Annotated in this window: 52 protein-coding genes and 1 pseudogene (1 of these 53 cut by a window edge); 28 read left to right on the top strand and 25 right to left on the bottom strand. The window is 69.7% G+C overall.

Annotated features, from left to right (window positions below; genetic code table 11):
- The 3 genes in view from RF637_RS12055 to RF637_RS12045 are tightly spaced (at most 8 nt apart) and all read right to left on the bottom strand, a layout consistent with a single transcriptional unit that may run on beyond the window.
- Positions 1–1,119: the 5' portion of a DUF4097 family beta strand repeat-containing protein gene (locus RF637_RS12055; RefSeq protein ID WP_368844948.1), read on the bottom strand. The gene continues 117 nt to the left of window position 1, outside the view; only the first 1,119 of its 1,236 coding nucleotides appear in the window; it begins with the start codon at positions 1,117–1,119; its stop codon lies off the left edge, out of view.
- Between the two features lie 8 nt (positions 1,120–1,127).
- Positions 1,128–1,784 (bottom strand): LuxR C-terminal-related transcriptional regulator, encoded by a 657-nt coding sequence (locus RF637_RS12050; protein WP_368835481.1) that lies wholly within the window; start codon positions 1,782–1,784, stop codon positions 1,128–1,130.
- 1 nt (position 1,785) lies between these two features.
- Positions 1,786–3,450, bottom strand: coding sequence for a histidine kinase (locus RF637_RS12045; RefSeq protein ID WP_368844947.1), 1,665 nt, complete (start codon positions 3,448–3,450; stop codon positions 1,786–1,788).
- A 273-nt stretch (positions 3,451–3,723) separates the two neighbouring features.
- Between RF637_RS12045 and RF637_RS12040 the strand changes: the two genes are divergently transcribed.
- The gene (locus RF637_RS12040) at positions 3,724–5,064 is read left to right on the top strand and encodes an acyltransferase (RefSeq protein ID WP_368844946.1); all 1,341 of its coding nucleotides are present in this window, start codon (positions 3,724–3,726) and stop codon (positions 5,062–5,064) included.
- A gap of 177 nt (positions 5,065–5,241) precedes the next feature.
- Here the strand turns inward: RF637_RS12040 and RF637_RS12035 are convergent, their stop codons facing one another.
- Positions 5,242–7,893, bottom strand: a complete 2,652-nt coding sequence (locus RF637_RS12035; RefSeq protein ID WP_368844945.1) for an alpha/beta fold hydrolase — start codon at positions 7,891–7,893, stop codon at positions 5,242–5,244.
- A gap of 128 nt (positions 7,894–8,021) precedes the next feature.
- On the opposite strand from RF637_RS12035, the gene RF637_RS12030 reads away from it, so the two are divergent.
- The 3 genes and pseudogenes from RF637_RS12030 to RF637_RS12020 all read left to right on the top strand — a co-directional run.
- Positions 8,022–8,597 (top strand): hypothetical protein, encoded by a 576-nt coding sequence (locus RF637_RS12030; RefSeq protein ID WP_368835485.1) that lies wholly within the window; start codon positions 8,022–8,024, stop codon positions 8,595–8,597.
- Between the two features lie 4 nt (positions 8,598–8,601).
- Entirely contained in the window at positions 8,602–8,808 is a 207-nt protein-coding gene (locus RF637_RS12025) for a hypothetical protein (protein WP_121544373.1), read from the top strand.
- A pseudogene (locus RF637_RS12020) lies at positions 8,807–8,998 on the top strand (xanthine dehydrogenase small subunit); the annotation flags it as partial. The gene RF637_RS12025 and the pseudogene RF637_RS12020, both read left to right, overlap by 2 nt.
- Positions 8,999–9,231: 233 nt before the next feature.
- Here the strand turns inward: RF637_RS12020 and RF637_RS12015 are convergent.
- From RF637_RS12015 to RF637_RS12005, 3 genes are all read right to left on the bottom strand, one after another.
- Positions 9,232–9,744 carry a nucleoside deaminase gene (locus RF637_RS12015; RefSeq protein ID WP_368835486.1) on the bottom strand — a complete coding sequence of 171 codons (513 nt, stop codon included), beginning with the start codon at positions 9,742–9,744 and terminating at the stop codon, positions 9,232–9,234.
- Positions 9,745–10,183: 439 nt separating this feature from the next.
- Complete coding sequence (locus RF637_RS12010; RefSeq protein ID WP_368835487.1) at positions 10,184–11,917, bottom strand: thiamine pyrophosphate-binding protein; 1,734 nt, start codon at positions 11,915–11,917, stop codon at positions 10,184–10,186.
- A complete protein-coding gene (locus RF637_RS12005; RefSeq protein ID WP_368844944.1) occupies positions 11,914–13,359 on the bottom strand; it encodes a sodium:solute symporter in 1,446 nt (481 codons plus the stop codon). The genes RF637_RS12010 and RF637_RS12005 overlap by 4 nt, the downstream gene beginning before the upstream one ends.
- 214 nt (positions 13,360–13,573) lie before the next feature.
- Here RF637_RS12005 and speB point away from each other — a divergent pair, with 214 nt between their 5' ends.
- Both speB and RF637_RS11995 read left to right on the top strand, forming a co-directional pair.
- Positions 13,574–14,611: an agmatinase gene (gene speB / locus RF637_RS12000; protein WP_368844943.1), complete on the top strand. Its 1,038-nt coding sequence runs from the start codon at positions 13,574–13,576 to the stop codon at positions 14,609–14,611.
- Positions 14,608–15,792 (top strand): PLP-dependent aminotransferase family protein, encoded by a 1,185-nt coding sequence (locus tag RF637_RS11995; protein WP_368835489.1) that lies wholly within the window; start codon positions 14,608–14,610, stop codon positions 15,790–15,792. Before speB ends, RF637_RS11995 begins: the two co-directional genes overlap by 4 nt.
- On the opposite strand, the gene RF637_RS11990 is transcribed toward RF637_RS11995, so the two are convergent.
- Positions 15,758–17,068, bottom strand: coding sequence for a CoA transferase (locus RF637_RS11990; protein ID WP_368844942.1), 1,311 nt, complete (start codon positions 17,066–17,068; stop codon positions 15,758–15,760). The genes RF637_RS11995 and RF637_RS11990 overlap by 35 nt on opposite strands.
- 235 nt (positions 17,069–17,303) lie before the next feature.
- Between RF637_RS11990 and RF637_RS11985 the strand changes: the two genes are divergently transcribed.
- Positions 17,304–17,777: a MarR family winged helix-turn-helix transcriptional regulator gene (locus RF637_RS11985; RefSeq protein ID WP_085108500.1), complete on the top strand. Its 474-nt coding sequence runs from the start codon at positions 17,304–17,306 to the stop codon at positions 17,775–17,777.
- 6 nt (positions 17,778–17,783) lie between these two features.
- Here the strand turns inward: RF637_RS11985 and RF637_RS11980 are convergent, their stop codons facing one another.
- Positions 17,784–18,398, bottom strand: a complete 615-nt coding sequence (locus RF637_RS11980; RefSeq protein WP_193520092.1) for a malonic semialdehyde reductase — start codon at positions 18,396–18,398, stop codon at positions 17,784–17,786.
- 134 nt (positions 18,399–18,532) lie between these two features.
- Between RF637_RS11980 and RF637_RS11975 the strand changes: the two genes are divergently transcribed.
- Together RF637_RS11975 and RF637_RS11970 are read left to right on the top strand one after the other, a co-directional pair.
- Positions 18,533–19,141 carry a LysE/ArgO family amino acid transporter gene (locus RF637_RS11975; RefSeq protein ID WP_193520091.1) on the top strand — a complete coding sequence of 203 codons (609 nt, stop codon included), beginning with the start codon at positions 18,533–18,535 and terminating at the stop codon, positions 19,139–19,141.
- Between the two features lie 32 nt (positions 19,142–19,173).
- Positions 19,174–20,238 carry a hypothetical protein gene (locus RF637_RS11970; protein WP_368835492.1) on the top strand — a complete coding sequence of 355 codons (1,065 nt, stop codon included), beginning with the start codon at positions 19,174–19,176 and terminating at the stop codon, positions 20,236–20,238.
- A 114-nt stretch (positions 20,239–20,352) separates the two neighbouring features.
- Here the strand turns inward: RF637_RS11970 and RF637_RS11965 are convergent, their stop codons facing one another.
- Genes RF637_RS11965 through RF637_RS11955 form a run of 3 tightly spaced genes read right to left on the bottom strand, consistent with a single transcriptional unit; the run spans position 20,353 to position 24,197 of the window.
- Positions 20,353–21,981, bottom strand: a complete 1,629-nt coding sequence (locus RF637_RS11965; RefSeq protein WP_368844941.1) for a dihydrolipoamide acetyltransferase family protein — start codon at positions 21,979–21,981, stop codon at positions 20,353–20,355.
- Between the two features lie 3 nt (positions 21,982–21,984).
- Positions 21,985–22,995 carry an alpha-ketoacid dehydrogenase subunit beta gene (locus tag RF637_RS11960; protein WP_368844940.1) on the bottom strand — a complete coding sequence of 337 codons (1,011 nt, stop codon included), beginning with the start codon at positions 22,993–22,995 and terminating at the stop codon, positions 21,985–21,987.
- Positions 22,995–24,197, bottom strand: a complete 1,203-nt coding sequence (locus RF637_RS11955) for a thiamine pyrophosphate-dependent dehydrogenase E1 component subunit alpha (protein ID WP_368844939.1) — start codon at positions 24,195–24,197, stop codon at positions 22,995–22,997. Before RF637_RS11955 ends, RF637_RS11960 begins: the two co-directional genes overlap by 1 nt.
- A gap of 373 nt (positions 24,198–24,570) precedes the next feature.
- On the opposite strand from RF637_RS11955, the gene RF637_RS11950 reads away from it, so the two are divergent.
- The 3 genes from RF637_RS11950 (at position 24,571) to RF637_RS11940 (ending at position 27,253) form a co-directional block, all read left to right on the top strand.
- Entirely contained in the window at positions 24,571–25,026 is a 456-nt protein-coding gene (locus RF637_RS11950; protein WP_131333684.1) for an Lrp/AsnC family transcriptional regulator, read from the top strand.
- Positions 25,027–25,128: 102 nt separating this feature from the next.
- On the top strand, positions 25,129–26,586 hold the full coding sequence (locus tag RF637_RS11945) for a tryptophan-rich sensory protein (RefSeq protein WP_144932711.1): 1,458 nt from the start codon (positions 25,129–25,131) through the stop codon (positions 26,584–26,586).
- Between the two features lie 4 nt (positions 26,587–26,590).
- Entirely contained in the window at positions 26,591–27,253 is a 663-nt protein-coding gene (locus tag RF637_RS11940; protein ID WP_085108484.1) for a CPBP family intramembrane glutamic endopeptidase, read from the top strand.
- On the opposite strand, the gene RF637_RS11935 is transcribed toward RF637_RS11940, so the two are convergent.
- Positions 27,219–27,473 (bottom strand): hypothetical protein, encoded by a 255-nt coding sequence (locus RF637_RS11935; RefSeq protein WP_240919151.1) that lies wholly within the window; start codon positions 27,471–27,473, stop codon positions 27,219–27,221. The two genes, RF637_RS11940 and RF637_RS11935, sit on opposite strands and share 35 nt — an antisense overlap.
- Positions 27,474–27,716: 243 nt before the next feature.
- The gene (locus RF637_RS11930; RefSeq protein ID WP_144999211.1) at positions 27,717–28,412 is read right to left on the bottom strand and encodes a TetR/AcrR family transcriptional regulator; all 696 of its coding nucleotides are present in this window, start codon (positions 28,410–28,412) and stop codon (positions 27,717–27,719) included.
- 95 nt (positions 28,413–28,507) lie between these two features.
- On the opposite strand from RF637_RS11930, the gene RF637_RS11925 reads away from it, so the two are divergent.
- From RF637_RS11925 to RF637_RS11915, 3 genes are all read left to right on the top strand, one after another.
- On the top strand, positions 28,508–30,082 hold the full coding sequence (locus RF637_RS11925) for a YhgE/Pip domain-containing protein (RefSeq protein WP_368844938.1): 1,575 nt from the start codon (positions 28,508–28,510) through the stop codon (positions 30,080–30,082).
- A gap of 56 nt (positions 30,083–30,138) precedes the next feature.
- A complete protein-coding gene (locus RF637_RS11920) occupies positions 30,139–30,642 on the top strand; it encodes a DUF4870 domain-containing protein (protein WP_085108480.1) in 504 nt (167 codons plus the stop codon).
- 269 nt (positions 30,643–30,911) lie between these two features.
- Positions 30,912–32,165, top strand: a complete 1,254-nt coding sequence (locus RF637_RS11915; RefSeq protein WP_368844937.1) for an NRAMP family divalent metal transporter — start codon at positions 30,912–30,914, stop codon at positions 32,163–32,165.
- 18 nt (positions 32,166–32,183) lie between these two features.
- Here RF637_RS11915 and RF637_RS11910 read toward each other — a convergent pair whose 3' ends face one another.
- From RF637_RS11910 to RF637_RS11885, 6 genes are all read right to left on the bottom strand, one after another.
- Positions 32,184–32,834, bottom strand: a complete 651-nt coding sequence (locus tag RF637_RS11910) for a GntR family transcriptional regulator (RefSeq protein WP_368844936.1) — start codon at positions 32,832–32,834, stop codon at positions 32,184–32,186.
- The gene (locus tag RF637_RS11905) at positions 32,831–34,633 is read right to left on the bottom strand and encodes a biotin carboxylase N-terminal domain-containing protein (RefSeq protein WP_368844935.1); all 1,803 of its coding nucleotides are present in this window, start codon (positions 34,631–34,633) and stop codon (positions 32,831–32,833) included. Before RF637_RS11905 ends, RF637_RS11910 begins: the two co-directional genes overlap by 4 nt.
- On the bottom strand, positions 34,630–36,417 hold the full coding sequence (locus tag RF637_RS11900) for a 5-oxoprolinase/urea amidolyase family protein (protein ID WP_368844934.1): 1,788 nt from the start codon (positions 36,415–36,417) through the stop codon (positions 34,630–34,632). Before RF637_RS11900 ends, RF637_RS11905 begins: the two co-directional genes overlap by 4 nt.
- Positions 36,414–37,172 carry a LamB/YcsF family protein gene (locus RF637_RS11895; RefSeq protein ID WP_368844933.1) on the bottom strand — a complete coding sequence of 253 codons (759 nt, stop codon included), beginning with the start codon at positions 37,170–37,172 and terminating at the stop codon, positions 36,414–36,416. Before RF637_RS11895 ends, RF637_RS11900 begins: the two co-directional genes overlap by 4 nt.
- A gap of 62 nt (positions 37,173–37,234) precedes the next feature.
- Positions 37,235–38,233: a cation transporter gene (locus tag RF637_RS11890; RefSeq protein ID WP_368844932.1), complete on the bottom strand. Its 999-nt coding sequence runs from the start codon at positions 38,231–38,233 to the stop codon at positions 37,235–37,237.
- A complete protein-coding gene (locus tag RF637_RS11885) occupies positions 38,230–38,709 on the bottom strand; it encodes a transporter substrate-binding domain-containing protein (RefSeq protein WP_368844931.1) in 480 nt (159 codons plus the stop codon). The genes RF637_RS11890 and RF637_RS11885 overlap by 4 nt, the downstream gene beginning before the upstream one ends.
- Positions 38,710–38,874: 165 nt before the next feature.
- Here RF637_RS11885 and RF637_RS11880 point away from each other — a divergent pair, with 165 nt between their 5' ends.
- Genes RF637_RS11880 through RF637_RS11870 form a run of 3 tightly spaced genes read left to right on the top strand, consistent with a single transcriptional unit; the run spans position 38,875 to position 41,364 of the window.
- Positions 38,875–40,053, top strand: coding sequence for an LLM class flavin-dependent oxidoreductase (locus RF637_RS11880; protein WP_368844930.1), 1,179 nt, complete (start codon positions 38,875–38,877; stop codon positions 40,051–40,053).
- Between the two features lie 31 nt (positions 40,054–40,084).
- Positions 40,085–40,756: a CE1759 family FMN reductase gene (locus RF637_RS11875; protein WP_368844929.1), complete on the top strand. Its 672-nt coding sequence runs from the start codon at positions 40,085–40,087 to the stop codon at positions 40,754–40,756.
- Positions 40,753–41,364, top strand: a complete 612-nt coding sequence (locus RF637_RS11870) for a MarR family winged helix-turn-helix transcriptional regulator (protein ID WP_368835505.1) — start codon at positions 40,753–40,755, stop codon at positions 41,362–41,364. Before RF637_RS11875 ends, RF637_RS11870 begins: the two co-directional genes overlap by 4 nt.
- Positions 41,365–41,488: 124 nt before the next feature.
- On the opposite strand, the gene RF637_RS11865 is transcribed toward RF637_RS11870, so the two are convergent.
- A complete protein-coding gene (locus RF637_RS11865; protein WP_368844928.1) occupies positions 41,489–41,812 on the bottom strand; it encodes a hypothetical protein in 324 nt (107 codons plus the stop codon).
- A gap of 224 nt (positions 41,813–42,036) precedes the next feature.
- Here RF637_RS11865 and RF637_RS11860 point away from each other — a divergent pair, with 224 nt between their 5' ends.
- Together RF637_RS11860 and RF637_RS11855 are read left to right on the top strand one after the other, a co-directional pair.
- Entirely contained in the window at positions 42,037–42,921 is an 885-nt protein-coding gene (locus tag RF637_RS11860; RefSeq protein WP_368844927.1) for an SDR family oxidoreductase, read from the top strand.
- Positions 42,922–43,049: 128 nt separating this feature from the next.
- Complete coding sequence (locus RF637_RS11855; protein WP_368844926.1) at positions 43,050–43,229, top strand: hypothetical protein; 180 nt, start codon at positions 43,050–43,052, stop codon at positions 43,227–43,229.
- 77 nt (positions 43,230–43,306) lie between these two features.
- Here RF637_RS11855 and RF637_RS11850 read toward each other — a convergent pair whose 3' ends face one another.
- From RF637_RS11850 to RF637_RS11840, 3 genes are all read right to left on the bottom strand, one after another.
- Positions 43,307–44,545, bottom strand: a complete 1,239-nt coding sequence (locus RF637_RS11850) for a serine hydrolase (RefSeq protein WP_159450055.1) — start codon at positions 44,543–44,545, stop codon at positions 43,307–43,309.
- 74 nt (positions 44,546–44,619) lie between these two features.
- Positions 44,620–45,897, bottom strand: a complete 1,278-nt coding sequence (locus RF637_RS11845; RefSeq protein WP_085108457.1) for an MFS transporter — start codon at positions 45,895–45,897, stop codon at positions 44,620–44,622.
- Positions 45,898–45,957: 60 nt separating this feature from the next.
- Entirely contained in the window at positions 45,958–46,749 is a 792-nt protein-coding gene (locus tag RF637_RS11840) for an SDR family oxidoreductase (RefSeq protein ID WP_183085832.1), read from the bottom strand.
- Between the two features lie 202 nt (positions 46,750–46,951).
- Between RF637_RS11840 and RF637_RS11835 the strand changes: the two genes are divergently transcribed.
- The 5 genes from RF637_RS11835 (at position 46,952) to RF637_RS11815 (ending at position 49,961) form a co-directional block, all read left to right on the top strand.
- On the top strand, positions 46,952–47,185 hold the full coding sequence (locus tag RF637_RS11835; RefSeq protein ID WP_085108455.1) for an AMP-binding protein: 234 nt from the start codon (positions 46,952–46,954) through the stop codon (positions 47,183–47,185).
- 84 nt (positions 47,186–47,269) lie between these two features.
- Positions 47,270–47,452 (top strand): hypothetical protein, encoded by a 183-nt coding sequence (locus tag RF637_RS11830; protein WP_144932690.1) that lies wholly within the window; start codon positions 47,270–47,272, stop codon positions 47,450–47,452.
- Between the two features lie 175 nt (positions 47,453–47,627).
- Positions 47,628–48,077: an acyl-CoA thioesterase gene (locus tag RF637_RS11825; RefSeq protein WP_084118111.1), complete on the top strand. Its 450-nt coding sequence runs from the start codon at positions 47,628–47,630 to the stop codon at positions 48,075–48,077.
- Complete coding sequence (locus RF637_RS11820) at positions 48,074–48,988, top strand: SMP-30/gluconolactonase/LRE family protein (protein WP_368844925.1); 915 nt, start codon at positions 48,074–48,076, stop codon at positions 48,986–48,988. The genes RF637_RS11825 and RF637_RS11820 overlap by 4 nt, the downstream gene beginning before the upstream one ends.
- A 100-nt stretch (positions 48,989–49,088) precedes the next feature.
- On the top strand, positions 49,089–49,961 hold the full coding sequence (locus RF637_RS11815; protein ID WP_144932685.1) for a TetR/AcrR family transcriptional regulator: 873 nt from the start codon (positions 49,089–49,091) through the stop codon (positions 49,959–49,961).
- Here RF637_RS11815 and RF637_RS11810 read toward each other — a convergent pair.
- On the bottom strand, positions 49,925–50,479 hold the full coding sequence (locus RF637_RS11810; RefSeq protein WP_094067136.1) for a GNAT family N-acetyltransferase: 555 nt from the start codon (positions 50,477–50,479) through the stop codon (positions 49,925–49,927). The genes RF637_RS11815 and RF637_RS11810 overlap by 37 nt on opposite strands.
- Positions 50,480–50,620: 141 nt before the next feature.
- On the opposite strand from RF637_RS11810, the gene RF637_RS11805 reads away from it, so the two are divergent.
- From RF637_RS11805 to RF637_RS11795, 3 genes are all read left to right on the top strand, one after another.
- Positions 50,621–52,720 carry a 3-hydroxyacyl-CoA dehydrogenase NAD-binding domain-containing protein gene (locus RF637_RS11805; RefSeq protein ID WP_368844924.1) on the top strand — a complete coding sequence of 700 codons (2,100 nt, stop codon included), beginning with the start codon at positions 50,621–50,623 and terminating at the stop codon, positions 52,718–52,720.
- Between the two features lie 23 nt (positions 52,721–52,743).
- On the top strand, positions 52,744–53,985 hold the full coding sequence (locus RF637_RS11800) for an acyl-CoA dehydrogenase family protein (RefSeq protein ID WP_368844923.1): 1,242 nt from the start codon (positions 52,744–52,746) through the stop codon (positions 53,983–53,985).
- Positions 53,986–54,056: 71 nt separating this feature from the next.
- A complete protein-coding gene (locus tag RF637_RS11795; protein WP_368844922.1) occupies positions 54,057–55,892 on the top strand; it encodes an AMP-binding protein in 1,836 nt (611 codons plus the stop codon).
- Positions 55,893–56,356 lie beyond the last annotated feature (464 nt).

Here is a 56,356-nt window from a genome sequence, read left to right as displayed (position 1 = left end):
CTCCCCGTACTCGCGGGCCACCTCGTCCCACCCCTGGCTCCACTCCCGCATGTAGGAGTAGTCATTGACGCCCACCGGCGTACCCGACACGAACAAGCACGGCCGGCCCTCGGGGGCTGCGGCGCACACCGTGTCCGCGCTGACCTCGGACGGCCGCGCGGCGTCGTCGCCCGTATAGTCCGGAGAGGTGGGCGCACCCGAGGAACGAGCCCCACCCGGCCGTTCGTTGGACCCCGGCGTCGTGGTCACGGGGTGCTGCGGGTCCGCGACGTCGCGCTGGCTGTCCTGCGGGTACCAGTAGTCGGCGGCGGGCATCGAGATCCCGTAAACCCCGCTGGTCGCGGTGACCGAGGTGCGCTGAGGAGCCGTGCCCCGCACGTTCACGAGCGCCCCGCCCTGGTTGGTGTGTGCGTCCAGCCGGTTCTTCACGCTGACCCCGTCCAGGAGCACCTGACCCGTGGTGACGTGGGCGTCAAACACAGCGGCCTCCACGTCCGTGGCGCTGATGGACCCCAGATCGGCCCTCGCCCGCACGTCCCGGTACGTGCCGTTCACGTGCACCGCTCCCGTGCCGCTCTTGAGGTCGAGCGAGGTGCGCGGGCCGTCTTGAGGAACGGTGATACTGACGCTCTGCACGCCGGAACCCCATTGAGAGGGCCGGCCGGGCATATCCAGCTGCAGCACGCCGTCGCGAACGGACGGGATGACGCCGCGCTCGGACAAGGACCATCCGGATTCGTGCCACTGCACTTGGACACGATCAACGGTCGGGCTCGTGTTCACGCTGACCATGCCCGAGGGGGCGTCGATCCGGATCCGTTCCACGTCCGACGACGCCGTCCACGAACCGTCCCGCTCCTGTGTCATGGCCACCGCGGTGGCGGTTCCGGCCCCGCCGAGCAGCAGGGCGAGGGCACCCACACCGCCCACCACGGCGGTCGCGGTGTTCCAGGCGCGGCGCTCACCGCGCCCCACGGGACGGTCGTTCCGAGGATCAGGCAGGTCCCGGGGGTCGGCACCATTCCGCGGGTCGGAACCATGACGGGGATCGGACCCATGACGGGGGCCGGCTGCGTTGTGAGGATCGGGCGTGGGATGCGAGGGATTCTGATTGCTCATGAGATGTCCTAAAGAGAGTGGTCCGAGTAGCCCAGGTACTTGAGAACGGCCAGAACCCTGCGGTTGCCGGTCTCGGAGGTGACGCCCAACTTGGCGAAGATCGAGCCGATATGTTTCTCCACGGCCGATTCGGTGAGGTAGAGATTCGCGGCAATGGATGCGTTGGACAGCCCCTGCGCCATGAGCGACAGGACCTCACGTTCGCGCGGTGACAGCAGTTCCATGTCCTCCCGGCGCCGCGAGCGCACCAGGATCTGGGTGAGCACCTCCGGGTCCAGCACGGTCCCGCCCGAGCCCACGGTCTGCACGGATTCCAGGAACTGGTCCACGTCCGCCACGCGGTCCTTGAGCAGGTAGCCCAGCCCCTCCCGGCGGGACGCGATGAGCTCGGACGCGTAGCGCTCCTCCACGTACTGGGACAGCACCAGCACGGCCACGCCGGGGTGGCTCGAGCGGATCAGCACCGCGGCGCGGATCCCCTCGTCGGTGAAGGTGGGTGGCAGTCGTACGTCCACGAGCGCGAAGTCCGGCCGGTGTTCCTCCACGGCCCGCACGAGTCCCTCGGCGGTATCCGTCTCGGCCACGATCTCGTGCCCCGCGTCCGTGAGCAGGCGGACCAGTCCGGCGCGCAGCAGCACGGCGTCCTCGGCGATCACGATGCGCATCTCAGTTCCCCCGTCCGTGCTGCCCGGCGGGCGACGACGCCACTCCGCCCGTTCCCGCCCCCGCCGCACCGTGCGCGGTAGGACCGGTTCCGGGCGCGGTGTGGACCCCGTCGGCGTGGCCGGGGTGAGGGGGGTATGCGGTGCCGGACGCGCGCGGGGCGCTGTGCGTCGTCGTCGGAGGAACACCCGTGAGGGGCAGCTCCACGATGACCTCGGTGGGCCCGCCTGCGGGCGAGTTCACGAAGAACCTGCCCCCGGCCGAACGGATCCGGTCCTGGATCCCGGAGAGCCCGCCCCCGGGGACCACACGGGCGCCGCCGCGGCCGAAGTCGCGCACACCGGCGACCACGATGTTCGCGCCCGGTGCGGCGCCGTCCTGGATGGACACTGCGACGTCCGCAGAGCGCGCCCCCGAGTACTTGATCGCGTTGCTGAGGCTCTCGGAGACCGCGAAGTAGATGGCCGCCTCCGTGCGCGGCTGCAACCGGGGGACGTTCACGGAGACGTCCACGGGGAAGGGTGCCTGGGCGGCGACGGCGGACAGAGCGGCGTCGAGCCCCCGATCCTCCAGCACGGCGGGGTGGAACCCGCGGGCGAGCCGGCGCAGCTCGGTGATCGCGGCCTTGGTGGTGCCGTGCGCCTCCGCCACGAGCTCCTTGGCTGCGGCGGGATCCGTGTCGATGCGTGAACCGGCCATCGAGAGGTTCATGGCGACCGAGACCAACTGGGGTTGGACGCCGTCGTGCAGATCGCGTTCGATGCGCGAGCGCTCGGTCTCCGCACCGCGTACCGCGGACTCCTTGGCGGCGGTCTCGTACTCGGCGAGGCGCTGCAGCTCGTCCGCTTCACGGCGCAGTCGCGCGGCCTCGCTCAGCCGCAACAGCCCCGCGGACAGACCGCGGTGAGCCAAGGTGAGCAGCACCGCGAGCGTGATGCTCAGCAGCACGCTCGTGACACCCAGCATCGGGAGCGTCCAGCGCGGGGTGCTCTGCAGCGCGGGCCACAGCACCGAGGACTCGGAGGCGAACCACGGCGCGAAGGTCAGCACGAGGGCCGCGCTACCCACCACGAAGGGCAACAGCATGAGCCAGCCCAGCGCGCACGTGAGCGCCACGTGGAGCATGCCGAGCCACAGGGACCCGTCGCTCGCGTCCAGCCACCACTGGTGCGGGACCCGCACCCAGTCGGTATGCGGGCTGCGGCGGCGCTGGGGGTCCCGGATGTCCAGGCCGAACGACGACGCCGAACGTCTGCGTTCCAGCCACACCGCCCCCATCATCACGTACACGGTCGCGGCGAGGATCAGCACGCCCAGGCCCAGCGCCGGAACGGTTGCGGCTCCCACCGTGAGGAACGTGAGGATCACGACGAGCAGCACGGTGTTGAGCACCGAGTCCACCACGAGGTCCAGGGTCCCGAAGAACAGGGTCTTGAAGGAGAAGGTCCGCCACTCGCGGGGAGCGATGTGCGGCCCTTCCGATGCCGGGCGTGCCACGGAGGCGGCCCGCGGGGGTTCCGGGTGCCCGGGAGGCGGCAGGGTCCGGGTGGTCTCAGCGTCTGCGGGTGAGGAACCGGCCGAGGGCATCGGCCGGGTGCGTTCGGTGTCCGAGGAGATGGGCTCTGTGGCGTCCCACGGTGGCGTGGGATTCGAGGCTGTGGTGCTCATGGCCTCCACGCTACGGACACCCCCGTGGATCCCGCGCCAGAGCTGGCCACCGAGTCGGGGTGGGGTTTTCCGCACCCCCGGGCTGCGGGATGTGGTCTGCGGGGCGCCTGCTACGTGGTGCGGGGTGCGTGCTGCGGGGTGCGGCGTCCGCTCCGCGAGCGCGCGTCTCGTGAGGCGCCAGGTGCGTCCCATCCGGGTACCGCGGCGGCGCGGATGATCCACATGTGCGCGCCCGCCCGGGGTTCCGTGTTCGCGCGCCCTACAGTGTGTGCCATGAACGACGACGTCCGCGCCCTCGGGCGGCCCACCGCCGTTTCCGTCCCCGAGGGGGACTTCGAACGCGACCCCGCCGTGGACGTCGCCCACGTGGGGTGCGTGATCACCGTGGTGTGCAGTCACATCCTCATGGTTACCCTCACGGCGGATCCCGCCACCGGGGAGATCCGCTCTGTCCTGGTCCCGACTCAGCAGCCCTGGTACTGGTGGGCCACGTGGCTCCTGCAGATCATGCCCCTGTTCTTCGTGGTGGGTGGGACGGCCACGGCTGGGGCGTGGCGGCGTCGTCGGGCCCGGGGAATGGTGCGGGGCGAGTACGTGCGGGAACGCACGCTGCGGCTGATCCAACCCGCGGCGGTGCTGTGGTGTGTGCTCGCCCTCGGTGCGGGGATCGCGGTGGTGGCGGGAGCCGGGATCGAACTCGTGACGTTCGCGCTGTCCGGTGTGGGGATGGCGTTGTGGTTCCTGGCGGCCTACCTCGTCTGTCAGGGATTGGCACCGCTGTTCGTGGACCTGCACGAACGCATGGGGTGGGTGTGGTGCTGGTTCCTGTTCTCGTGCGCGGTGGCCGTGGACCTGCTGCGCCTGACCACCGGCTGGCAGTGGTGGGGGCTGCTCAACATGGTGTTCGTGTGGCCGCTCATCCAGCAGTTCGGCTTCTTCCGGGCGGACGGGTGGTTCGGGGCGCGGCGTCGACCGGTGCTCGTGGCGCTTGCCGCGGGATGCTACGCCGTGTCCGGGGTGTGCGTGGCCTCCGGGTCCTACGCACCGGACATGCTCACCAACCTCAATCCGCCCACCGTGTGCATGGTGCTGCTGGGCTTCGCTCAGGCGTGTCTGCTGGAGGTATTCTCCCCGCTGTTGCGGCGGGCCATGCACTCCCGGGTGGTCCGCGCGGTGGTGTATGTGGTGGGCACTCGTGCGTTGACCATCTACCTGTGGCACCTGCCCGTGGTGGTGGCGGTCATGGCGGTGTGGTTCTTCGCCGTGGGCTACGACCCCGTCCCCGGTTCCGCCGACTGGTGGTGGCTGCGGATCCCCTTGACCGTCCTGTGTTGGGCGGTGGTGCTCGTGGTGGCCACGGTATTGCGGCGGCTCGAGTCCTCATCCACGGCACCGTGGGGCGCCCGCCCCATCCGGTTGTCCAATACCGCCGTGGTCGTGGCACTCGTGTGTGCCGTGGTGCCGCCGTTGTGGGAGATCGTCACACTGCTCACGGTGCCGTTGACGGTGGCCGGCGCCGTGGGAGCGGTGGCCGCGGTGGTGCTGCTGCGCAGTGGCCGCGTCCCCTCGCGGGCCGAGCGGGCCGAGACAGCGCCCACTTCCCAGGCCCGCTGAGGCCACACGGCTTGAGCGCTGGACACTGTGAGGCACGCTGAGGCCACGCGGCGAATTGTGGGCACGCAGAGGCCACATGGGGTGGAGTGAAGTGGCTTCCACGCGACTAGAAATTACGCCATGGCCTCGGAGTGCCTGAGAGTTACGCCTCGGCACGGGAGCCCCGCCGGAAGAGGCTCACCCCTCCCGCGGATCCCCCAGGTGGTCGATGACCAGTTCGAACAACCGCGGGACCACCATGGGGTGCACCTGGTGGCCCATCCCGGGGATCCGGACGAAGCGCGCATGGGGGATGACCTCGGCCGTGGCGGGGCCGCCGTCCGGGCGCACGATCTTGTCCTTGTCCCCGTGGATCACCAGCGTGGGGGCGGTGATCCGGGACAGCACCTCCGTGCGGTCCCCGGATGAGCGGATTGCCCCGATCTGACGGCGCATCGCCTCAGCCTCACCTCGCGGATCCAGGCTGCGGTCCCAGTGGGTTGCGGCGAGTTGACGTTCGTACGCCACGTCCACGGGGAACCCCGGACCGGCCAGGTGGTGGGACATGACCAGTCGCCCCCGGATGTACATGTCCCGGGTCTTCGCCCCGGGGAACATGAGCAACGCCGCGGTGGAGGTCGCGGCCGTCCCCACGGACGGATCGCCCGTGGTGGAGCACAGGGAAATGAGTCGCCGCACCAGCTCGGGGTGGTGGCCCGCCAACGACTGGGCGATCATCCCACCGAGTGAGAACCCCATGACATCCGCTCGCTCGAACCCCAGCGCCCGCAGGGTGTCCGCGACGTCCTCGGACATGTCCTCCACGGAGTACTGCCCCTCCGGCAGGGGCCCGCGCAGCAACCGGCGGGCCGAAGGGGACGTGGAGGTCACCCGGAAGGAACGGCCCACGTCCCGGTTGTCCAGGCGGATCACCCGGTACCCGCGATCCGCGAGGGCATGGACGAAGGACACGGGCCACGTGGCCAGGTCGAACGCGAGCCCGGTGATCAACACGAGCGGCGCCCCGTCGGACGGCCCGTCCAGGCGCACGCAGATGAAGCGGTCATCATCCAACTGCACCGTGCGTTCCTCACCGCTTTCACCGGGGCCCGTGAGCAGGGCGGGCAGCTGCTCGGGAACGGGAGCGGCGGCGTCGTCGAACCGCAGGAATCGATCCACGACCGGCTTACGCAACAACTGACGCCGGTCATCGAAGTAGTTCATGGCCATCCGCCACGGCGCCGTGTCCCCCTGGCGGGGCAGCTGGTCGAGGGAGCGTTGGACGTAGCCGGCGTCGAAGTCCAGCAACGGGCGCGTGCGCAGGCCCTCGGGTGCGACCGGGCGCACGGACGCCGCGCCCACGGAATCCGTGTGCGCGATCAACCGGGACAGCCAGTCCACCACGAGTCCGATCTTCAGCGTCCACGACCCGTTCGTGTACCCAATCGCGAAGGCCAGGTTGGGCACGTCGCTCAGCATGGCGCCGCGGTAGGCGATCCGCTCGGGGAGGTTCACGGGTCGCCCGTCCACGCTCAAGCGCGCGCCACCGAACATGAGCAGGTCGAAGCCCGTGGCGCTCACGACGACGTCCGCCGCCACCCGCCGCCCGTCCGCCGCCACCCGCCGCCCGGCCGTCAGGACGAGGCCGTCCGCGTCGAAACGGTCGATGCCCGCGGTCACGATATGGGCGTTGGGTTCGTGCAACGCGGCGAAGAAATCCCCGTTGGGCGCCACGCACAGCCGTTGGTCCCACGGGTCGTACGGCGGGGTGAAGTGCTCCCGGACGGAGACGTCCGCAGGGAGGCGACGGCGGTTCACGGCCGCGATTCCCGCCCGCATCACGCGCGGCGCGGCCTTGCTCGCCACCCACAGTGCTCTCTGCCCCGCGGCCATGAGCGGGCGCAGCACTCGCGCCGCCCGTGTCCTGCCGAGCGCCATGAACAGCACCTTCTCGGCCACGCCGGGGGAGGGTAGGGGCAGGATGTACGACGGCGTCCGCTGCACCATCGTGGTCTCGGCACCCCGCGTGACGAGCTCGGGCAGCAGGGTCACCGCGGTGGCCCCGCTGCCGATCACAGCGACTCTTTTGCCCCGGACGTCCAGGTCCTCGGGCCAGAACTGGGGATGCACGAGCTGGCCCCTGAACCCGTCGACCCCCGCGAAGTCCGGGATGTGGGGACGGTCGTAGCCGTAGTACCCGGTGGCCATGAACACCCACGTGGCGGTGACCGGCTGGGTCTCGCCGGTGCCGATGGGTTCGGGTCGCGCGGCGCCGTCGACCGCGGCGTGCGCGGATCGATCGGAAGTTGCGGGGCGTTCGGCGTTGCCCGGCACGGTGTCATTACGGGGGTGGCGACCGGACGGTGCGGCGTCGTCGGGCTGCGGGCCATCAGCCGAGTGCCCGGGTGCGCCGCCGACGTCGCTCGGAGCCGCCCCCGCGCGGGGTTCGGGTGGCGCGGTGCGCTCGACCGTCACGGTCCAGTGGCTGGTCCCGGAGGACCAATCCGCGGCGGTGACGCGCCGGTGGTAGTGGATGAGCTTGTCAACCCCGGAGGCGCGAGCGGTGTCGCGGATGTAGTCCAGGATCGCGGAGCCCTCCGCGATGGGGTTCTGTCGGGTCCACGGGCGGAAGTCGTAGCCGTAGGTGTAGAGGTCCGAGTCGGAGCGGACCCCCGGGTAGCGGAAGAGATCCCACGTGCCACCGGAGTTCCCGCGGGACTCGAGCACCGTGATGCTCTTGCCGGGATGTTCGTGGCGGAGTTTGCAGGCCGCCCCGATCCCGCTGAGGCCGGCCCCGATGATCAGGATGTCGGTGTGCTCGGGCAGCGCTGCGCCGGCGTGCTCGCTCATGGATTCATCGTATGGTCCTCGCGGGCACCGCACGCGCTACCCCGGGAAAGTGGCCGGATGGCCATTGTCCGTGGACCATGGGGTTCCTAGGCTGGGGTCCACATCATCGCCCACGCGAAAGAATTGACATGGATGCCGTAGGTGGGATGGTCCGCAGGACAGCGGGAATCACGCTCCTTGCCCTGCTGTTCCTCGCCCTGTTGGTGACGAATTCCTTCGCGTCGGAGCCGGTGTCCACGACGAGTGCGCAACCGGTGACCACGACAACGGCGGAATCGATGGGGATATCCGCATCCGAATACGCCCGAATCGTGCGAGCAGCCAACGCCGCGGGCATCAGCGAGACGCAGGTTGCCGCGGACATCGACTACGCGACCCGGACCACCACACCCCACCGTTTCCCCGGGGTGGTGAGCATGAGTGCATCGGCCCAGGTCAACGGCTGTTCGAACCCCGTGCCCGGCCATGGCTATCAAAACGCGCTGTTCAACGCCGACTGCAACGCCCACGACGTGTGCTACTTGGCCGAGGGCGACGCTGGCCGCTCCCGCGCGCAATGCGACAGCGAATTCCGCAATGCCATGAATGCCACCTGCACACGCACCTACGTGAGCACGGACATCGAACACAAACGCTGCATCGGCACCGCCAGTTATTACTACTGGATGGTCAGGGCATTCGGCGCACCCTATTTCAAGGGATAGGACCATGAAGAAATTCAAGGGAGAAATCATCCTCGCCGTCAGTGGCGCAGTCTTGATTCTGTGTGCCTGGGTGTCCTACGTGAGCGCTTCCTGGTTCCCGGAGGCCACCCTGTCGTCCCCGGCCGTCCCCTTCTTCCTGCTGATCCTGGCCGGCACCGTGTTCGTGTTGTGCGCCGCCAGTGGGATTGGAAAGCTCATCAATAAGGACTGAGGGCGGGGCGTGGGCCGTGCTCGTGGCCCGCCCGGACGGCACCGACCGCACCCGGTGGACCTCCATCAACGCGTGCCTTCCGCCCGCCGTGGCGTTCGACGGCCAGGAGGTCGTCACGTCCGAGGGGTTGGGCACCGCTCCCGGCCCCCGCGGTCCCGGTCAACTGCACCCAGTGCAGCAGGAGATGGCCGCGCCGGTGCTGCTGTCCCTGGGCGTCCGTGGTGCTCGCGTCCCGTGACGCCGAGCGCGAGGTCCCCCTGGACGATTACTACACCGGCGTCCCCTGGGGAGCGTGGTGCTTGTCATGTCAGATGCCTCCGTTCACGGCCGGTGGCCGCAGGTTCGGCGATCTTCTGTTTTTCCCACCGTCGACCAGGTGGCGAAGTGTCCGAATCTAGCGATGATGCAGTGGATGGATTCGGGTCAGTACGCGGTGCGGGAGGTGTTGGCCGCCCATGTTTCGAAGGGTTTGGTGCGGTTGTCGATGCCCACGTGGCGCACGGGCAGCAGTTCGTCCCGCTGGGCCCGGGTGGCGGTGAAGAAGTCGTAGAACACGGCGTCGTCGAAGCCGCCGTCCGCGGCGTCGTGGCGGTCCGCGGCGAAGTACACGGCGTCCAAGCGCGCCCACAGGGAGGACGACAGGCACATGGGGCACGGTTCGCAGCTCGAGTAGAGCACGGCGCCGCTGAGGTCGTACGTGCCCAGGGCGGCGCACGCGGCGCGGATCGCAGAGACCTCGGCGTGGGCGGTGGGATCGTTGTCCGCGGTGACGCGGTTGACCGCCGTGAACTCGCGCCCGTCCGCGGTCACGACGACGGCGCCGAACGGGCCGCCGTCCTCGGAGGCGTTGCGCACGGCCACGTCGATCGCGCTGCGGAGGTGGCGTTGCACGGAGGCGTCGGCCGGGGCCGAGGTGGTGTGGGTGGGAGGGGTCATGGTGCTTCCTGTCATGGGTCTTAGATTGCGGTGGTGAGAATCAGGGGGAGTCGCTCTTGTAGACGCGATGGATCTGGCCGGTGTCCGTGAGCTCGCCGCTCTCCACGCGACGGCGCGCTTCCACCACCCAGTGGTCGTCCACGATGGCGATCTCCTAGCTGTACAGCTAGGAGATCTCGGGCCTCGCGACGGCCAGTGGGTGCCCACTCCTGGATCCAACGGATGACTCACGTGATTGCGGCGCGAGCGCTGGATGCGCCTTTGCTTTTACTCCGTTGAAGCAGATTTCTGCCGCCCTGCGTGCATTTGCTCCACTAGAAATGCCCAGGGAGGTGGAAAGGGCAACGTGACGGTCGAGCCGGTAAAGCATGCGCCTCCGTCCGGCCGCACGCCTCACCCGGCCGCACGCCTCACCCGGCCGCGCCCCAGGCGGGCACACTCAGATCTTGAGGTGCACCAAACTCGTCCCCTTGGTCTCCAGCGCCGTGCGCACCGTGTCCGCGAGGGTGTCCATGGTCGCGGGGAGGCCAGTGGCGCCGAAGCCCTCGGCCAAGCGCACCCAGTCCGGCTGCACGAGGTCCACACCGAGCGGCTGGATGGAGCGGTCCACCATGTTCTGCCGGATCTCCCCGTAGCCGCCGTTGTCCACGCAGATCACGGGCAGGTCCAGGCCCAGTTCCACCGCGGTCATCAGTTCCTGGATGGAGAACATCAGGGCGCCGTCCCCCACGAGGCACACCACTGGGCGCTCGGGTGCGGCCAGCTTGGCGCCGATCGCCGCGGGCAGGCCGTAACCCAGCGTCGCGTACGTCCCCATGTAGAGCAGGGAGTGGGGAACGGGTGCGCGGAAGAACGTGGTGGATCCCATGTAGGTCACCTGGGACGAGTCGCCCGCCAGGATCGTGTCGTCCGGGACCACGTCCATGATGGTCTCGTTGAGCGCCGCGAGCTCGGGGGCCCACGTGCGGCCCTCCTCGTCCATCGCATCGAAGACCTCGCGCAGGTCTGGTGCCGTCCGCGCGGAGGGCGCGACGGCGACGTCGCCCGCCGCACCCGAGCCGGCGACGTGGCCCGAGCCGGCGGCGTCGCCGGGCCCCCCGGCGTCGGCCCGCGCCCGCAGACCCGCGAGCAACTGGGGGACCACCGCGGCGGAGTTGCCCGGGACCTCGACGTCCGGGGTGAGGTTGCACAGCATCTGGTCGCGCATGATGTCCACGCGCACCACGGGCCCCTGCGGGGTGATGTCGCCGCCCCACAGCTCGGCCTCGCCCACCTTGGAGCCGATCACGAGCAGGGCGTCCCGCGAGCGCAGGAACTCGTGGGCCGTGCTCAGCCGCAGGTCCGCGCCCAGGGAGAGCCGGTGTTTTTCGGGGATCGCTCCCTTGCCGTTGGTCGTGGTGATCACGGGTGCCTCGAGCAGTTCGGCCAGCTCGAGCAGGTGCTCCCCGGCGGCCAGGGAACCACCGCCGGCCAGGATGACCGGGCGCTCACTCGCGGCGAGCGCTTCGACGGCCGCGGCGACGTCGGCCTCCGGTGCCGGCGCGGGCTCGCCCAGGGGGCGGGGTGCGGTCGCGGACTCGGGGACGTCCGCGGGGGCCTCGAGGATGTCCAGGGGGATCTCGATGTGGATGGGCCGCGGCCGGGAGTGTGCGAAGTCGCGCATGGCGTCGTGGACCATGGTCACGGCCTCGGCGGCGGAGGTCACGCGCCGGGACACGCCCACGATCGCATTGACCGCGGCGGACGGGTTCTTGGTCTCGTGCAGCGAGCCGATGTCCCGGAAGTCGTGTCCCACGGGCCGCCCCGGGGAGAGCAGGATCATGGGCCGGGACTCGGCGTACGCGGTGGCCGCGCCGGACAGCGAGTTGAGCAGGCCGGGTCCGGAGGTCGTGATGACCACGCCGGGCAGCCCGCGCACCTGGGACCAACCGTCCGCGCCGTAGGACGCGCCCTGTTCGTGGCGCGTGGTGATCGGGCGGATCCCCAGCTCGCGCAGCGGCCGGTAGAACTCGAGCGAGTGCGTGCCCGGGATGCCGAAGACCGTGTCGATCCCGTAGCCGCGCAGCGTCTCCAGGACAGCGCGGGCCGTGGTGCGCTCGGGGTACGACGACGCCGCCCCCGCCGGGTTCTCGAACCCCCCGGGGGCGCCGGTGACCGTGTTCTCGTTGCTCATGCCTTGGACTCCTGAATCCGTCGGTTCCATTCCTGACTGACGTCGGACGGGGTGGGCCTGCTCATGAGTGATACCGCCACGAACACCACTGCGGAGGCGATCAGCCCCATGTAGATGGGTGCGTTGGCGAGCACCCCGAAGACCATCATGCCCGCCACTGTGGCTACGACCCCCACCCCCATGGACCACATGGCGCCGGCCGCGGTGGCGCGCGGCCACAGCAGCCCACCCAGGATCGCGACGAGCAGTCCGCCCACCAACAGGTCGTAGGCGATGGTCAGGGCCACCACGGTGGAGCTGACCAGCATGGACATCACGGTGATGAGCAGGCCCACGACCACCACGTAGACGCGGTCCTTGAGGACGGAGGCGTCCTCGGAGCGGGAGCGGGCGACGTCGGCGTCGGACGCCCCGAACAGGCCGCGCAGCGTGGGGACCACGTCCACGCGCGCCACGGTGGCCGCGGCGATCGTGGCCCCGGAGGCGGTGGACATCATGGCCGCGACGCCCGCGGCGAGCACCACACCACCCAGGCCCACGGGGACGTGCTGCTGGGCCATGGTCGCGAAGGCCTCGTCCGGCATCTCGAGGGTGGGAAGAACGGCGGCCGCAGCGGTGCCGATCAGGGCGCCGGCCACGCCGTACAGGGCCACATACCCGGCGGAGATCACCCCGCCCCAGCGGGCGACCCCGGGGGAGCGTGCGGTGAACACGCGCTGCCAGATGTCCTGGCCGATCAGCATGCCGAATCCGTAGATCACGAACTGCGTGATGATCCCCTGCAGACCCATGGCGCCCAGGTCGAAGAAGGAGGAGTCCAGCCACTCACGGATCCCGGACCACCCACCCCCGGCGGCCAGCGAGAACGGCAGGAGGATCGCGAAGATCCCCACGGTCATGAACACGAACTGCATGAGGTCCGTGAGGGTGATGGACCACATGCCACCGAGCACCGAGTATGCGATCACCACGGCGCCACCCAGGAGGATGGCCCACGGCCGGGAGATCGGGAACAGGACGGAGAAGATCGCCGCGTACGCCGCGGTGGAGGTCACCGCGATCATGATCGTGTACGCGAGCATCACGAAGGAGGACGCCGTGGCCCCGCCCTTGGCGCCGTAGCGCAACTGCAGCATCTGGGAGACGGTGAAGACCTTGAGCGACTGGATGCGCGCGGCGAAGAACAGACTCAGGACCCCCAGGCCCACGGCGATCGCCACCACGAGCCACATCCCGGAGATCCCGTACTGGTACCCGAGACCCACACCGCCCACGGTGGAGGCGCCGCCCAGGACCACGGCGGCCATCGTGGAGGTGTACAACCCCATTCCCAGCCGGCGCCCGGCCACCCGGTAATCGGTGGCGGTGCGGGCGCGGCGTGCCGCCCACAGCCCGATCACCACCATGGCGATCAGGTACAGCACGATGACCAGGACGTTCACGGGGGTCTCCTCGACAGAACTCGGGGTGTCCGCGCGCGCGAGCGGATGCGTTCGTGGGCGGGGTGGTTGGCACTAGGGTTTTATGCACCAGGTCACAAAAAGTATCACCGCGGTGGCGGTTCACGCCGCCGCGGGTGCCGTGTTCGTGGGAACCACGCCCCGAGAATCGCGGTGCACGTCCCCGGGTGATCCCCGGGAGGTAAGGAGTTCAGCAGTGGAACCGGAACGCGTCGTCGAAACCAATGCAGCGGGTGAGCAACGGGTGGGCCCCGTCAACGCCGCCCTGACACCGCGGTGGGCCGGGCCGGCCACGTTCGCGCGGTTGCCCCGCACGGATCAAGTGGAGCACACGGACATCGCCGTGGTGGGCGTGCCGTTCGACTCGGGCGTCTCCTACCGTTCCGGTGCGCGCTTCGGTCCGAATCACGTGCGCGAGTCCTCCCGGTTGCTGCGCCCCTACAACCCCGCGCAGAACCACTCGCCGTTCGCCCACCTGCAGGTCGCGGACGCCGGGGACATCGTGGGCAACCCGTTCGACATCCCCGAGGCCATCGCGTCCATCGAGACCGCCGCCAAGGAGCTCATGGGGGAGTCCACCAAGGTCGTGGCGATCGGCGGGGACCACACGATCGCGTTGCCGCTCATGCGCGCCGCCCACTCACGGCACGGCAAAATCGCGCTGTTGCACTTCGACGCCCACCTGGACACGTGGGACACCTACTTCGGTGCCGAGTACACCCACGGCACCCCGTTCCGCCGGGCGTTCGAGGAAGGCATCATCGACATGGACGCCGTGATGCACGTGGGCACCCGCGGGCCCCTCTACGGCACTCAGGACCTGGACGACGACGCCCGCTTCGGTTTCGAGATCGTCTCCTCCGCGGACGTCATGCGCTCCGGCGTGGACGCCGTGGTCGCGGCTCTGCGCGAGCGCGTGGGGGACCGCCCGCTGTACGTCTCCCTGGACATCGACGTCCTGGACCCCGCCCACGCACCCGGCACCGGCACGCCCGAGGCCGGTGGCATCACGAGCCGCGAGGTCCTCGAGATCCTGCGCGGTCTGCGCGGGCTGGACGTCGTTGCGTGCGACGTCGTGGAGGTCGCCCCTGCCTACGACCACGCCGAACTGACCGGGATCGCCGCGGCCCACGTGGTCTACGAGTTGATCTCGCTCATCAGCCTGGGCGCCGGCGCGTCCGCGGACGGCCCCGCCTATGGCATTTCGGGTGCCCGTTACGGGGGCCAGCGATGAGCGCGTTCGCGTCCCGCGCGGGGGAGTTCCGGCCCTCCCCGGTGCGCGCGGTGTTCGAGACGGCCATGGACCCCTCGGTGGTGTCCCTGGCCGGGGGCAACCCGGATCTGTCCGTGCTGCCGGGCGGGACCGTGGGGGATCTGGCCGCGCAGCTGATCCGTGAGCGCGCCGGTGAGATCCTGCAGTACGGTTCCGGCGCGGGGACCGCGGGCCTGCGCGAACTGAGCGTGCGGCTCATGGCGCGGGGCGGGTCCACGGTCACGGAGGCGGACGTCCTGCCGACCACCGGGTCCCAGGCCGGGTTGGACCTCGTGACCAAGCTGTTCTGCGACCCCGGGGACGTGATCCTGGCCGAGGGCCCCACCTACGTGGGTGCGCTGGGCGTGTTCGGCGCGTACGAGGTGGACGTGCGTCACGTCCCGGTGGACGAGCACGGCATGGACCCGAGCGCCGTCGCCGACGCGTTGGACGACGCCGCGGCGCAGGGTGAGCGCGTCCCGTTCGTGTACGTGATCCCCAGTTTTCAGAACCCCACGGGCGTGACCATGCCGGTGGAGCGGCGGCGCGAACTGGTGCGGGTGTGCGCCGAGCGGGACGTGATGATCATCGAGGACGATCCCTACGCGCTGCTGTCCTTCGACCGCGCGCAGCCCCTGGCCTCGATGCACGGGATGGACCCGGAGCACGTGATCCACCTGGGCAGCTTCTCCAAGATCTTCGCTCCGGGGCTGCGGATCGGCTGGATCGCGGCTCCCCCGGAGGTCAGGGGCCGGTTGCAGATCGCCGCGGAGTCCGTGGTGATCCACCCGTCCAACCTGGCACAGTCCCTCGTCACGGCGTGGGTGGGTTCCGAGCACTGGGAGCCCGCGCTCGACAACGCTGTGACGCTGTATCGCGAGCGCTGGGAAGCCATGGACGCGGCGTTGACCGAGTTCATGCCGTCCTCCGTGCGGTGGACCACGCCCACGGGCGGGTTCTTCACGTGGGTCACGGCGGACGAGTTGGTGGGCAAGGACGTCCTCGCGGAGGCGATCGCCCATGGGGTGGTCCTGGTACCGGGTTCGGCGTGTTACATGGACGGCCGGGACTCGGACGCGGTGCGGCTCGCGTTCTCCGGTGTTGCTCCCGCGCGGATCCGGGAGGGCGTCAAGCGGTTCGCGCAGGTGCTGCGGGACCTCTGACGCCGTCGTGCTCGCACCGCGGTGCTTCCGCCGGAGGCCGAGCGCCGTCGACGCGGACCGGCGACGGGACGTACTCGAGCATCCCGTGGTCGGTGGGCGCGGTCAGGGTCGCGGGGGAGAGATGGGCGTCCTGCGCGGTCCGGAGAGTGCGCGCATCCAACAGGGCCCGCGCGGTGCGTTCGAGGGACACCCGTGCGTGGCCCGCGGTCCCCGTGGCGAGCAGCGCGCAGGCCGCGGCGGCCATGCCGTAGCCCGCGGTGTGGTCCAGGGCCTGGACCGGTAGGGCCCCGGGGCGCCACCTCCCGTGCTGGTCCCGCGCACCGTAGTGATGGGCGATCCCCGTGGCGGCCTGGACGATGCTGTCGAATCCACGCTGCCCGCCCCGGGGGCCGGAAGGCTCCCACGCGCTGAGTTCCACGTGGACCAGGTGGGGGAAGCGGTCGCGGATGCTCGCGGCGGCGAGACCGAGATCGGTCAGGGAGCCGGGCCGGTACCCCGTGAGCAGGACGTCCGCGGCGTCCAGGGCGTCGGCCAGGTCCCCCGCCCGCGTGGGATCCGCCAGATCCCACGACACGCAGCGCACCCCCGCATCGGTGTCCAGGTGCTGGCCGAGCAGTTCGGGCAGGGCAGGCGGGTCGATGCGCAGCACGTCCGCGCCCAGGGCTGCCAGGAACTTGGTGGCCGTGGGGCCCGCGATCACCCGGGTCAGGGAGACCACGCGTACGCCCGCCAGGGGAGTGAGCGACGCCGTCCCCCGCGGTGCCGCGAACGGACCCTTCGCGGAACTGGACGGACAGCCTGCGGAATCGGACGAACGGGTCGACGCGCTGGAACCGGCACGGTCGAACACTCGGACGGGGATGTCCGCCGGGGTGAGCTCGAGCCACGGCCCCGGCTCGGACGCCGCATCTACGCGCCATTCCTGTTCCGTGGCCACGCGAGCGGCAATGCCGCCCTCGGCGACGATCCGGGACTCGGCCTGCTCCCCGGTGAGCTGGGCGAGGGCGGGTGCGAGGGCGTCGTCGTGCGTGATGTCCAGGGCGCGGAACAAACGCTCGCGGTGGTGCGGGTAATTGGCGTGCGTGCGCAGCCAGCCGTCCGACACGGGGAAGAAACCGGAACACGGGGCGAAGCCGGGCAGGGACTGCCCGTCGAGGCGGAGGTGGGAGACCGAGCCGAACGCCGCGATGACCTCCGGCAGCCGCGCCGTGATGACGCTGTCCCGATGGCCCATGGTGCGGGCGAGCTGCTGGGCGCCCGCCACTGCCAGCCCCACCCCCGAAACCGCCAGCCGCTGGACGTCCAACGGCCCGGACCAGTACCGACCACTACCGTGCACCGCAGCCGCCGCGTGCTCGCGCGCGGGAGCAGCCCGTCGAGGGCCGAAAGGATCTCCTGCATGCCGCTGCCTCCCGGGGCCGGAACCGTGGGCCACGATTCAAGCACACGGGCGCGCTCCGCGGGGTTCACGCGGGAGGAGGCCGTACCGCGCATGCTTAGGATTGTGAGTCATGGACTCCTCGCACGCTCCGGCCGCCGACGACCGCCGAGCCCGCATGCTGCGCAGCGCCGCGCGACTGCGTGCGGTGCTGCGCCAAGGGGTGTACTTCCTACGCAGCATGGAGGGGGCGCGGGAGCTCACGAGTCAGCAGATCAGCTTGTTGACCATGCTCAAACCGGGCGGTGCCCGCATGACGAGCATCGCCTCGAACCTCGGGGTGCGCACCCCCACGGCCACGCAGAGCGTGGACCGGCTGAGCAAGGCCGGACTCGTGCAACGCGATCCGGACCCCACCGATGCGCGGGCCGTCCTGGTGTCGCTGACCCCGCAGGGGGAAGAGGTGCTCGCGCGTGAGGATCAGCACCGCAGTGAACGGGTCGCGGATGTGCTGTACGAATTGAGTGCCGAGGAACTCGACCTCCTGGACGCCGCGCTGCCGGTGTTGGCCAAGCTCGCGCGGGCCCAGGAGTCGAGCGGGGACTGACCCGGGTCAGAGGGTCTCGGTGACGTCGTCCTCGAGGAAGCGGGGGCCGCGCTCGTAGGCGGGGGCCACGGGGTGCCCCAGGTTCACGACCACGATCGAGCGCTTGCCCGTCCCGGCGAAGAACTCCCGGTCCACGGCCTCGGCGTCGAAACCGGTCATGGGCCCGGCGGCCAGACCCGCGGCGCGCGCGGCCACGATGAAGTAGCCCACCTGGATGTGGGAGTTGGCCTTGCCGCTGGTCAGGCGCAGATCATCGTTGTCGTCGTACATGCCCTGCAGCTGCGGGGCGGCGGGGAGGAACTCGGGGAAGCGGGTGTGCCAGTTCTCGTCGTAGGCCAGGATCGCGGTCAGCGGGGCCTTGCGGGTCTTCTCCTGGTTGCTGCCGCTCATGTGCTGGACCAGGCGCTCGCGGGCCTCGGGGGTCTCCAGCCACGTGATGCGCAGGGGCTGGGAGTTGAACGCGGTGGGGCCCATCTTGGTGATCTCGTAGATGGCGCGCTTCTCGTCCTCGGTCACGGGCTCGTCCGTGAAGTGGTTTGCGGTGCGGGCGTCGAAAAACAGACGGTCGGCATCCTCCTCGGTGATCGCGAGGGCCAAATGTTCAGCGGTCATGACGGTCATGGCACGTCCTTTCTACGGCGTCGGACACCCGGTTCATCGGGCGTCCGCAATAATTTCTTCAGAAACTATACGTGCTGTGCCATGGCACCGTAAACCGAATGTCGGCAAGCTCACGTGGGCGGTAACTTGTTCGGGTGACTACAGCTTTCCTGCCCGGTGTCCTCACGGGCCTGGCCCTCATCGTGGCCATCGGGGCCCAGAACGCCTTCGTACTGCGACAGGGCATCCGCCGCCAACACCTGGGCGTCGTGGTGGCGATCTGCATCGCCTCGGACGTGGTGCTGATCGCCCTGGGAACCGCCGGCATCGGGTTCCTGATCGAACGCGCGCCCTGGTTGCTGGACATCTTCCGCTGGGCCGGGGTCCTCTACCTCGTGGGATTCGCCGTGCTCTCGTTCAAGTCGGCGCTGAAACCCCAGACCCTCGAGGCGGCTCAGGAGGGCGGTGGCTCACTGCGCACCGCGGTGCTCACCACCCTGGCCCTCACGTGGCTGAACCCCCACGTGTACCTGGACACCGTGCTCATGCTCGGGAACCTGGCCAATCAGCACGGTGACCACCGTTGGATCTTCGCCGCCGGTGCCATGACCGGTTCCGTGATCTGGTTCTCCGCGCTGGGCTGGGGTGCGCGCGCCCTGTCCCAGGTGCTCAACACCCCGCTGACCTGGCGGATCGTGGATGTGGGTGTGGGGCTGGTCATGCTGTTCATCGCCGTCAAGCTCGCGTTCATGCCAGGGGTCTGAGCCCTCATTGACGCGTGTGCTGGAATGGTGCCATGACGCCCACGTCCTCCTACACCAGCAGCGGAACCGGGCGTAGGTCCCAGGAGTTCACCCCGGCTGCGGCACTGTGCGGTTTCCTGGAGCACTCCGGTCGCCGGGCCGCCGAACTGAGTCCCGGCTACGAGCACGTCTGGGAGTGCGTGGCCCGCGTGACCGGCCCCGGGGACGGGCTGCAACAGGGGCTCGTGATGGCCGCGGCGGAGTCCTATCCGGCCCGGCCCACCCGCCCGGTCCTCAACGCGGTGGCGGCCGCCTTCGAGTTGCTCCGCGCGTCCCTCGAGCTCCGCGACGGCGTGCAGACGACACCCGGCGGCGCAACGCCCAGTGACCTCTCGCCCCATGGCGGGACCATGGCGCGCTCGGCCCACACCGATGCCGCCGGGGAGACCGACGAAGCCCTCGCGAGCGACCTCGCCCTGTCCGGCGCCTACCGGATGATCGCGACGTCCCACGCCCCGGAGTCCCGCCTGCTCAAGCTCCTGGACATCCTGGACCACGCCGCGTTCCACGCCGCCGCCGGGGATCGGATGGCCGCTGAACATGCCCGGCGCGCGGGTGCGGTCTCCCGCCAGGAGGTCCTCGACGCCCTGCGGATCGGCAGCGCTGTCCCGTGCTTCGAAGCACCGCTGCGCGCCGGAGCGGTGCTCGGCGGCGCCCCGACCGCGCAGGTCACGGCCCTCGCGCAGGCCGGCCGCGCGCTCGGCGTCGCCCACGCACTCGCCGGGGAGTTGAGCGCGTGCACGGGCTCGGAGGACGACGACGCCCCTGCCCGGTTCCTGACCTCCGGTCGCCGCACCGTACTGGGGTGCCTCGTGGAGTCCGGCCCGCACGGCCCCGCGTGGCGGGCGCTCCGGGAACGCTGCGCGCAGCGAACCGCTTCGCCCGACGACGTTGCCCAGGCCCGCGATTTGCTGTCCCGCTCCGGAGCGGACGCGGCCGTGGCGCGGATGGTCGAGATCGCCGTCGAGCGGGCGCGGGACGCCATGACGGCCGGGGACCTCCCCGCGTCCCTCACGGAACGACTCACGGGCTGGGCGGAGCGAGAGCTGATCCGTTGAGGTCGGCGCGGCCCAAACCGTCCCGCACGCACGACGACGGCGCGCGGACCGAGGTCCACGCGCCGTCGTCAGGAGAGCGGGGTGTCAGCAGTAGGGCACCCCGCGCAGGGAACATCAGATCCGCGCCAGCGCCCCCGCGGGGTTCTCGATGCAGTCGGCCACGAAGCGGATGAAGCCGCCCGCCGCGCCGCCGTCGCACACGCGGTGGTCGAAAGCGATCGACAGGGTCGCGACCTTGCGTACCGCGAGTTCACCGTTGACCACCCACGGCTTGTCGATGATCCGCCCGATTCCCAGGATCGCGACCTCCGGGTGGTTGATGATGGGCGTGGCCCCGTCCGTGCCGAACACCCCGTAGTTGTTCAGCGTGAACGTGGAACCACTCAGCTGCGCGAGGGAGGCCTTGCCGGAGCGGGCGACGTCGATGATTTCCCGCATGGCCCCCGTGAGCTCCACGGCGCTGAGCCGGTCCGCGTTGCGCAGGTTGGGCACCATGAGACCGCGCTCGGACTCCACGGCGAGCCCCAGGTTGATCCCCTGGAACCGGGTGATCGTGCGGGATCCGCCCGGCGCGGTGTCCATGCGCGCGTTCAACTGCGGGAAACGCTGCAGCCCGGCCAGCGTGAACCGCGCGATCAGCGCGAGCAGGCTGGGCGTGGTCTGCGGGTCCGCGGCCTTGAGCTCGGCGCGCAAGCGCAGCAGCTCGGTGGCGTCCACGTCCACCCACACGGTGGCCTCGGGGATCTCGCCTCGCGAGCGCGTCATGGCGTCCGCAATGGCCTTGCGCACACCCTTGACGGGCTCCCGGACGGCCACGCCCAACCCCGTGCGGGGGTCCACGTCCTGACCCGTCCCACCGAGCTCTGGCGAGGACGACGGCGCCGCGGGCGGCTTCGGAGCCCCGGCCAGGCCCGCAGGTTCACCCTGAGCCCCCGGTCCACCCGGTGCCGGGGGCGGCGGAACGGGTGCACCGGTCGTGAGACCCGGGGCCGCGGGACCGGCCGTGGCCAGACCCGTGGGAGCCGGCCCGGCGGCGTCGGCCCGGGAACGCTGGTCCTCGACCTGGTCGAGCGCAACGAGGACGTCGCGGCGCATGATGAGACCGCCCGGGCCGGTGCCCTCGAGCGCGGTGATGTCCACGCCGTGTTCGCGCGCGAGCTTGCGCACGAGTGGCGAGACGACCGTGGGGGCCATCCGGGGTGCCGCGGTCAGCGCGTCGTGCGTGTGGGCAGCCGCGCCCGTGGGGGCAGCGCCGTCCGGAGCGGCAGGACCGCCGCGCTTGTGCCGCCGCCGCCGGGAGGATCCCGCGGCGGACGTCCCGTAACCGATCAACACGTTGCCGGAGGACTCGTCCTCGCCGGCCTCGGGGTCGGCCTCGTCCACGGAGAGCTCGGCCGACGGGCGGGTGCCCGCGAGCTCCTCCTCGCGGTACCCGGCCCCGTGGGTGGGCTCGGGAGCGTCGTCGTCGGAGCCGGAACCCGCGGCGGACTCCGGGGCCTCGATGCCGTCGGAGACGGAGATCAGCGGTTGGCCCACCAGCAGGGTGTCGCCCTCGGCGCCGTGGAGCGTGTGCACCACGCCCTCGAACGGGGTGGGTACCTCCACGGCCGACTTGGCGGTCTCCACCTCCACGATCGGCTGGTCCATGGTGACGGTGTCACCCTCGGCCACGAGCCAGCGGAGGATGTCCGCCTCGGTGAGCCCTTCGCCCAGGTCGGGCAGGTTGAACACATTGATGCTCACGGGTCAGTCCTCCCATTGCAGGTCGTCCAGGGCATCCAGGACGCGCTCGGAGCTCGGGATGTGGTGGTGCTCGAAGGACGGCGAGGGGTAGGGGATGTCGAATCCCGTGACCCGCAGCACCGGTGCGGCGAGCGAGTGGAAGCAGCGTTCCTGGGTGCGCGCGGCGATCTCCGAGGCCACGGACGCGAAGCCCTGGGCCTCGGCCACGACCACGGCGCGCCCGGTCTTGCGCACCGAGGCGGCCACGGTCTCGTCGTCGTAGGGGACCACGGAGCCCAGGTCCACGACCTCCACGGACATCCCGTCCCGGGCGGCTTCCTCGGCTGCGGCCAGGCACACGGGCACGGACGGCCCGTAGCTGATCAGGGTCGCGTCACTGCCTTCGCGGGCGACGACGGCGTGGCCCTCCCGGCGCGGCAGCGTCCCGTTCTCGTACTGCGAGCGCAGCTCGTCCAGGTCCACCTGCGCGGTGGACCAGTACAGCCGCTTGGGCTCGAAGAACACCACGGGGTCCGGCGAGTCGATCGCCTCGCGCAGCATCACGTAGGCGTCCGTCACGGAGGCCGGGGTGAAGACCTTCAGCCCCGGGGTGTGCGCGTAGTAGGACTCGGAGGAGTCGCAGTGGTGTTCCACACCGCCCACGCCACCGCCGTAGGGGATGCGGATGACCAGGGGCATGGGCAGCTTGCCGCGGGTCCGGTTGTGCATCTTGGCCACATGGGAGGCCACCTGCTCGAACGCGGGGTACGCGAACGCGTCGAACTGCATCTCCGCGACCGGGCGCATGCCGTTCATGGCCATGCCCACCGCGGTGCCGATGATCCCCGACTCCGCGAGCGGGGTGTCGAAGCAGCGCTCGCGGCCGAAGCGCGCGGTCAACCCGTCCGTGATGCGGAAGACCCCGCCCAGGGTCCCCACGTCCTCACCGAAGACCACGACCTCCCGGGACGCCTCCATGGCGTCCGCGAGTGCGGTGTTCAGCGCCTTGGCGAAACTGACTTTCGAAACGCTCATCACGCCTCCTCTCGGGAGAGCTCGTCGGCCAGTTGAGCGGCTTGTTCGCGCAACTGGGTCGTGGGTTCGTGGTAGACGAAGCGGAACAGGTCCTGGGGATCCAGTTCCGGCTTGGAGGCCATGGCCTCGCGCAGCCGCTTGGCCATGGCCTCGGCGTGCTCCGAGATCCGTTGGGACGCGGCGTCGTCCAGCGCACCCTGGTCGGAAAGGTAGCGCTGCATGCGGGTGATCGGGTCCTTGGCCACCCACTCCCTGACCTCGTCGCGCTCGCGGTAACGGGTGTCGTCGTCCGCGTTGGTGTGCGCTTGCATGCGGTAGGTCATGGCCTCCACGAGCAGCGGACCGCCGCCCTGGCGGCACAGCTCCACGCCGCGGCCCAGGACGGAGAGCAGCGCCGCGAGGTCGTTGCCATCCACGCGCTCGCTGGCCATCCCGTAGCCCACACCCTTGTGGGCCAGGGACGGCGCGCGCGTCTGCGAGGACAGCGGCACGGAGATCGCGTACCCGTTGTTCTGCACCAGGAACAGGACGGGCAGCTGGAAGACGGCCGCGAAGTTCAGGGCCTCGTGGAAGTCCCCCTCCGACGTCGCCCCGTCACCGCACATGGCCAACGTCACCGTGTTCTCGCCGCGCAGCTTGGCGGCATGGGCCACGCCCACGGCGTGCAGCAGCTGCGTGGTCAGCGGAGTGGCCTGGACGGAGACCTTGTACTTGCGGGGGTCGTAGCCGCCGTGCCAGTCCCCGCGGTAGGTGCTCATGACCTCCAGTGGATCCACACCGCGGGACATCACGGCCACGGAGTCACGGTAGGTGGGGAACAACCAATCGTCGTCCTCGAGGCACAGGGCAGCCGCCACCTGGCAGGCCTCCTGGCCGTGGCTGGACGGGTAGACCGCCATGCGGCCCTGTCGCACGAGCGCCATGTTCTGGTCGTTGATGCGCCGGCCCACCACGAGCTTCTCGTAGGCGTCCAGCAGGCGGGGGTTCTCCGGCATGGGGTACTCGTGGCCGGGCTCCTGACCCTGCTCGGACTCCGGGACCGCGCTGCCGTCGGGGTTCAGCAGCCGGATCTCGCTGCTCGCGGGCAGCATGTACTGCTCAGGGGTGATCCCGAAGTTCTTGGAGGCCTCCACCGCCGGATTCACGGACGGAGTGTGCTCCTGGGCGGCGGATTCGCCACCGGCGGGGGTGGGCTCGCTCATGGTGCGTCCCTTTCTTCTCTGTGTGGAACTCGGTGGTGCTCGGCACCTCGTTCCGCGGCAGCGCGCAGCGAAGGGCGGGGTGGACACATCGTCCGCACAGTATGAAAAATTCGGCCGCCTCGTCTCCACACCGGGGGAAATTCGTGGACGAACGTTGATTCTGGGACACTCTCATGGACAATATGCTTGGTAGTGACGTGCGTCATGCTGCTTTGTCTACCGCGTCACGACCGGTGACGACGGCGCTCGGCGCGGCGGCGTCGTCACCCCCGGAGCGCGCGGGCCGTCGCGAAGGGGCGTGAGGCCCATGGTCATGGCGCGCGAGGCCCATGACGAGAGACCGCGGGGCACGATGACAGAGAAGGAGTACCGGATGGCGGAGCGGGAGCGCCCCGAACTGGACGACACGGATCGGCGGATCCTGGAGGAACTCTCGGCGGACGCACGGCAATCGGTGACCGCGCTCGCGGCCAAGGTCCACATCTCCCGCGCGCACGCCTACGAGCGCATCCGCAGGCTGCACGAACAGGGCGTGGTGCTGCGCTACACCGCGGTGATCGATCCCGCGCGGGCGGGGCTCGAGGCCTCGGCATACGTGACAGTGCGGTTGAAGCAGAACACGTGGCCGTCCCTGTGCGTGAAGCTGCGCAAGATCCCCCAGGTGCAGCACATCGCACTGGTGGGTGGCACGTTCGACGTCATGCTCCTCGTGCGCGCCCGGGGCACGGCGGAACTGCGGGATGTGATCTTCGACCGCATCCAGCCCATGCCGGAGGTCGTGGACACGCAGACGTTCCTGATCTTCGAGGACGTGGACGTCCGCGGGTGACGGAGCCCTGCCCGTAGATGGCGTGGGATGCTCAGCATACGATCGACATGGATGGGGTGGCCGCCGCGGTCATCCACGGATCGTTCACGGTTGGGAGTTCGCATGACTGAGACCGCACGGCTCGCCCTGGTCACGGGAGCCACGGGATACATTGGCGGCCAGGTGGCCCAGGAACTGTTGCAGCGGGGGTGGCGGGTGCGCCTGCTCAGCCGCAGTGCGGAGAAGGTGCGCGACCTCCCCTGGGGGGACGCTGTCGTCCCCGATGGGCAGAGCGCCGAACCCGGACGCGCGGAAGTGGTGGAGGGGGACGCCTCGGACGCGAGCGACGTCGCCCGCGCCCTGAAGGACGTGGACGTCGCGTGGTACCTGCTGCACTCCATGGGCGACTCCGAGAACTTCGTACAGGAAGAAGTGGAGATGGCGGAGACGTTCGCGCGGGCCGCCCACGACGCCCACGTGCAGCGGATCGTCTACCTGGGGGGACTGCACCCCACGGACGAGCCGGTCGAGCAACTGTCCGATCACCTGCGTTCGCGCGTGGAGGTGGGGCAGGCGCTCATGGACTCCGGGGTGCCCACTGCGGCGCTGCAGACGGGTGTGGTGATCGGGGACGAGTCCTCGTCCTTCATCATGATCCGTCACCTCTCCGAGCGACTGCCGGGTGCAATCGCCCCCAAGTGGGTGCGCAACCGGATCCAGCCGATCGCCGTGGCGGATGTGGTGCACTACCTCGCGGGGGCGGCGGACCTGCCGTCGGACGTGAACCGCACGTTCGACGTGGGCGGTCCGGACGCCATCGAGTACGCGGACATGCTGGACCAGTACGCCCGGGCTGTGGGCAAGGGCGGGCGGTTCATGCTCACCGCGCCCGTGACCACCGCCGAGCTCGCGGCGTACTGGATCGGGCTGGCGACCCCCATCAGCTCCCGGCTCGCGCGGCCTCTGATCGGTAGCCTGCAGCACGACACCGTGCTGCACGAACGGGACCTGGACGATTACATCGGCGCCCCGGAGGGCGGGCACACGTCCTTCGCGGACGCGGTGCGCGCCGCCGTGAAGAACGAGGACCTCGGCCGGTGGCGCCGCGTCTTCCTGACCACCGCGGGGGCCGTGGCGGCCACGGCGGTGGCCGGTTCCCTGGCGACCGACCCCGGTTCGCGGTGGTACCGCACACTGCGCAAGCCCCGGTTCCAGCCCCCGGCCTGGCTGTTCCCCGTGGCGTGGACGGCGCTGTACGCGGACATCGCCGCGGTGGGCGCGCTGTCCATCGCGGATCTCGGGGAGAAGAAGCAGGAGAAGGAGAAGCGCGCCTACATCGCCGCGCTCGGGACCAACCTGGTGCTCAACGCCGGGTGGAGCATCCTGTTCTTCCACCGCAAGCAGCTCACCGCGTCCTCCGTGGAGTCTGTCCTGTTGACACTCAGCAGCGCGGACCTCGTGCGCCGTAGCGCAAAGGTGTCCCCCGAGAAGGGCGCTGTGCTCAGCCCGTACGCGGGCTGGACCGCGTTCGCCGCCGTCCTGACCAACACCCTCCGAGTACTCAATCGGCGCAGGAAGTGATGATGTGAGCGAGTACCGGGTCAGCCCCTACGGGGACGCCACCCAGGCCACGCGCAAGCGCACCGTGTGGGTCGTGATCATCACGGGCCTCCTGGCCGCCGCGGGTCTCGCGTGGTCCCTGCGCATCCCCGCCGGGGACCCGTGGTTCACCCCCGCGACCTTCATCCTCGCGGGGGTATACATCATGGGCAGTTCGATCGCCGTGCGGATGACGGGGGAGCGCCTGCCCTGGAAGGTCACCCCCAAGGGCTTGCGGGACGCGGTGATCGGAGGTCTGCTGCTGGCGGCGCTTTTCATCGCGGGCGGTTTCATGGTGCGGTTCGTGCCGTTCCTGGCCGGGCCCGTCCACGAACTGCTCAACCACGCCCGCGTGGGGAGCTTGTTCATGGTGGCCCTGACCACCGCGGTCAACGGCGTCGCGGAGGAGACCTACTACCGCGGCGCGCTGTGGCGCGTGCTCCCGCGGGGCCGCCGGATCCTCGTGACCACGATCGCCTACACCGCGGTCACGTCCCTGGCCGGCATCCCCCTGCTTGCGCTCGCCGCCGCCGCACTCGGCGCGTTCGTGGGGTACCTGCGCGAGCGCACGCGCTCCCTGGTCCCCGGGATCGTGACCCACCTGATCTGGTCGCTCACCATGTTGTTCGTGTTGCCGTTCGTGGTGTGACCGGCCCGTCCGGCTCGCGTTCGATCGCCCCCGGTCGTCCCGCGGCTGCGGGACTTCCGGGGGCGATGTCCGGGTCGATGTCCACCCCCTGGTCACGCGCGATCCGCGGGCCGGCGGGGACGTCCGGGTCGTCCAGGAACCCGTAGTGCAGGGTCAACTGGGTGATGTGATCGGACTCCGCACCCGTGCGATCCACCGTGACTGCGTCCTGAGGTGCCATGTGCGGGACGTTGGCGGGAACCGTGCGCGGTGAACACCTTCTCGTGGATGACCCTGTTGAACTGGGCATTCTCGCTCAGCGCGAGGGGAGTGGAGACCGTGTTGGGGTGCGCGTAGACCGAGAACGGCGTGGTGGTCAGCAGGAACGTGCCCGTCACGGCCAATCCGTAGACGATCGCCAGTTGTTCGGAACTGCGGAACACCACCAACAGGACGAGCACCCCGAGGAGCAGGGGGTCGGGGATCAGGCGGGGCGCGTGAACGCGAGCCACATGGTGGGGATCACCTGCTGCGCGCCGTGCCCGGAGCCGCCCATGGCCATGTGGTCCGCGAGCTGGCCCGAGTAGCTGGTGAGCAGCATGCGGGCCACGTCCCCGGGGGAGACCAGGAACTCCAGGCGCTGGGTCTGCGCGACCCGCACGAGGGCCTGCTCGATGGCGTGGTAGACCCGCGCGCGGATGGGTGCCATCTGCTGGCGCACCTCGGGGAAGCGGAACGCCGCGAGGGACAGTTCCACGCGCAGGGCCTGCTGGTTCACGTTGGCCACCTGGCCCGTCACGCCCTCGATGATGCGGGTGACCACGTCCTCTACGTCCAGTCCCGAGCCGAGCCAGTGGTCCAGCTCCGTGCCGAGGGTGTCCACGAGCTGGGTGGCGAGGTCCTCGAACGCGAGGATCGCGAGTTCCCGCTTGGACTCGAAGTTGGAGTAGAACGCACCGCGCGTGAAACCGGCGGCCGCGCACAGGTCGCTCACCGAGGCGCCGTCGATCCCCTGCCGCGCGAAGACGGCCGGGGCGCTGCGGATCAGTTTGAGCCGCGTGGCGCTGCGGGAACGCCTGTCCCGCGCGGCCTGCTGTGTGGCAGGGTCATTCGTGACGGGCCGCGTGCCCTCCGAGAGGTCCGCAGCGGGTGCAGCGGGTGCGTCTGTCTGGTTGCTCACGTATCCATCGCCTCGTCTTCACATCTCGATACATCAGTGTATCGTGATCAGGAACCCCCAGACACGTCGTGCATTCCTCGCGCCAGGAGAAACCTGTGACACCCAAACACGCTCCCGCCCACTCCCTCCGGGCCCGACTCGGACGGCCTTTCGGCCAGGTCGGGTTCTGGCTGCTGCCCATGCTCGCGATCATCGCCGTGGGCGTGATCGGCACCGCCCTCTACCTGGGAGGCCTGTCCAGCCCGGACAAGCACTTCAAGGAGTTCCCCATTGCCGTGGTCAACCAGGACAAGGGCGCGGAGGTGCCCCAGGCCGACGGCAAGGCCAGCCAGGAGAACCTGGGCAAGGACCTCGTCCAGAAGTTCGCGGACAAGGCCGCGGAGGAGGACAAGATCGACCTCCGGCAGCTCAGTATCGACGAGGCACGGGAACAGTTGGATCGCGGTGAGCTCTACGCCGCCGTGGTGGTGCCCGAGTCCTTCTCCGAGGACACCGTGAGTCTCATCGAGGGGTCCCTCACCCGGGATAACGCCGCGCGCCCCGAGGTCACGGTCTACACGGACCCGCAGGCCGGTTCCCTGGGCACCCGACTGGCCACGGGGGCGGTCGAGCCCGGCGTGCGCGAGGCCAGCAAGAAGCTCGGCGAGCAGCTCTCGGAATCTGTGGCTCCCGCCGAGGAACAGGCATACAACCAGGTACTGCAGCAACTGCAGCAGTCCCAGCAGCAACAATCCCAGCAGCTACAGCGACAAGCCGCGCAGGGCGGCCCCGAGGTCCAGCAGTTCGCGCAGCAGGTGCAGAAGGCCCAGGAGGGCTCCGCGGAGCAGATCGCCCAGAATCTCTCGCCCACGGTCAGTTCCGTGGCCAAGAAGACCCTGGCCGACCCGGTGTCCATGGTCTCCAAGCCGTACAACGACCTCCAGGAGGGTACTGCGCTGGGGATGAGCGCCTTCTACTACTCCATCCTCCTGCTCGTGGTGGGGTTCTCCGGGTCCGTTGCCCTGAACCTGCTCATGGATGCGCGGATGGGTATGGCGCCCTTCGAGATGGGCCCGTTCTTCAAGGACTACGAACGCGCCGTGCTGCCCCGCCCGGTGGGCTTCCTCATGAAGTGGCTGACGTTCGTGGTCGCGGCACTGCCCGCGTCCGCGCTCATGATGTGGGTGGCCTCCGCCGTGGGCATGCCCGTTCCTCACGGGCTGCTCGTGTTCCTGCTCGGGTGGCTCGCGATGTCCACGGTCTCGGCCATCGCCCTGGCCCTGATCTCCGTGGGCGGTAGCGTGGGCATGTTGTTGTGCCTGGCCTACCTCGTCTTCATGGGCCTGCCCTCCGCGGGCGCCGTGGTCCCGTTGGAGGCGGTTCCCGGATTCTTCCGTGCGATCGCCCCGATCGAGCCCTTGCATCACATCTTCACGTCCATCCGCTCCGCGCTGTTCTTCGACGCGATCCCGGAGGCCGGTCTCACTACCGGGGTCATCGGACTGTTCGTCATGCTCGCGCTCGCTCTGCTCGTGGGCGTGCTGGGCGGTTGGGGCTACGACAAGTGGGTGGGTCTGCGCGGTTCCGACGGCGCCGCCAAGCACAGTGCGAAGTCTCCCGTGCCCGCCGGTGAGAAACCCCTCTCCAAGACTGCGGATAACCCCTCCGTGCCGAACGGCGCCTCCGCCTAGGCTGGAGCCAGGACACGACCAGTGAGCCTTCCCGGCTCGGACACCACGGAGATGACATGAGCTACGAACCGCAGCAACCGCGTCCCGACTACCGCTCGCAGGGACCCACGGGCCCCGGCGGGCCCGACCCCCGCGGCCAGCAGTACGCGCAGGGCGGCCCGCACGCCCAGGGTCCCAACGGCTACCGCGCGGGTTCCTCCGGGCCCCGGGACGACGAGCGCACCGTGGCCGTGCTGACCCACCTCGCGGGCCCGATCGCCGCGATCGTCTCCGTGGGCTGGCTCGGCTTCCTGGGCCCGCTCATCGTGTGGTTCGTCTACAAGGACAAGAGCCCGTTCCTGCGGTCGGCCGCCGCGGGCGCGTTCAACTTCAACGTGACCATGTGGCTCGTCAACCTGGTGGGCTGGATCCTGCTGTTCACGGTGATCCTCTCGCCCGTGGGGCTGCTGCTGATCGCCGCGTACTGGGTCCTGTTGCTCGTGTGCCACATCATGGCCGCGGTCAGGGCCGGCCGGGGCGTGGTGTACCGCTATCCCATGCAGCTGCCGATCCTGCGCTGAGCGCGCCGCACCCGCGGAGGGTGAGCCGCTCCTCAACTGCTGAGGCAGCGCGAAGCCGTTAATGGAAATCGAGGCATCGAGAAGCCACTTCGGTCCGTCCGAAGTGGCTTTTCGCTACCCAGAATCTCGGGCATGGTCTGGGGATGCCTCGGACATTGCCGCCGCGCCGTCAGTTGTCCCACAGTTCGCTGGGCAGATTGTTGAACAACCTATAGGCTGCCTTCATTGCACGAATGTGTCCCCGCTCGCGTGACCCCTTGGATGGAAGCATGTCCTCTGTCAGTCCCAGCCCGCAGCCCGGCGAGTCCGTGACCGAGGGCGGGAAAACGCCCCAGCGCACCACCGGGCACCGCAGTGCCCTGTTGGGGGCCATGTTCCTCATGGCCACGAGTGCCATCGGGCCCGGTTTCATCACCCAGACTACCGTCTTCACGGTGCAGTTGGGCGCTGCCTTCGCGTTCGCCATCCTCATCTCGATCCTCGTGGACATCGCCGTGCAGCTGAACGTGTGGCGGGTCATCGGGATCTCGGGTCGCCGGGCGCAGGAACTGGCCGGGAGGGTGTTGCCCGGTGCCGGGGCGGTGCTCGCGGCGCTGGTTTTCCTGGGCGGTGCGGTCTTCAACATCGGCAACATCGCGGGAACCGGTCTGGGCCTCAACGCCATGTTGGGCCTGGATCCCAAGATCGGCGGGGGGATCTCCGCCGCGATCGCCGTGTTGATCTTCCTCTCGAAGCGCGCGGGACTCGCGCTGGACCGCATCGTGGTGCTGTTGGGCGCCGTCATGATCCTGCTCATGCTGTACGTGGCCATCGTGGCGGCTCCGCCCGTGGGGGAGGCGCTGAAGAACACGGTGTTGCCGGAGCGGATCGACGTCCTGGTGATCACCACGCTGATCGGCGGCACGGTGGGCGGGTACATCACGTACTCCGGCGCGCACCGCATGATCGACTCGGGAGTCACCGGTGTGGAGAGCGTCCGGGAGATCACGCGCAGTTCTGTGCTGGGCATCCTGGTCACGTGCGTGATGCGTGTGTTGTTGTTCCTCGCGATCTTCGGGGTGGTGGCCGGCGGGGTCTCCCTCACGAGCGACAACATGGCGGCGGAGGCCTTCGGTGCCGCGGCCGGTGAGATCGGTGTACGGATCTTCGGTGTGGTGCTGTGGGCCGCGGCGCTGACCTCGGTCATCGGGGCCGCGTTCACGTCCATCTCCTTCGTGACCTCGTCCCAGGGCAAGCCGCGCACCCGGAACCTGCTCACCGTGGCCTTCATCGCGGTGTGCGCGGTGGTCTACCTCTTCCTGGGCCAGGCACCGCAGACCCTGCTGATCTTCGCTGGCGCGTTCAACGCCCTGATCCTGCCCGTCGGTTTCGCCATCCTGTTGTGGGTCGCATGGCGCCGCAGGGATCTGTTGCACGGCTACCGCTACCCGGTGTGGCTGCTCGTGGTGGGTGTCCTCGCCTGGTTGCTCACGGTGTATCTCGCGTGGAACTCCCTGGCGGGCCTCGCGAAGCTCTGGTCCTGATCCCGCCCACCCGACCCGTCAGGTCAGGTGCGCGAGGATCTCGTCCCGTGCCGCGGTCAGGGACTCCCTGAGTAGGTGCACGGCCCGGTCACGGTCGCCGGACTCGAGGGATCGCAGCACCTGGGTATTGCGCACCGCGTAGCGCGCGTGGAACTGCGGATCCGTGGACATCGCGTGGAACACCAGCCGCATCCGCGCCGACAACCGATCCATGACCGCGACCAGCTCCGCCGAACCGGACGACGCCACGAGCTCCCGGTGGAAGCCCTGGTTCGCATCCGCCATGGCCATCACGTCCCCGGCATTCCGGGCGGCGAGCGCCGAGGTGGTGAGCGCACTAAGCCGGGACAGCGACTGCGGATCGGGCACACCCCACAGCATGGTGCCCGGCTCCAAGACGCAGCGGGCAGCGTAGAGGTCGCGGACGTCGTCGGCGTCGGGCTGTGCGACGAACACACCCCGGTGCGCGATCCGATCCACGAGACGCTCCGCCGCCAACATGGTGAACGCCTCGCGCAAGGTGTTGCGCGAGACCCCCAGCTCCCGGGCCACGGCCTGTTCCGAGAGTTTCGCTCCCGGGGGCAGTTGGCCGTTCGAGATGCGGGCGCGCAACTGCCGGGCCGCCTGGGCACTCGCCTGGGCGTTCTCGCGCGGCTCGACGGCCGTCACGCGATCTCTCCCAGCGTCTGCCCCTTGCACACGGCGGACCCCTCCGCCAGGTCCGCCCGGGTCAGCGTGCCGGAGCGATGAGCGCGGACGGGCGTCTCCATCTTCATCGCCTCCAGCGTGAGGACGGTGTCGCCCTCGGCCACCTCGGCGCCGTCCTGCGTGGCCCACGTCACGACCGTCCCGTTCATGGGCGCCACCAGGCTCGTTCCTGCCGAGTCCGCATGGGGCGACGACGACGCCCCGGTTTCTGCCCCCGCTCCCGCGGTCTCACCGGACCGCGATTCGGCGCCCCGGGAGGCCGAAGCGGACCCGGAACCTGCCACGGATCCGCCACCCAGGAGGGCGGCGGCAAGGTCTGCGGGCAGGCCCAGTTGATGGGCGCGCCCGTCGATCTCCACCGTGACCGTGGTGCGCTCGCCGGCCCCGGACGCCACGTACGGGAAGGCCTCCAGCTTGCGTGTGAACTCGTCCTCGATCCACGTGGTGTACACCCCCATCCCGTCCGGGGACGTGAACGCGGGCTCCTCCAGGACCGCCCGGTGGAACGGGACCACTGTGGGCACCCCGCGGATCACGAGCTCCCGCAGCGCGGCGCGCGAGCGTACGAGGGCCTGCTGCCGGTCCTCGCCCCACACGATGAGTTTGGCCAGCAGGGAGTCGTACTCGGCGGGCACCACGGACCCGGAACGCACGCCGGTGTCCATGCGCACCCCCGAGCCCGTGGGCGCCTCGAACGCCTCCACCGCGCCGGGAGTGGGGAGGAACCCGAGGGCCGGGTCCTCCGCATTGAGTCGGAACTCGAACGCATGCCCGTTCGGTGACGGGTCCTCGGTGAGGCTCAGCGCCAACCCGTCGGCCACGCGGAACTGTTCCCGCACGAGGTCCACGCCCGCGGTCTGCTCCGTGACGGGGTGTTCCACCTGCAGCCGCGTGTTGACCTCCAGGAAGGAGATCAGCCCGTCCGGGGCCACGAGGTACTCGACCGTGCCCGCCCCGGTGTACCCGGCCTCCCGGCAGATGGCGCGCGCGGATTCATGAATCGTCGTGCGCTGCTCATCGGTCAGGAACGGCGCAGGGGCCTCCTCCACGAGCTTCTGGTTCCGCCGTTGCAGTGAGCAGTCACGCGTGCCCACCACGATCACGGAACCGTGGGCGTCTGCCACGACCTGGGCCTCCACGTGGCGGGGCTTGTCCAGGAAACGCTCCACGAAGCATTCGCCCCGCCCGAACGCCGACGTCGCTTCGCGCACCGCCGCCTCGAACGCCGCGTCGATCTCGTCCATGGTCCTGGCCACGCGCATCCCACGACCACCACCGCCGAAGGCGGCCTTGATGGCGATGGGCAGTCCGTGCTCCTCGGCGAATGACCGGGCCGCAGCGGCGTCGTCCACGGGACCGTCCGTGCCGGGAACCAGGGGAGCGCCGGCGCTCACGGCGATGGCCCGGGCGGTGACCTTGTTGCCCAGCTCGCGGATGACCCGGGCGGACGGACCGATCCAGGTGAGGCCGGCGTCCGCCACGGCCTGCGCGAAGTCCGCGTTCTCGGACAGGAACCCGTAGCCCGGGTGCACGGCGTCCGCGCCGGAACGGGAGGCCACGGCGAGCAGACGGTCGATATGCAGGTAGGTGTCCGCGGAGGCGGAACCGGGCAGGGCGTAGGCCTCGTCGGCCATATGCACGTGGAAGGCGTCGGCGTCAGGTTCGGAGTACACGGCCACCGAGGTCAGGCCGGCGTCCGCGCACGCCCGCGCGATCCGCACCGCGATCTCCCCGCGGTTGGCGATCAGGACCTTCTTCATGGTGTGTCTCCTGCGGTGTCGGATGCGGGGTGGGGCGGATCGGTGAACGTGAAGCGGACCGCGCTGCTCGGGGGTAGCTGCGCGGCGAGGGGGAGGTCCTCCGGAAGTACGACCCCGATCACGGGATAGCCGCCCGTCACGGGATGGTCGGCCAGGAAGAGCACGGGAACCCCCGAGTGGGGGACCTGTAGGGAACCTGCCACCACGCCCTCGCTCGCCAGTTCGCCCTCGCGGGAACGCTCGAGCGGCGGGCCCTCGGGGGGTTCCTCGAAGCGCACCCCCACGCGGTTGGACTGCTCACTCACGACCCAGTCCCGCGAGTTGAACGTCTCGAGTGCTTCCGGTGTGAACCAATCGTCACGGGGCCCCGGGCTCACCCGCAGGGTGACGGTCTCCCCGGGGGTGGGAAGCGTGACCGCCGGCGGTTCGGGCAACCCCACGGTCCGGCCCGCGGCGGCCTTGAGAACCGGGAGCTCGTCACCGGCGCTCAACGGGTCCGGTCCGATCCCGGAGAGCGCATCCGAGGAGCGGCTCCCCAGCACCTCGGGTACGTCGATCCCACCTCGCACTGCCAGATAGGTGCGCAGGCCTCTGTCCGGGGCCCCCAGGGTGAGGCGTTCGCCGTCGTACAGGGCGAACGGAGCGTGGCACGTGACGGCGCGTCTGCCGAGGGGTCCCTCGATCCGGGCCGGAGTGGGCGCGCCACTGAGGGCCAGTACGTGGTGCCCGCGGGCCGTGACCGACAGTCCACCCAGCAGCGTCTCGATCACGGCGGCCTCGGGCGAGTTGCCCACCAGCCGGTTGGCCTGCTCGGCCGACGCGCGGTCCGCCGCGCCGGAGGCCACCACGCCCAGGTCGCCTCGGCCGGGTCTGCCGCGGTCCTGGGGCAGGGACTGCATCCCGGGATCCTCGATCATCAGGGCGTGTTTCCGCTCCCGGCGCGACGCGGGTAGTGCCGTCTCTGAGGACACCGTCACGAGTTCGCGCACCGCCCGGTAGCGCACGGTGTCACCCGGTCGGATCAGGGCGGGCTCTTCCCGGCCCACGTCCCACAGCGGCGCGTCCGTGTGACCGATCAGCTGCCAGCCCCCGGGGGAACGCCGTGGGTAGACGGCCGAGAAGCGTCCCGCGAGCGCCACGGACCCGGCCGGCACCGCGGTGCGGGGCGAGTCCCTGCGCGGCACCTCGAGCGGATCGCCGTCGGCCACAAGGTACGCGAATCCCGGCGCGAACCCGCCGAACGCCGCCGTCCAGTCGGCTCCCGTGTGCGCCTCGATCACGCCGCGCTCGCCGAGCCCGGTCAGCTTTCCCACGGCGGCCAAATCTTCGCCGTCGTAGACCACGTCGATTGCCACGTCCTTACCCGCGGCCGGTTCGGTGGAATCGAGCCGGATGTCGACGACGTCGCTCGCGGCCCTCCGCGCCGCGGCGGGAGTTGTGAAGGTCAGCAATACGGTCTCCGCGGCGGCCAGGACATCGAGCTGACCCGGGTACGGGTGGGCACTCAGGTGGGCATGCAGCCGCATCACGTGCTCGAGCGTTGGGCACTCGATCAGGAAGGCCCGCGTGCCGGCCCAGCGCAGACCCGTCCGCGGCGGGGTGGCCGTGTCGGGTGCTGCCGACGAGGACGTGGCAGGCGCGGTGGCTCGGTCCCGGGGTGCGGTGCGCGGCGCGCCGGATCCGCTCCGCGTCACGTTGGCGGCTCGCGGAGTGGCCGGGGAGGGCACGCCCGTGCCGTCGTGGGCGGCGCCCGGACCGTGCGTCGTCGAGTCGCGGCCGCTCACACGAACGACCGGATCGTGATGCCCGCGCGCTCCAGACCCGCGCGGACCTCGGCGGCCATGGCTGCGGACCCGGGGGTATCCCCGTGCACGCAAATGCTCTCGGCGGCGAGATGCACCGTGGAGCCGTCCACCGCGGTCAGCGTGCCGTGTTCGGCCAGGCGGATCATGCGCTCGGTGACCTGGGCGGCGTCGTGCAACACAGCGCCTTGCTCGCGGCGGGAGACCAGCGTGCCCTCGGGGGTGTACCCGCGGTCGGCGAATGCCTCGGCCACCCCGCGCAGTCCCGCCCGCTCGGCCTTGTCCAGGGCCACGGAACCGGGCAGCAGCAGCAACGGAAGGTCACCGCCGAACGCCTTGACCGCGTCCACGACCGCCTGCGCGTGTGCCTCGTGGTGGACAATCGTGTTGTACAGCGCCCCGTGGGGTTTGACGTATTCGATGGTCGCGCCGGCCGAGCGCGCCATCGCCTCGAGTGCACCCATTTGGTAGAGCACGTCATCGGCGAGTTCTGTGGGGGAGCAGTCCAGGAACCGTCGGCCAAAACCGGCCAGGTCCCTGTACGCCACGTGGGCGCCCACGGTGACTCCTGCGGCCACCGCGTCCCGGCACGTCTGTGCCATGGTGCCCGGGTCCCCGGCGTGGAACCCGCAGGCCACGTTGGCGGAGGAGACGGAACGGAAGATGGCGGCGTCGTCGCCCATGTGCCAGTTGCCGAACGACTCGCCCACGTCGCTGTTCAGATCGATGACCGTCATGCGTGACCTCCGTCTCAGTGCCGAGTTCCAGAATGCCGCACGCGGGAGGATTGTTCAACAATCTAGTGCGAATGACCCTCGAACTCCTCGGCCTCCAGGACCCGCGGAAGCGTGTTGACGGGGATGAGCACCACGTCGCGAATCTTCCAGTCCAGGGCCAGTAGCTGTTTGCGGGCGGCGTCCAGGCGATCGGGAGTCGCGACGTCCGGGGTGCGGGGAACCACGAATCCCTCGACCTGGAACACCTGACCCTCGTCGCGTACGCGTGCGGCACCCACGCGCGCCCACTCCAGCTGTCGGAGGAAGGCGTCCACGTCCGCGTTGAGCGGGTGAGGCTTCTTGTTGTCCACGGTGGTGGGACGGGCATCCGCGAGCCCGGCCACGGCGGCGCGGAGGTTCGTGATCCCGTCCCTGAGGATGGACACGGCGATCACGATGGCCGCTACGGCGTCCGCCCACCACCACCCCAGGCCGATCCCGATCACACCCGCGGTGGCCGCGGCGGAGGTCATCCAATCCGCCTTGTTCATGTCCGCGTCCGCGAAGAGCACCTTGTTGTGCAAGGGCGTCGCGAGTTTCAACTTCATGCGCCCCAGGACCACCGGCGGGATGCCCGTGACAACCAGGACCCCGATCATCAACCAGCCGAGCCACACCGTGGTGCCGAACAGCTGGATCCCGCCGATGGACGGGTGCTCCGCCGTGATGAGTTTGCTGCCCGAGTCGACGATCAGATATGTCCCCATGACCAGCAGCGCGGTGGCCGAGACCAGGTGGGCCATCCCCACGGAGCGGTGATGGCCGAAGGGGTGCTTCGCGGTGGCCGAGCGGCGGGTGATCCGTATGCCGACCAGGAACGCAATGGGCGGGATGAAGGACAACAGGTCCTCGACCCATGCCGTCTTCATGGCCTGCGAGTTCCCCAGCACGAGGAACACGAGGATCACCGTGACCGCGAGGGTCCCGATGGTGAGCCATTCCAGGCGCACGGCCCGGGTGAGCGCTCGGGTGATCTCCGGCGGAAGTTGCTCGTCGTCCACCGGGTGGTGTTGCGCGCTCATGACCTGCCTCCGTGGTCGGCGAGGAATGCTTCGAGGTCCATGAGGAATGCGTTCTCCCCGTTGCGTACCGCCATGACGTGTTTCCGGGTGTCGCCGAACTCGTCGGTGGATTCGGCGTAACCGCGGGTGATGCCCACCTCCGTGTCCCACGGGCTGTCCTTCGTGAGCCCAGCGATGACCAGGTCCAGGTGGCCGTTCTTCAGCTGCTTGACCAGCTCCTCCTCGCCACCGGGAGTCCAGGTGACGTGAGCATTCACGGTCTCGGCGTACTGCCGCACCAGATCCACCTCGGTGCCGGAAGGTGGTGTAGGCCCGAGATCCGTTTCGGGCGGACTGTGTGAGATGCCCACACGGAGTTCCCCGTCGGTCACGCGCTCGAGTGTTCCGTGCGGGTCCGCGGGGTAGTGACCCGAACATCCGGCCAGCGCGAGAAGCAGGGCCGGAAGAGCGACCAGCCGCCCGATGGGTGATCTCATGACACCACTGTAGGCCCGGGTGCCGTTCGCCACACCCGGATATTTTCTCTGGAATAAATCTCCGCGGCGGCGCATTATATAGGTAATTCAAATTTGAAAGACCTACGGAACGGAGCTGCGGCACCCGTGCTGCGGCGTCGTCGACCACAAGCCAAGGAGGCCGACATGCAACTCGGCATCTTCACCATCGGGGACGTCACCCAGGACCCCACCACCGGCAAGACCCCCACCGAGAACGAGCGGATCAAGGCCACCGTGGCCATCGCCCGCAAGGCGGAGGAGGTGGGCATGGACATGTTCGCCATGGGCCAGCACCACAACCCGCCGTTCGTGGCGCCCGCGAACCCGCCGATCCTCATGGCCCACCTGGCGGCGCAGACCGAGAAGATCCAGCTGGGCACCGCCACCACGCTGATCACCACGACGGACCCCGTGCGCATCGCGGAGGACTACTCGTACGTCCAGCACCTCGCGGACGGGCGCGTGGACCTCACGCTGGGTCGCGGCAACACCGGGCCCGTGTACCCGTGGTTCGGCAAGGACATCCGGCAGGGCATCCCGCTGGCCGTGGAGAACTACCAGCTGCTGTACCGGCTGTGGCGCGAGCAGAGCGTGAACTACTCCGGTCGCTTCCGCACGCCCCTGCAGGGCTTCACAGCCACGCCGCGGCCGCTGGACGACGTCCCACCGTTCGTGTGGCACGGTTCCATCCGCTCCCCGGAGATCCCGGAGCAGGCCGCGTTCTACGGTGACGGGTTCTTCCACAACAACATCTTCTGGAACAAGGAGCACACCGAGCGCATGGTGGACTTCTACCGCCAGCGCTACGAGTACTACGGCCATGGCTCCTACGATCAGGCGATCGTGGGTCTGGGTGGTCAGGTGTTCATGGCCAAGAACTCGCAGGACGCCATGCGTACGTTCCGCCCGTACTTCGACAACGCGCCGGTCTACGGTCACGGCCCGTCGCTCGAGGACTTCACCGAGCAGACCCCGCTGACCGTGGGATCCCCGCAGCAGGTCGTCGAGCGCACGTTGTCCTTCCGCGGGTACGCGGGTGACTACCAGCGTCAGCTGTTCCTGGTGGACCACGCCGGCCTGCCGCTCAAGACCGTCCTCGAGCAGATGGACATCCTGGGCGAGGAGGTCGTCCCGGTGCTGCGCAAGGAGTTCGACGCCGCTCGGCCGGCCCACGTGCCCGAGGCCCCCACCCACGAGTCCCTTGTGGCGCGCCACGCCGCGGGCAAGGACCCGATCCCCGGCGGTGGCCCGGATTCGCAGGCCGCGAAGGATCGCGCACAGCAGGCGGAGGCCGCGCAGCGCGACCACGAGAACGCCAAGTAAGTTCACGTACCACGTCAGAGAGAAGGACACCATGACCGATCGGTTGACCCTCGCGGTGGTGACCGCGGGACTGTCGGAGGACTCCACGACCACGCGCCTGGGCGAGGCGATCGCCCAGGCCGCGAGCACCACGGTCGAGAACGCCGGGCAGCACGTGGACATCAAGGTGATCCAGCTGCGAGATCTGGCCCACGGGCTGACCGACATGATGATCACCCACGTGGCCTCGCGCGCCGTGCAGGACGCGATCGACACCGTGCTCACCGCGGACGGCCTGATCGCGGCGTCGCCCACGTACAAGGCGTCCTACTCGGGGCTGTTCAAGCAGTTCTTCGACGTGATCGACGAGTCCGCGCTCGAGAACCTGCCCACCGTGGTCGCCGCTACGGGCGGGTCCCCGCGGCACTCGCTCGTGCTGGACACCGCCATGCGGCCGCTGCTGAGCTACCTCAAGGCCCTCGTGCTGCCCCTGGGCATCTACGCGGCGTCCGAGGACTGGGGCCACAACGACCTGCAGCGCCGGATCGACCGCGTGGGCGCCTCGCTCGGCGCCATGCTGCTCGCGGGTTCGCGGAGCAGTACCGGTTCCACGGACGGCGTCTCCCATGGCGACGCCGCTCGGCCGGGTCTGCGCCGTGAGGTCAAGGACGAGTTCAGTGACGTCCCCGACTTCGCGAGCCTGCTGGCCTCGGTGGGATCGTGAGCGACACGGCCACCCGCGCCGTTGCTTTGTCCAAGGCTGCGCCGTCCGGGTCCGCGCACGTCGAGACCGCGCCGTCCGGGCCCGTGACGGGTTCGGACGGCGCGGACACCACCGGCGCGGCATGCATCGGTGGCGCGGAATCCCTCGATGATGCGGCGCGTGCGGGTATCTCGGACGCGTCCTGGCAGGACTGGGACGCGTGGCAGGTCTACTTCGAGACCACCGCGCTGCTCACCGCCCGGATCGAGGAGCGGCTCAAGCATCACGGTTGCTCGCTCATGGACTACCAGTTGCTCCTGCTGCTCTACAGCGCGCCCGAGCATCGGATGCGCATGGGTGAGCTGGCGCACCGCCTGATCTTCTCGCCGTCGCGGTTGAGCTACCAGATCGGTGTACTGGGCAAGCGCGGCTGGGTGGAACGCCGTCGCGTGGAGTGCGACGGCCGCGGCTTCGAGGCGGTGCTCACCGCCGAGGGCCTGCGCGCCTTCCGCGCACTGCGCCCCGCCCACGCGCGGGACGTCCAGGAGCTCTTCTTCTCCGCACTCCAGGACGACGACGCCGCTCGCCTGGCCGACCTCATGCGCCGGGTGGGTGGGCTGCTGGGTTAACCCCGGCCACCTCGGGATCGCCCGGGTGGCGGCCGTGATCCCGAAGTCGCCCATGAAGGATGCCGCCCCGCTGTGCAGGAGTTGATCCTGTGATGCAGTGGGGCGGCATCACGCCGTTCCGGGGTTAGGAGCCGAACGTCCTGCGCCCGGCCCGTTCGGCGAAGTCGTCCAGGGCCTTCACCACGGCCGGGACCACCCACGCTTTCTGGCCCCGCACCTTGATGGACGGCTCCTGTCGTAACAGCCCGGCGTCAGTGAGCGCATCGACCGTGCGGTAGGCCGTGGCTTTGGAAATGCCCGCGAGGTTTTCCACCATTCTCGCCGTGAACGCGGGTTCGGAGCAGCACAGGTCGGCGACCGCGCGCAGCGGTGCCGTGACGCGGCGTCGGGAATCCAGATGCGAGGCCGCGGCAATGGCGGCGCGCATGGCCTTCACGGTGCGGGCCACCAGCTCCGCGTTCCCTCCGATGCGCGCGCCCACCGCGGCCAATGACAACTTCCGGGCCCGGACGGTGAGGTTCTCGATCTGCGAGCTCGTGGCCGATCGCGGGCCAGTTGGAGGTGGCCATGGTGCTCCTTGATGGGACTGCTGATCCTGAGTGTCTCAGTAGGAGTCTTATTGAGACAATCCATCGATCCGGTCTCAATAAGCGGCGCTGGCAGACTGGATTCATGACGGCTTCACCCGGAACCTTGCCCCTGCGCGGTCGAACGGCGCTGGTCACCGGGGTGTCACGACGCCGCGGCATCGGCTTCGCCGTTGCCCGCACCTTCGCGCGGCTGGGCGCGAGTGTATTCATCCACCACTACGGCCCGCACGACGAGGACCAGCCATGGGGCGCGGACGATCTGAGCGGCGTCGTGAGCGCATTGCGGGCCGAACTCACCGAGGGTGCGCAGCTGGGGCAGATGAGCGCGGATCTGCGGGACCCCGGACGGATCCGACCTCTCATCGATGCCGCGAGCGAGCTCACCGGGTCGCTGGACATCCTCGTGTGCAACCACGCCAGGAGCGGTGGGGACGGCTCCATCCTGGACATGACCCCCGAGGCGCTGGACGCGTTCTGGCAGACCAACACCCGCTCCACGCTGCTGCTGACCCGGGCGTTCGCGCTCCTCAAGGCCGACGCCCCGACCGCTCCGGCGCGGCCGGGAGAACGCATCCGGGGCGATCGCGAGCGGAGGTTCACCGCACCGACGGGGCGGGTTTTCTGGATGACCTCGGGACAGGGGCACGGGCCCATGCGCGGCGAGGTCGCGTACGCCACGAGCAAGGCCGCGCTCGCCGGGGTCACCGCGACCGTGGCCGCGGAGCTGCTCGAACTCGGCATCGTGCTCAACACCGTGAACCCCGGACCGGTGGACACCGGGTACCTGTCCCCCGATGCCACGGACCGTCCACTCGGTCAGATCCAGGAGTTGATCGACGGCACCCCGTTCGGCCGCTTCGGGGCGCCGAGCGATCCCGCGAACCTCATCGGCTGGCTCGCCACGGACGACGGCGCATGGATCGTCGGCCAGGTCCTCACTTCGGACGGTGGGTTCTACCTGGCGTGAGCCCGGTGGGGGCGGGGCGTCGCCCCGGATATTCATGAATCGAATAGTGGACGTCTTCGATCCGTTGCGTGGCACGCTGCTGCTTGCCGGGGATCCACGGCGACAGGTGACAGCGCAGGAAGAGAACCATGACCAACACGACCCGGACTGCGGCGTCGTCCGCGGAGAATGCGACGAACGTGACGGACGCCAAGAAGCCGGAGACCCGGCAGCGGCGGATCCGGCGCACCGAGGAGGAAATGCACGAGGGCAAGCGCCGCCCGTGCTGCTGGCCCGGGTGCAAACACCGGGAGCGCACCGGTCGCTGAGGCCCGATGCACCCCCTGGTGTGAAACCACGGCCGACGTGACACAACGGTCGGCGCGGTACTACGGCCTGCTCGGCGCTACAACCGTAGCGAGCCCGCGCCGCCGGAGGCCGGCCCCTTGCCGGAAGCCGGTGTGGTCGGGGCGCTCGTCGGGCACGTGGCACGGAAGCCCGCGATGAGCGCGGCGTTCATGGCCGCATCCGGGTCCGGACCCTCCTCCACGTAGGAGCGGCCCGTGTAGGCCAGGGCCATCCGGCGGGAGGCGTCCCGCGTGGTGAAGGACACCGCACGGGTGCCGAACCCGGCGCCGTCGTGACCGATGAGCACCTCGGGGGTGCCCGCCGCGGTGCGGCAGGGACCGTTGATGAGGTAGAGACCGTAGCCGTAGCGCGCCTGCTGAGCCGCACCCACGGGAGTGACCATGGCGTCCACGAGGTCCTTGCGCAGCAACCGTCCGGTCATGAGGGCGCCGGTGAAGTCGGTGATGTCCTCCGCGGTCGCGTACACCCCGCCCGCGCCGGAGAAGATGGACGGGTTGACCAGTGGCAGCGGCGCCAGCCCGGCCTGGAACTTGCCGTACGGCAGGAGGTAGCGGCCTCGGACCAGCGTGGACTCCTCGAGCCGTGACTGCTGCATCTTGGCGGGCTTGAACACCCGGTCCCGCACGACGTCCTGGATGCGCGACCCCGTGGCGGCCTCGAGCAACATGGACAGCACCACGTACCCGACGTTGGAGTAGGACCAGCCGGTCCCGGGCTCGAACTCCCACGGCAGCCTGCGACTGAGTTCCACGAGTTCCTGCTCGGAGTGGTACGGGACCACCGCGGCCTCCAGGTCCTGCACGGTCCACGTGTACCACTCCCGGTCCGGGAGCAAGGAATAGATCCCGTCCGGCATGCCCGAGGTGTGGTTCATCAGTTGCGCCACGGTCACGCCGCCGTGGCCCGGGTAGAGCCCCGGGGTGACCTGGTCGATGGTCGTGCGCAGAGTCCATTGCCCCGCCTCGATGCGCTGCATCACGAGCACCGCGATCATCGCCTTGGTGATCGAGGCGATCCGCGCGCGGTCCTGGGGCCGGGCGCTGTCCTTCTGCAGGTCCCGCTTGCCGGCGGCGCTCAGATAGGTCCCGCCCGGGCCCACGACCGAGGTGGTCACGCCCACGGCGCCGTCGCGCACGAGGTTGGCCAGGGCGGCGTCGATCCCGGCGGTGTTGAACGCGATCTTCGACGGCGCTGCCGCGGCACCGGTCGTGAACGCCGGGGTGGCGAGCGCCGCGACGGCGGCGCCCGTCAGGAGTTGGCGACGGTTGGGGAGCACGGTGAGGATCCTTTCAGCTCATTATGATGTGACTCACAACTTGTTGAACGGTATGCCGATGCACCAGGGGCGATTCAGGCCTCAGCCGGATTCGGGGTGTCGCTCCCGGAACGCAGCGAGCGCATCGCCATCACCGTGGTGATTGCCACCAACACGAGGGCCATCAGGCCGAGTCCGGAGAAACCCACGAGCGCCAGGACCGGCCCCGCGAGGGCCCCACCGGCCGCGCCGCACAGGTTCATCGTGAGGTCGGAGGTTCCTTGCAGTCCGGGGCGGTCGTGGGTCGCCACGGACTCGGTGACCATCGTGGACCCGGACACCGTGGACGCGGACCAGCCCAGTCCCAGCAAGATCAGGGCCGCCAACACGAGTCCCTGGTGGTCGGCGCCCAACCATGTGAGCACGAGCGCGACCGCGAACAGGGCCTGGCCCGCGAGTACCGTGGCGGCGCGACCGAGTTTGTCCGCGAGCCAGCCGAAGACGGGGGAAAGGGCATACATCCCCGCCACGTGCAGGGAGATGGTCAGCCCCACCGCGGACAGCGTGGCCCCGTGGGTCGTGAGGTGCACGGGCGTCATGGACATGAGACCCACCATCACCGCGTGGGACAGGGCCACCACGAGCACCGCGCGCCGAGCCGCGGGGACGGTGCGCAACAGGGTGAACCCGCCGGCCGGGCTGGGTGTGGAGGCCACCGATTCACCGCGGGACAGGGCGACCTTGAGCGGGTCCGGGCGCAATCCGATGAAGTACACGATGGCCCCCAGCACCTGGGCACACAGTGCGATCACGAACCCGCCGGTGAACTGGGGCAGCCCCAGCACCCGCCCGAGTGTCTCGCTGGGCCCGAAGAGATTGGGGCCCACCACGGAGCCCACGGTCGTGGACCACACGATGAGCGAGAGGTCGCGTGCGCGGGTACGCGCGGGAGCGACGTCGGTCGCGGCGAAGCGGGACTGCAGGTTCAGAGCCATCCCGGAGCCCAGCAATCCCATGCCCGCGAGCAGCAGCGGGAAAACATTCAGCGCGGCGGCGGCCACAATCACGGCCGCCCCTGCAACCGCCACGAGGGCGCCGGTGGTCAGGGAGATCCGCCGACCACGACGTTGCGCCAACCGCGCCAGGGGGATGGCCAGAATGGCGGCACCCAGGGTGTTCATGGTGGCCGCCAACCCGGACGCCGCACTGCTCCCGGAGACCTCCGTGACGAGCAGGGCACCCAACGCGAGGGTCGCACCCGTTCCCAGCCCACCCAGGATCTGGCCCAGCGCCAGCACGGTCAGCACTTTGCGCTGGAACTCTGGCCCGGGGTCGGGTGTCTGCGCGGTGGAGGCCGTGGAGGTTTCGGTCATGCACGCATCATGACGGACGAACGCACCGGCGCACCATCATCACCGGCTTGCGTCCCGCTCTCAGTCGCCACGCGGGCGGGTCAGTTCCGCCTGCCGGTGCGCCTTCACCGGCTCGGGGGTGGTGCGGTTGTCCTCGCGGGTCTGTTTCGTCTCCTCATCGCCGCCCACGACCTCGTCCACGTCATTGAGCAATGCTTCGAAGCCCTGCTGGGCCACGAGGACCTTGTCGTTCTTGGTGGCGCCCGGCCCGAGCGCCGTGTTGTCCATGCCGGCGTTGGAGTGGAAGTCGCTGTCCGTGGCACCGGGCAAGAGCGCCGTGACCGTCACGCCGGTGTCACGCAACTCTTCGCGCAACGATTCCGCGAAGGAGAAACCGAATGCCTTGGAGGGGCCGTAGACGGTCTCGTAGGGAGTGGGCGTCGTGGCGGAGGTGGAGGACACGATGAGGATGCGCCCGTGGCCGTTGGGGACCATGTGCTGCACGACGCGCTTGGCCATGTGCACGGTGCCCTTGACGTTGATGTCGATGAGCCGGAACTCGTCCTGAAGGTCGGTGTCCATGAACGCCCCGCCCAGTCCGATACCGACGTTGAGGGCCGCGGCATCCAGGGGACGACCCAGCTCGGCCACGAAGTTCCAGAAGCCCTCGACACCGTCGTAGGTGGCGGCGTCCGCCTGGAACGGGTAGGCCTGTGCGCCGAGCTCCTCGATGCTCCTGGCCGCCTCATGGACGCGGTCACTCGAACCGGACAGGGCGACGTCGTAGCCGTGCCGGGCGAACTGCTTGGCCAGTTCGAACCCGATGCCGGAGGAACCACCGGTGACCATGGCAAGGGGGCGTTGATCGGACATGAGGATTTCCTTCCACACCGGGACCGCCGCGCGAACGGGTGAGGATCGCGGAGCCGGGGCCCATGACGGATGCCGCTGACACGTGACGGCTGGACCAGTGTGCATCACCGATGCAGTGACCACAACGCCGTGACCGCTTGCTAGGGTGGCGCATATCACTCGGGGGACTTGCGGGGTGCCCGTGCCCATGTCAGGAGCCGCCATGAGCCACCCCGTGAACATCAACCCCGTGCGAGGTCTGCTCTACCAGGCGCGCTACGGCCCCGAGCACCCCACGGTGATCTACGAGGACGAGACGGTGGACTACGCCCACTTCACCGAGAGCGTGCGGCGTCTCGCGGGCGCGTTCGCGCGTTCCGGGGTGGGCACCGGGGACCGGGTCGCCTCACTGGGGTTGAACTCCGAGGTCTTCCTGCGCACCATGTTCGCCGCGTAATGGCTCGGCGCGGTTTTCGAGCCCCTGAACTTCCGACTCGCCCCGCGCGAGGTCGCGGGCCTGCACACCCGATCGACCCCCGCGGTGACCATCGTGGAGCCCGGTCACGTCCCCGTCCTGGAGACGGCACTGCCGCTCGCGGAGGGTTACGAGGGCGGCAGCGTCGTCATGGACACGGACCCCGCCGTGCCCTGGATCCCGGACGGTTCGCGGGGCGGGGAGGCTTCGGGGGGGCGACGGCGCCGCTGTTCCACATCGGTGCATTGAACTCGTTCACCGTGCGCGCGCTTGTGCGGGGCAACACGACCCTGGTGCGCAGGACATTCGTGCCCTCGCAAGTGCTCGCGGACATCGAGCACTACGGGGTGGACACCACGTTCCTGGTCCCCGCCAGCTGGGCCGTTCGCTGCCCGGTCTCCAGGCGGTCCCCTAGGCTGGGGGCATGCAGCACCACGGTGACATCTCGTTCCGCACCCGCAAATGGGTCAAGCCGGAAGACCTCAACGCCAACGGCACCCTGTTCGGGGGATCGCTGCTGCGCTGGATCGACGAGGAAGCGGCAATCTACGCGATCGTGCAATTGGGTAATCAGCGGGCGGTCACCAAGTACATGTCCGAGATCGAGTTCGTCTCCTCCGCGGTGCAGGGGGACATCATCGAGATGGGCCTCAGTGCCACTACGTTCGGACGCACCTCGTTGACCATGCGGGCGCAGGTGCGCAACATGATCACCCGCGAGTTGATCTTGAGCATTGACAAGATCGTGTTCGTGAACCTCGGGGAGGACGGCAAGCCCGCCCCGCACGGGTACACGCAGATCACGTACGACCGCGACAGGATTCCCAGCATGTCGCTCCCCGCCCACAACAGCCCCAGGAGGTCGCAGTCGTGAAGCAGCTCACCGCCCAGAGGATCACCCCGTCGTGGATGCACCACGGTGAGGGGCCGTGCTGGAGCAAGGAATGGAACGGGTTGGCCTGGGTGGACATGCTCGCCGGGGACGTCATGACGTTCACCCCGGGCGACCAGCCGCGCCGCCAGCACGTGGACGCCGTGGCCGCGTGTGTGCGTCCGCGCCGTTCGGGTGGGCAGATCATCGCGGTGGAACGGGGAGTGGTCCTGACCGATCCCACGGGCGCAGTGGAGCGGGAGATCCCCATGTGGGGGGACCCCGAGATCCGCATGAACGAGGGCGGTGTGGCCCCCGACGGCTCCTTCTACGTGGGGTCCATGGCGTACGAGCAGACCGAGGGCGCGGCCACGCTGTACCGGGTCGCGCTGGATCTGTCGTGGCAGCCCGTCCTCGAGAACGTGAGCATCTCCAACGGGATCGCGTGGTCCCCGGACGGCACCCTCGCGTACTACAACGACACCCCCACCCACGAGGTCTCGGTCTTCGACTGGAGCCCCGAGGCCGGCCTGCAGAACCGTCGCACGTTCGTCGCGCCCGTCCTGGACGACCACGCCGCCGCGGCCGCCACGGACCCGGAGGAGAGCTACGAGCCGGGCCGCGTCTCGGTGAGCCCGGACGGGTTGACCGTGGACTCCGAGGGCGCGGTGTGGGTCGCCCTCTACGGCGCGGGGCAGGTCCACCGCTACCTCCCGGACGGGGTCCTGGACACCGTCGTCGCCGTGGGCGCCACGCAAACCACCGCGTGCACGCTGGGTGGTGAGGACCTGCGCACGCTGTACATCACGACGTCGCGCGAGGACCTCCCGGACGGCGTCCAGCCCACCGCCGGTTCCCTCTACTCGGTGCGCGTGTCCGTCCCGGGCCAGGTCACGCAGGCCTTCGGGGGCTGAGCGCGTCGGCGGGCCGGCTCCCGGACCGGCGCGGCCCGCGGACGTGGTCGTCGCACCGCGGCGGCCTCGCCGCACGGTTACCATCACCGCAGGAGGCCAGATGAGTACCGCACCCGGGGTGAGCGGCGACGCCGTCACCACAGCGATCCGCCTGTTGGCCGCGCAGGGTTACGACGCCACCACCGTGGACCAGCTCGCGCACGCCACGGGGGTCAGTCGCGCCACGTTCTTCCGCAAGTACGGGTCCAAGGAGGACATCGTGTTCGCGGATCACGCGTCCAACCTGGAGCGGCTGGAGCAGTTGCTCAACCGCCCGTACCTCACCGCCCAGGCGGGGGTGAGTGAGGGCGTGCAGCTCGTGTTCCGGTACAACCTGGACCACGCGGACCGTGCGCTCGCACGACACCGACTGCTGCAGCGGGTCGAGGCGTTGCGGGACCGGGAGCTCGCCACATCCCACCGGTACGAGCGGGTGTTCCGGGAGTTCTTGCGCCGCGTCTTGCCGGACGGCCCCGACCGGCGGGTCACGGCGATCTCGTTGGCCTCCGCCATCGTGGCCGTGCACAACGCCTACCTGCGCACGTGGTTGCACGATCCCCAGGCCTCGGACGGCGAGCGGCTGGCCGCGGGACTCAATCGGCGCATCGCGTGGTTGTGCACCCTTTTCGGGCTCTCGTTCGTTCCCGGGCGCCCGGTTCAGCAACTTCGCTCCGCGGACGACGGTGCTGGCACGGCGCCCGTGGTCGTCATCGTCCCCGAGGGGGTCGACGCGCGGGACGTCGCCGAGCGGACGGCGCGCTCGGTGTACGAGGCCCTGGCCCCGGGCGGCGTGCAGCTCGCGCGGGATGCCCGGCCCGGTGGGGAGCAGGACGCCTCCGAGGGCGGCGGGTTCGCCGGGGCACGACCCTCCGGCGAGGTGCGTGTCCCCGCGGCGGATCAGTCCGCGCGTCGCTCAGACACGAGCACCGCGTAGACGAGTTCGTCGCGCCACTCGCCCAACTGGTAGTGGCTCTCCCGCAGGGTCGCCTCCTGGCGCATGCCCACGCGCTCGCAGACCTTCGCGGACGCCACGTTGAGACTGTCCAGGCGCGCGAAGACGCGGTGCGCGCCGAGGTGCTCGAACGCGGCGTCGACGGCGGTGCGCGCGGCCTCCGCGGCGTACCCCTTGCCCGTGTGGTCCGGGTGCAACGCCCAACCGATCTCCACCTGCGCGGACTCCGCGTCCACGAGGGTCAGCACGATCTCGCCCACGAGCTCGTCGGAGTCGTGAGGGGAGATCGCGACCCGCAGGCTGTCACCGTCGGAGGACCAGGACCCGGGTTCGCGATTGGCCTCGACCGTCCTGATCACGTGGTCCATGTCGCGGGGTTCGCGCCATGCATGCATGGCGTAGTCCTCGCGGGACTGGTAGGAGTGCATGGGCTCGATGTCGGCATCGGTGGGCCAGCGGAAGCGCAAGCGGTCCGAGTGCAGCGGCAGCTGGAGAGTCACCGGATCAGCCTATCCAGGACGTACCGGGCATCCGGGGGCCGGGTGACACTGAATGTCTTGACGTGAGACGCAGTCTCACGTCAGACTGTTCTCGCGATACTGTGGGCCACACCACCTTTCGCCCAGACACAGGAGCCAAGCGTGAGCGAACAAACCTTCCCGTCCACCGTGACCATCGACGTGACCCGTCCCGTCCTGCCCGGGCGGGAACGACCGATCGCCCTGGTGTCCCTGGGTTCCACCGAGCCCAACGGGCTCGTGATTTGGGGTTCGGAGGCCATGCGCGAGTTGCGCCGGGAGCTATCGGCCATTGACACCTCTCAGGTCGAGGCCGTGGTGGTCACGGGCAACGAGAAGTCGTTCGGTGCAGGGGCCAATCTCAAGGAGATCCGCGCCGCACAGTTCGACGGGGGTTCGGAGGACTACGTCGGCTCCGGGCACGAGGCCTTCGGCGTCCTGGCGGAGATGCCCGTTCCCACGTTCTCGCTCATCACGGGGGTGGCCCTCGGCGGCGGTCTGGAACTCGCGCTGCACACCGACTACCGCTTGGCCACGTCCGGCAAGGCACCCATGGGTCTGCCCGAGTGCCGGCTGGGCTTCTTTCCGGGCTGGGGCGGCGTCTACCTGCTGCCGCACCTGGTGGGCGCTGAGGCGGCACTGAACATCATCGTTACGGACTCCATGCGCGGGCGGAACCTCAAGCCCGCCAAGGCCGCGGAGATCGGTCTCGTGGACACCGTCCTGGATGCTGCCCCCGGTACGGACGAGTGGGAGACGGCGTGGCAACGCTGGGTCGTGGAGGCACTCGAGGGCAAGCACGAACCGCGCCGCGCCGACGACGACGAACAGACCTGGCAGGCCGCCGTGGACAAGGCTGCCGCCAAGGCCCACGCCGCGTGGCACGGTGCCGCTCCCGGCCCGGTGGCCGCGATCGACCTCGTGGGCCGTGCGCGCACGGACACCCGCCGGGCCAACGGTGCCGCCGCGGTCCAGCTCTTCAGCTCGATCGTGCAGTCCGACGCCGCCCGCGCGTCCCTGTACGCGTTCGAGCTCGTGAGCGCGCGCAGCAAGCAGGCCGCCAACGTCCCGGACGCCCCCGTCCGCGAGATCAAGAAGGCCGCCGTGATCGGCGCGGGCCTCATGGCGGGCCAGCTGGCGTCCCTCATCGCCCAGGGCGCGCGCATCCCGGTGGTCATGACCGACCTCGACGACGAGCGCCTGGCCGCCGGTGTGCAGCGCACCCGGGACCGCTTCGCGGCCCAGGCGGAGAAGGGCCGGATGACCCCGGAGCAGGCCGAGCAGCTCGGCTCGCTCATCACGGGCGCCCGGAGCCCGGAGGACCTCGCGGACGCGGACTTCGTGATCGAGGCCGTCTTCGAGGAGCTCGAGGTGAAGCGGCAGGTCTTCGCGCAGTGGGAGCCCGTGATCCGCGAGGACGCGATCCTCGCGACTAACACCTCGTCCCTGTCCGTCACGGCCATGGGCCGGGACCTGAAGCACCCCGAGCGGCTCGTGGGCTTCCACGTGTTCAACCCGGTGGAGGTCACCCCGCTGCTCGAGATCATCTCCGCGCAGCAGACGGACGACTCCACCCTGGCCACCGCGTTCGACCTCGCCGCCAAGCTGCGGCGCATCGCGGTGCGCGTGGAGGACGCCCCGAGCTTCGTGGTCAACCGCGTGCTGACCCGCATGTTCGACGAGATTGGCCGCGCCATGGACGCCGGTGGCAATCCGGAGACCGTGGATCACGCCCTCGCCCCCATGGGGCTGCCCATGACACCGCTGCAGCTGCTCGACTTCGTGGGCCCGGCCGTGCTCGTGCACATCACGCACACCATGAACGACGCCTACCCGGACCGGTTCACCCTCTCCCCGTGGCTCGACGCCGTCGCGGACGCGGGTCTGACCCACACGCTGCCCGCGCGCGGCGAGACCTCGCAGACCTACCTCTCGCCCGAGGCCCACGACGCACTCGAGCGCACGCGGCAGGAGAGCGGCGTCGCGGCGTCGTCGGACGACGGCGCCGGGGGAGAGCTGCTCACGCGCGTCCAGGACGCGCTCGCGGACGAGATCGGGCACATGCTCGACGAGGGCGTGGTCGCCTCCGCACGGGACGTGGACCTGTGCATGATCCTGGGCGCCAACTACCCGTTCCACCTGGGCGGCATCACCCCCTACCTGGACCGCACCGGCGCCGCCGAGCGCGTCCGCGGTCGGCGTTTCGACGCCGCCCAGCAGTAACCCCTGATCGCGAAGGACCAGTCATGACCACTGAGAACACGGCACCCACGTCGGAGAACTTCCCCGCGGGCACGCTGGAACCGGAATACACGCTCACCGAGGCCCTGGGAACGGACGAGGCGGGGGTGTTCACGGACGTCGCGGACGAGGACCGCGCCCACTGGATGCGCGCCCGGTCCTTCGTGCAGGAAGACGTCCTGCCCGTGATCGCCCGGTACTGGGACGAGAGCGAGTACAACCTGGATCTCGTGACCCGGATGGGCGAGCTGGACCTGCTGCGCGACGGCGTGGCGGTCCCGGGCATGGACAACATGTCCAAGCTCGCCGCGGGTCTCGTGACCATGGAACTGGCCCGCGGGGACGGATCGGTGTCCACCGTGGCCGGTGTGCAGGGTGGCCTGGCCATGCGCTCGATCGCCATGTGCGGCAGCGACGAGCAGAAGGACCGGTGGCTCCCGGACATGGCCGCGGGCAAGCTGCTTGGTTCCTTCGCGCTCACCGAGCCGGCCCACGGTTCGGACTCGATCGGCCTGGAGACCCGAGCGACCCCCGTGGATGGCGGCCACGTCCTCAACGGTGAGAAGAAGTGGATCGGCAACGGGTCCATGGGCGGGATCACCGTGGTGTGGGCCCGCAGCGACGAGGACGGCGCGGTCCACGGTTTCGTGGTGCCCCAGGACTCCGAGGGCTACACGGGTACCACCATGCGCGGGAAGCTCTCCCTGCGGGCCATCCACCAGGCCCAGATCCGCATGGAGAACGTGTTCGTCCCCACCGAGAACGTCCTGCCGAACGCCCGCTCCTTCCGGGACACGGCCTCGGTCCTCTTCGCGACCCGCATTGGCGTGGGGTGGGCCGCGGTGGGTCACGCGCAGGCGTGTTACGAGACCGCGGTCCAGTACGCGGCGCAGCGCGTGCAGTTCGGCCGTCCGCTCGCGGCGTCGCAGATCGTGCAGGAGCGCCTGGCCCGCATGCTGAGCGAGCTCACCTCCATCCAGACGCTCGTAATGGCGATGACCCGCAAGGAGGAGGCCGGGACCCTGACCGGGCACCAGGCCTCGCTGGCCAAGTACACGGCCACCCGCACGGCACGCCAGGTCGCGGCCAACGCTCGCGATCTGCTCGGCGGAAATGGCATCCTGTTGGAGAACCGTGTTGCACGTCACTTCGCGGACGTGGAAGCCGTGCACACCTACGAGGGGACAGAGACGGTGCAGGCCCTGATCATCGGCAAGTCGATCACGGGATTCTCCGCCTACAACTGATCCGCTCGTGCCCACACGGCCCGGTTCGCGCCCGTCCGGCGCGTGCCGGGCCATGACCGTTCAGGAGCACCATGTTCGCGAACACCGAGCCGCTGACCCCGTTGCGCTTCCTCGAGCGCAGCGCCGAGGTCTTCCCCGACCGCCCGGCGATCGTGCACGGCTCGCGGGTGTGGAGCTACGAGCAGTTCGAACGAGACGTGCGCCGGTTCGCCACGGCGCTGTTGCCGCTGCTGTCCGGTTCCGACGGCTCGGCGGGCGCTGCTTCCCGGGGGTCCGCTGGATCGGACGACGCCGCTGGGTCGCCCGCGTCCGCGGGGTCGCGTGAGTCCGCCGGGTCACCGGTCACGGGCGGTTCGCCCGGAACTGCCGAGTCGGGCGACACTGCCGGGTCCGAGCGATCCGCGGGGGCCTCGGGTGAGGGGAACGAATCGTTCCAGGGCGCGGAGTTGCTGGAGTGCTCGTGGCCCACGGTCGCGGTGATCGCGCCCAATCTTCCCGCGACACTCATGGCGCACTACGCCGTGCCGGCGGCCGGGGCGGTGTTGGTGCCGCTCAACCCGCGACTGAGCGCGCGGGAACTGCGCTACATCCTCGAGCACTGCGAAGCCCACGTGGTGCTCGCGGACACCTCGGCGCTCGAGACCGTCGCACAGGCCCTCGGTGACGGGTCGGACGTGACGCTCGTGCAGATCGACGACCCGCAGGCGGGCGTGCACCCCGTTCGCGACGGCGCGGGGTCGGGAGTGCCCACGTTCGAGGAGTTCATCGACGTCGAGCCCGCCCAGCCGGCAGGACCGGGTGCGTCGGGCGGCAACGACGGCGGCGTCGGCTACGGCGTCGCGGACGAGAATGCGCCCATCACCCTGAACTACACCTCCGGCACCACGGGGCGCCCCAAGGGGGTGCTGTACAGCCACCGCGGGGCGTACCTGAACAGCCTCGGGGAGGTGTTCCACAATGGGTTCACCGGCGCCACGCGATACCTCTGGACCCTGCCCATGTTCCACTGCAACGGGTGGTGCACCACGTGGGCCGTGACCGCCGCGGGTGGTACGCACGTGTGCTTGCGGGCCGTGCGCGCGGACGAGATCTGGCGCGCGTTCGACGAGCAGGGCATCACCCACCTGTGCGGCGCGCCGGCCGTGTGCTCGATCATCGTGGACGCCTCGGAGGCTCACCCACTCGAACACACCATCAGGATCACGACCGCCGGGGCCCCGCCCGCGCCGAGCATCATCGAGCGGCTGGAGAGCGCGGGCTTCGACATCGTCCACGTGTACGGGCTCACCGAGGTCTTCGGCCCCATCACCATTTGCGAACCCCAGGAACAGTGGCGTGAGCTCTCGCCCCGGGAGCGGGCGCAGCAGATGTCCCGGCAGGGCGTGGCCATGATCCAGGCGGAATCCGCCCGCGTGGTGGACGATTCCCTCGAGGACGTGCCGGCGGACGGTACGACCGTGGGGGAGGTGGTGTTGCGGGGCAACAACGTGATGATCGGCTACTACAAGGACGTACCCGCCACGCGGAAGGCATTCGAGGGCGGGTGGTTCCACACGGGTGACCTGGGGGTCATGCACCCCAACAACTACATCCAGCTGCGCGACCGCGCCAAGGACATCATCATCTCCGGTGGGGAAAACATCTCGTCCATCGAGGTGGAGCAGGCCCTCTACTCGCATCCGGACGTCGCGGACGTCGCCGTCGTGGGGGTAGCTCACGAGAAGTGGGGCGAACGCCCGGTCGCGCACGTGGTGCGGGTGAACGGGTCCACGGTCACGGAGGAGGAACTGCGCGACCACGTCCGGAACCAGCTCAGCGGGTTCAAGGTGCCGGACTCGGTCGTGTTCAGTGACGAGCTGCCGCGCACGGCCACGGGCAAGGTGCGCAAGAACCTCCTGCGGGACTGAAGCAGCCACCCGGGCAACGCGATTGCGCGACCACGGCCACGTGATTATGCGGCCGTTGTCTGCGGGCGCGGTTCCAATGCCCGGCGCGGGACGGGCGACGACGCCGCGTGCGAACGCAGCCAGGGGGTGGCGGGCCCACCCCAGGGCCGTTTTGCGCAGTCCCGCGGGCGTGTGTAATGTATTCCGAGTCGCCGCAAGGACGAACAGCGAACCGCTGGTCCGGCAGGCCGACCAGCTACCTCCCCGACTTCCGAACGGCAACGGCGTGCGAACGCCGAGTTGCGAAGGAAACAGGGAACGGATAAGCTAGTCGAGTTGCCGCAAGGACAGCGAAAAGCGTTCCGAATCAGCGGCGACCAAAACTTCCAACTCATGGCTCTGAATAAGAGCTTAGGTGTGGTTTGTTGTTTGTCAACTCAATAGTGTGTCTAGTTTGTTGATACCAAAGTTTTTTGTTTTTGGTT

Source organism: Kocuria sp. CPCC 204721 (assembly GCF_040980945.1).
In the GTDB taxonomy this organism is placed as follows: Bacteria; Actinomycetota; Actinomycetes; order Actinomycetales; family Micrococcaceae; genus Kocuria; species Kocuria marina.
Note: the sequence above shows the minus strand (reverse complement) of the source record. Positions and strands in the feature narration are given on the sequence as shown.

Excerpts from the sequence above, each read along its gene's own strand:
- RF637_RS11835 (WP_085108455.1), top strand. The coding sequence starts at position 46,952 with ATGAGCCACCCCGTGAACATCAACCCCGTGCGAGGTCTGCTCTACCAG.
- RF637_RS11855 (WP_368844926.1), top strand. The coding sequence starts at position 43,050 with ATGACCAACACGACCCGGACTGCGGCGTCGTCCGCGGAGAATGCGACG.
- RF637_RS11915 (WP_368844937.1), top strand. The coding sequence starts at position 30,912 with ATGTCCTCTGTCAGTCCCAGCCCGCAGCCCGGCGAGTCCGTGACCGAG.
- RF637_RS11895 (WP_368844933.1), bottom strand. The coding sequence starts at position 37,172 with ATGACGGTCATCGATCTGAACAGCGACGTGGGCGAGTCGTTCGGCAAC.
- RF637_RS11885 (WP_368844931.1), bottom strand. The coding sequence starts at position 38,709 with ATGAGATCACCCATCGGGCGGCTGGTCGCTCTTCCGGCCCTGCTTCTC.
- RF637_RS11950 (WP_131333684.1), top strand. The coding sequence starts at position 24,571 with ATGGCGGAGCGGGAGCGCCCCGAACTGGACGACACGGATCGGCGGATC.
- RF637_RS11960 (WP_368844940.1), bottom strand. The coding sequence starts at position 22,995 with ATGAGCGTTTCGAAAGTCAGTTTCGCCAAGGCGCTGAACACCGCACTC.
- RF637_RS11875 (WP_368844929.1), top strand. The coding sequence starts at position 40,085 with ATGACCGATCGGTTGACCCTCGCGGTGGTGACCGCGGGACTGTCGGAG.
- RF637_RS11905 (WP_368844935.1), bottom strand. The coding sequence starts at position 34,633 with ATGAAGAAGGTCCTGATCGCCAACCGCGGGGAGATCGCGGTGCGGATC.
- RF637_RS11970 (WP_368835492.1), top strand. The coding sequence starts at position 19,174 with ATGACGCCCACGTCCTCCTACACCAGCAGCGGAACCGGGCGTAGGTCC.
- RF637_RS11860 (WP_368844927.1), top strand. The coding sequence starts at position 42,037 with ATGACGGCTTCACCCGGAACCTTGCCCCTGCGCGGTCGAACGGCGCTG.
- RF637_RS12025 (WP_121544373.1), top strand. The coding sequence starts at position 8,602 with ATGAAGAAATTCAAGGGAGAAATCATCCTCGCCGTCAGTGGCGCAGTC.
- RF637_RS11845 (WP_085108457.1), bottom strand. The coding sequence starts at position 45,897 with ATGACCGAAACCTCCACGGCCTCCACCGCGCAGACACCCGACCCCGGG.
- RF637_RS11815 (WP_144932685.1), top strand. The coding sequence starts at position 49,089 with ATGAGTACCGCACCCGGGGTGAGCGGCGACGCCGTCACCACAGCGATC.
- RF637_RS12015 (WP_368835486.1), bottom strand. The coding sequence starts at position 9,744 with ATGACCCCTCCCACCCACACCACCTCGGCCCCGGCCGACGCCTCCGTG.
- RF637_RS12030 (WP_368835485.1), top strand. The coding sequence starts at position 8,022 with ATGGATGCCGTAGGTGGGATGGTCCGCAGGACAGCGGGAATCACGCTC.
- RF637_RS11825 (WP_084118111.1), top strand. The coding sequence starts at position 47,628 with ATGCAGCACCACGGTGACATCTCGTTCCGCACCCGCAAATGGGTCAAG.
- RF637_RS12010 (WP_368835487.1), bottom strand. The coding sequence starts at position 11,917 with ATGAGCAACGAGAACACGGTCACCGGCGCCCCCGGGGGGTTCGAGAAC.
- RF637_RS11955 (WP_368844939.1), bottom strand. The coding sequence starts at position 24,197 with ATGAGCGAGCCCACCCCCGCCGGTGGCGAATCCGCCGCCCAGGAGCAC.
- RF637_RS12040 (WP_368844946.1), top strand. The coding sequence starts at position 3,724 with ATGAACGACGACGTCCGCGCCCTCGGGCGGCCCACCGCCGTTTCCGTC.
- RF637_RS12050 (WP_368835481.1), bottom strand. The coding sequence starts at position 1,784 with ATGCGCATCGTGATCGCCGAGGACGCCGTGCTGCTGCGCGCCGGACTG.
- RF637_RS12035 (WP_368844945.1), bottom strand. The coding sequence starts at position 7,893 with ATGAGCGAGCACGCCGGCGCAGCGCTGCCCGAGCACACCGACATCCTG.
- RF637_RS11840 (WP_183085832.1), bottom strand. The coding sequence starts at position 46,749 with ATGTCCGATCAACGCCCCCTTGCCATGGTCACCGGTGGTTCCTCCGGC.
- RF637_RS11795 (WP_368844922.1), top strand. The coding sequence starts at position 54,057 with ATGTTCGCGAACACCGAGCCGCTGACCCCGTTGCGCTTCCTCGAGCGC.
- RF637_RS11890 (WP_368844932.1), bottom strand. The coding sequence starts at position 38,233 with ATGAGCGCGCAACACCACCCGGTGGACGACGAGCAACTTCCGCCGGAG.
- RF637_RS11980 (WP_193520092.1), bottom strand. The coding sequence starts at position 18,398 with ATGACCGTCATGACCGCTGAACATTTGGCCCTCGCGATCACCGAGGAG.
- RF637_RS11995 (WP_368835489.1), top strand. The coding sequence starts at position 14,608 with ATGAGCGCGTTCGCGTCCCGCGCGGGGGAGTTCCGGCCCTCCCCGGTG.
- RF637_RS11800 (WP_368844923.1), top strand. The coding sequence starts at position 52,744 with ATGACCACTGAGAACACGGCACCCACGTCGGAGAACTTCCCCGCGGGC.
- RF637_RS11880 (WP_368844930.1), top strand. The coding sequence starts at position 38,875 with ATGCAACTCGGCATCTTCACCATCGGGGACGTCACCCAGGACCCCACC.
- RF637_RS11935 (WP_240919151.1), bottom strand. The coding sequence starts at position 27,473 with ATGGCACCTCAGGACGCAGTCACGGTGGATCGCACGGGTGCGGAGTCC.
- RF637_RS11920 (WP_085108480.1), top strand. The coding sequence starts at position 30,139 with ATGAGCTACGAACCGCAGCAACCGCGTCCCGACTACCGCTCGCAGGGA.
- RF637_RS12045 (WP_368844947.1), bottom strand. The coding sequence starts at position 3,450 with ATGAGCACCACAGCCTCGAATCCCACGCCACCGTGGGACGCCACAGAG.
- RF637_RS11985 (WP_085108500.1), top strand. The coding sequence starts at position 17,304 with ATGGACTCCTCGCACGCTCCGGCCGCCGACGACCGCCGAGCCCGCATG.
- RF637_RS11945 (WP_144932711.1), top strand. The coding sequence starts at position 25,129 with ATGACTGAGACCGCACGGCTCGCCCTGGTCACGGGAGCCACGGGATAC.